This is a genomic window from Ruminococcus sp. YRD2003, assembly GCA_900109435.1.
GTDB classification, from domain to species: domain Bacteria; phylum Bacillota; class Clostridia; order Oscillospirales; family Ruminococcaceae; genus Ruminococcus; species Ruminococcus flavefaciens_G.
Genome location: FNZT01000005.1, coordinates 192,965 through 250,543 on the forward strand (window position 1 = coordinate 192,965; position 57,579 = coordinate 250,543).

Sequence of the window (57,579 nt, forward strand, 5' to 3'; positions counted from 1 at the left end):
ATACGCTTCTCGGTGTACAACACGGGAACAGGTCTCAAAGAAGAGGAAAAAGAAAAGATATTCGAGCGCTTCTACCGCAGCGACGCCTCCCGAAACAGGGCTACGGGCGGCTACGGACTCGGTCTCGCTATCGCGAAATCCATCATCGACAAGCATAAGTTCAAGCTCTTCGTCGACAACGCCGAGGGCAAGAGCGTCTGCTTCATCGTCACCATGAACTGAAACAAAACCTCGCTAAATGCACTTTAGCGAGGTTTTTTCATCATTCTGTATCAGGCAGCCTCACAGAGTCTCCTTCCCCGCTCGGCAGCTCGACCTTGCTGAGACTGCGGTTTATCTGTCGGGTACGGGTGCCGATGAGCTTTTCGAGGTCGTCATCTACCTGTCGGATGTGCTTCTGCGTCTTTTCAAGCGCCTCGGAGAAGCTGCCGAACTCCTTCTTGACCGAGCCGAGTATCTCCCACACCTCGTTGCTGCGCTTCTGTATCGCGAGTGTGCGGAAGCCCATTTGCAGCGAATTCAGCATGGCTGCCATGGTCGACGGACCTGTTATGCTCACGCTGTACTCGCGCTGCAAGGTCTCGACGAGCCCGAGGTTGACCGCCTCGGCGTACAGCCCCTCGAACGGCAGGAACATAATGCCGAAATTGGTCGTATACGGCGGTGATACGTACTTTGAGCGGATATCTCCCGCACACTTCTTCATCACGGCAACAAGGTTCTTCTTCGCAGCGTCGATGCGCTCTTTCTCGCCCGAGCCGTACGCCTCCTGCAAAGCGGCATATGTATCGCCCGGGAACTTTGAATCTATGGGCAGGTATATGCTCGAGCCGTCTGCCACTCCCGGGAGCTTCACGGCGAATTCTACGTGCTCGCGGCTGTTGGGGACGGTCGCGACTTCCGTTTCGTAGAGCTCGGGGGCGAGTATCTCCTCAAGTATACTGCCAAGCTGTATCTCGCCCAGTATACCGCGGGTCTTGACATTGGACAGAACTTTTTTAAGGTCGCCGACACCCGACGCTATGCTCTGCATCTCGCCGAGGCTCTCGTATACCTTCTCCAGCCGCTCGCTGACGAGCTTGAACGACTTCTGAAGCTGCGATTCGAGCTTCTCATTGACAGTGTTCTGTATCACATCAAGCTTTTTTTGGTTCTCGTCCTGTATGGAAGTGAGCTGGCGCATCATCGTCAGACGCATACTCTCAAGCCGCTCGTTATTCGCGGATTCAAGCGTCTTGAAGCGGTTCTCGAGGTTAGCGAGCTGGCGGAGCTGCGCCTCGGACGCCTGATTCTGATTGTCCGTGAGGAGGCGGCTGAAAGTCTGCATACCTCCGCTGAGCTCGGCGTTTATCTCGCGGCGCGATGCCGAAAAGCCCTCACGAAGCGTCTTTTCGAGTTTCGCTCCCCTGCCCTTCCCGTCGGCGGCAAACTGCTTCATCAGTACCACTATGAGCAGGACTACTATTATCAGGCACAATATGATAAGTATGATATCAGTCATAGCTTGTATCTCCCTTCAATTTACAATGATTATAGCATAAATGCAAAAAAATAGCAAGCCAACCGCAAGGTTGCCCATACAAGGCAATCACGCAGGGAACGCCGCTCTCGGCGTTCCACATACATATTGTTATACGGCGGGCGAGCGGAACTCGCCCCTACAAAGCGTTTCCGCGGTCGTTTTCGTGAATTTGCGGGCGGCATCCTTCCGCCCTATGGCATTGCCGCGATTTTTTGTGCAATGTGTAACAAATTCAACCAAGAATTTTTACCTTATTCTATATGGCTTTTTCTTACATTTTATGTTATAATATATCTAAGTCGGAAAGGGCTCGCTTTGGTGTGCCCTGCTCCGCAAAGTTTAAAATGGAGGTATATTCCCATGGCACACAAGTATTGCTACCTTTTCTCAGAAGGTAATGCTAACATGAGAGAGCTTCTCGGCGGTAAGGGCGCTAACCTCGCTGAGATGACAAACATCGGTCTCCCCGTTCCCCAGGGCTTCACGATCACTACTGAGGCTTGCACACAGTACTACGAGGACGGCGGTATCTCTGACGAGATCATGGCAGAGATAAACGAGTACATCGTTAAGATGGAAGGTATCACAGGCAAGAAGTTCGGCGATAAGGAGAATCCGCTCCTCGTTTCCGTTCGTTCAGGCGCTCGCGCTTCCATGCCCGGTATGATGGACACTATCCTCAACCTCGGTCTCAACGAGACTGTTGTAAATACAATCGCTGAAAAGTCCAACAACCCCAGATGGGCTTGGGACTGCTACAGAAGATTCATCCAGATGTACTCCGACGTCGTTATGGAAGTCGGCAAGAAGTACTTCGAGGAACTCATCGACGAGATGAAGGCTAAGAAGGGCGTTACTCAGGACGTTGAGCTCAATGCTGACGACCTCAAGGAGCTCGCAGGACAGTTCAAGGCTGAGTACAAGGCTAAGATCGGTACAGACTTCCCCGACGATCCCAAGGAGCAGCTCATCGGCGCTATCAAGGCTGTTTTCCGTTCATGGGACAACCCCCGTGCTAACGTATACAGACGTGACAACGATATCCCGTTCTCTTGGGGTACTGCTGTAAACGTTCAGTCTATGGCTTTCGGTAACATGGGCGACGATTGCGGTACAGGCGTTGCGTTCACTCGTGACCCCGCTACAGGCGAGAAGAAGCTCATGGGCGAGTTCCTTACAAACGCTCAGGGCGAGGACGTTGTTGCAGGCGTTCGTACTCCTATGCCTATCCAGCAGATGGCTGAGACTTTCCCTGAGGCTTTCGCTCAGTTCAAGGAAGTTTGCCAGACTCTCGAAAATCACTACCACGATATGCAGGATATGGAGTTCACTGTTGAGAACAAGAAGCTCTATATGCTCCAGACAAGAAACGGTAAGAGAACTGCTCAGGCTGCTCTCAAGATCGCTTGCGACCTCGTTGATGAGGGCATGAAGACTGAGGCTGAGGCTGTTGCAATGATCGACCCCAGAAACCTCGATACTCTTCTCCACCCCCAGTTCGATACCAAGGCTCTCAAGGCTGCTACTCCTATCGGCAAGGGTCTCGGCGCTTCACCCGGTGCTGCTTGCGGTAAGGTAGTATTCACTGCTGATGACGCTGTTGAGTGGGCTGCTAAGGGCGAGAAGGTAGTTCTCGTTCGTCTCGAGACTTCTCCCGAGGATATCACAGGTATGAAGGCTGCTCAGGGTATCCTGACCGTTCGCGGCGGTATGACTTCTCACGCTGCTGTTGTTGCCCGTGGTATGGGTGAGTGCTGCGTTTCCGGATGCGGCGACATCAAGATGGATGAGGCTAACAAGAAGTTCGAGCTCGGCGGCAAGACCTTCAAGGAAGGCGACGCTATCTCTATCGACGGTACTACAGGTAATATCTATGATGGTATCATCCCCACTGTTGACGCTCAGATCGCAGGTGAGTTCGGTCGCATCATGGCTTGGGCTGACAAGTACAGAACTCTCAAGGTAAGAACAAACGCTGATACTCCTGCTGACGCTAAGAAGGCTCGTGAGCTCGGCGCTGAGGGCATCGGTCTCTGCCGTACAGAGCATATGTTCTTCGAGGCTGACAGAATCGCTGCTTTCCGTGAGATGATCTGCTCAGATACAGTTGAAGGAAGAGAAGCTGCTCTCGCTAAGATCGAGCCTATGCAGCAGGGCGATTTCGAGGCTCTCTATGAGGCTCTCGAGGGCAACCCTGTTACAATCAGATTCCTGGATCCTCCTCTCCACGAGTTCGTTCCTACAGAGGAAGCTGACATCGAGGCTCTCGCTAAGGCACAGGGCAAGTCAGTTCAGGACATCAAGAACATCATCGCTTCTCTCCACGAGTTCAACCCCATGATGGGTCACAGAGGATGCCGTCTTGCTGTAACATATCCTGAGATCGCTAAGATGCAGACAAAGGCTGTTATCAAGGCTGCTATCAACGTTAAGAAGAATCACCCCGACTGGAACGTTAAGCCCGAGATCATGATCCCGCTCGTTGGCGACGTTAAGGAACTCAAGTACGTTAAGAAGGTCGTTGTTGAGACTGCTGACGCTGTTATCGCTGAGGCTGGCGCTGACCTCCAGTATGAGGTTGGTACTATGATCGAGATCCCGAGAGCTGCTCTTACTGCTGACGAGATCGCTAAGAACGCTGACTTCTTCTGCTTCGGTACTAACGACCTCACTCAGATGACTTACGGCTTCTCTCGTGACGACGCCGGCAAGTTCCTCGGCGCTTACTACGATAAGAAGATCTTCGAGAACGATCCCTTCGCTAAGCTCGATCAGGCCGGCGTAGGCAAGCTCATGGAAATGGCTATCAAGCTCGGTAAGCCTGCGAATCCCAAGCTCCACTGCGGTATCTGTGGCGAGCACGGCGGCGATCCTACTTCTGTTGAGTTCTGCCACAAGATCGGTCTTGACTACGTTTCTTGCTCACCTTTCCGCGTTCCGATCGCTCGTCTGGCTGCTGCTCAGGCTGCAATCAACGAAAAGAAGTAATTCACGACTATATCAAAATCGGCGATTTTACGCTGAATCTGGACGATGCTAAAGAATACCTTTACGCAAAGTCTACGAAGCGTAGGATACTAAGCTGGCGTGATATTCACGTTAATGTGTTTATCTGAATAAACAAATAGAGCTCTCACAGTTTCGGCTGTGAGAGCTTTTTTATTATAGTATTTCTTCTCCGCTGTGCAAAGCAATGAGCTTATCTACCATTATCTCTTTCATCAGTTCAAATGCAGGGATACCCGTGCAATGACCGCTGTAAAAAACGGTATCGAGCTGCGAAAGCTCCTCTGCTGTCTGAATGATGACCGCTTTTTCTTTTTCGGTATGCTTGCCGTCCTTCTTCATCATGTGAAAGCCGGTAACAACATAGTCGGGAGCGTTTCCGAATATCTCCCTGTACTTATCGAGGATATTGAGTACACCGTTATGCGAACAGCCAGAAAGCAGCCAGCGTTTGCCGTTCTGTGTAACGACAAGGCATTGTTCATGTGCGAAATCATCGGGGACTTGTATGCCGTTTTCCATACGGGACAGCTTTCTGTTTCCCTGTGGATAGCACCGTCTGCCTGTAATACCGCTGAACAGGAACAGCTCGTCATCAAGTTCCATATCGCCGTCTATGAGCTGAATATTCGGCAGTTTGAGTATATCCGTATCAATGCCGATGTAGCGATCGCCATTGAAGTGGGGCTCGGCAGCCGACTTCTGCATGATTATCTGTGCGGTATGGTTTATCTGCGAGAATGGCAGAATACCTCCCGAGTGGTCGTAGTGACCATGGCTGAGTATCACAGTATCAACAGCAGACAGGTCAATGCCGAGAACTTCGGCGTTCTTCACGATTGCGTCCGTCTGTCCCGTGTCAAGCAGGAGTTTATGTTTTTCTGTTTCGATATAGATGCTGAGTCCATGCTCTGCGATACAGTTTTCAGTACCGCAGGTATTCTCTACAAGGGTTACAATTCTCATCAGTGATTACCGCAGCTATGACTGCCGCAGCCATGATCTCCGCAGGAATGACCTTCGCCGTGTTCATGGTGATGATCGCAGGTAGGGTTCTCGTTCTGAACAAGTGTCTGTGCCAGGAAAGCGCGTACCGCTTCGTCAGCACTTCCCATATTACCGCCGTAAAGAGCAATGCCTGCCTCCTGCATAGCCATCTGTGCGCCTCCGCCGATACCTCCGCAGATAAGAACGTCAGCCTGTGCGTTTTTCAAGAACCCTGCAAGAGCGCCATGTCCTGCACCCATTGTTCCGACTACCTGCTCGTTTATTATCTTGCCGTCGGCAACATCGTACAGCTTGAACTGCTCTGTTCTGCCGAAGTGCTGAAAGATCTGTCCGTTTTCATAAGTTACTGCAATTCTCATAATTGTGCTTCCTTTCTGAGTTATCTCCTCTGAGATAGTGTTGTCAAGAGTATAATTTCCGCCTGAAATTACGATGCGTCTGCCCTCGACCAAAGCCTGAGCAAGTTTTTTTCTTGCGATGTCATATATCGCTGTGACGGTCGTTCTCGCCACGTTCATCTCCTGAGCACACTGTTCCTGCGTCTTTGACTGATAATCTATCAGACGTATCGTTTCAAACTCATCAAGCGACATAACGACCGTATCGTTTGCTGTATCCTGATCGGGCGCAAAGCTCCAGTAATCGGGATAACAGCAGATACGGCGTGATTTTTGTGGTCTTGGCATAACAGCATCTCCTTTCTGACTTATGTCGATTATAACATATTTATTGACTTATGTCAAGTATATTCTTGGCATTTTCGGATATTGACTGATATTACTTCATTTGGTATAATTTTCTGTAGGAGTGATATTGTGAATAAGAATCTTGAATTGTTCCTGACCTTTATGAAGATCGGGACTTTTACTTTCGGTGGCGGTTATGCAATGATCCCGCTGATCCAGAAGGAAGTATGCGAAAACAAAAAATGGCTGAATGAAAAAGAAATATCTGATATTGTTGCAATTTCAGAGTCAACACCAGGGCCTATCGCTATCAATGCCGCAACGTTTGTAGGATATAAGACATCGGGATTTCTCGGAGCGTGTATGGCTACGCTGGGAGTTGTTCTGCCGTCTTTCCTTATAATTTCGCTTATCTCCATGATATTGACGCAGTTTCAAAGCATCAGAGCAGTCCGTTATGCTTTTATGGGTATCCGTGCAGCCGTACTTGCACTGATACTGAAGGCACTGTGGATGATGTTTAATCAGGTGAAGAAGAAAAAGAAACCTTTTTCCTATGCGATCATGGGACTTTCTCTTGTACTGACTGCTTTTCTGAAAATTGATGCCGTCTTTGTCATTATCGGCTGCGGCTTGTTTGGTTTGATTTGGTCGCTTTTGAACAGGAAGGAGCAAAGCAATGGTACTGATTAAACTGTTTCTTGCCTTTCTGAAAATAGGTGCGTTCACATTCGGCGGCGGATATGCAATGATCGCTATGATACAGGCGGAAGCAGAACGTCACGGCTGGCTGACGCAGGAGGAGCTTGTGGATTTCGTTGCTCTTAGCGAAAGCACGCCCGGCCCCCTTGCAGTCAATATGGCGACCTTTGTAGGTATCAGAACAGGCGGCGTTTTAGGGGCGATAATAGCTACCCTCGGTATAGTTTTGCCGTCCTTTATCATCATACTTATCATCGCAAAGTGCTTTGAAAAATACAAGAAAAGCAAAGCGGTGGGCGGTATCATGTCGGGATTAAAGCCTGCGGTGGTAGGAATGATAGGTGCAGCCTTTATATCTGTTGCAAGAACGGTATTCTTCCCGGCAGGTTTGAGCGTATCTGTTTTTTCTTCTGCGAGCTTCTGGGTATTTCTCGGATTATTTGCCGTTACTGCCGTGCTTGCGTTCAAAAAGGTACACCCGATCAATGTCATTCTGCTGTCTGCGGTGATAGGGGTAGGTGCAGGATATGGACTGGGATTATAATAGAATTTAGAAAAACATATTGACATTTTTCTATGCGTATGATATAATATAGAAAATCTTCAATGTGAGGTGAGAACGTGGAGTTATCAAACAAGCAGATCACCGTAATATTCAAAGCCCTGTGCGATGAAAACAGAGTGCAGATATTCAGGCTTCTGCAAAACGGCGAGAAATGTGCCTGTCATCTTCTTGAGGATATGAATCTGAGTCAGCCCACGCTTTCCCACCATATGAAGGTACTCTGCGACAGCGGTCTTGTGATCGGCAGAAAAGAGGGCAAGTGGATGCACTACTCTATTTCGCAGGAAGGTGCTAAGATCGCTATGGACTGCCTGAAAGAGATCACGGCAGTGAATAAAAACGAATGTAATTGCTGTAACAAGTAAGCCGTATGGTTATACGGCTTTAAACAGCGGGAACAAATCGATACATCTAAATATAACAATCGGAGGAGAAGGAAATGGATAATATTACTAAAGCAGTACAGTATTATGAGAATGGCTATATGTGTTCGCAGGCGGTTTTTGCGGCGTTTGCGGAGGAGTTCGGCATTACAGAAAAGCAGGCACTTCAGATAGGTGCTTGTTTCGGCGGCGGTATGAACAAGGGCGAGGTCTGCGGAGCTTGTACGGGAGCTCTCATGGTTCTCGGAATGAAGTACGGACAGTTCGACCTCAATGACACAGCGAGCCGTGCCAAAGGCGGTGCTATGGCAGTTAAGTTCCTTGACGAATTCGAGAAGCGCAAGGGCTCGTATGTCTGCTGTGACATTCTTGGCTGTGACCTCAGAACAGACGAAGGCAGGTCCTTCGCAAGGTCAAAGGGTCTGTTCAGAACGCTCTGTCCCGAAATGGTAAGGACGGCGGCGGAAATTCTGACAGAATTGCTCGGAGATGAGAGCTGAGCGTGCTGAAATCCATACAGGACGAAATATTCGGCATGAAATGACTGAACAGGCTTATCGGCTCTTTGATGAACGCCTGCGTTCTTGGCAGGCGCACCGACAACAGATACCGTGACTATCCCGCAGGTTCAATGGAGATCGGATAGAGCTTTGAGGAATGCGCCCGCAGGGAGGTACTTGAAGAAACAGAACTTATCTGTGGGCAGCTCGAAGACATACCGCCTCTGAAAATAAAAAAGCGGATATTTGAAAAGGTGAAAGAGTACATAATGCGGCGGTAAAAATGAGTTTGCGCCCTCCGAACGAAGTTCGGGGCAATAACCGCCGTCAGGCAGTCATTGCAGACACATGGATCATCATGCAAAGGCTTTCAAAGCTGTGAACGGAGTGCAGATCAAGGCGCTGCTTTCATTTTCCGTTCAACGCGCGGCTGAGGCTGTCAGGTACTCCGCGCGGACCTCTTACAGCAAATATACCGTACTCCGTTTTCAGGCGTTCAAATGTAAAATCGTCCGCCCGATATCGTTTTTGCAGCTGTATCTTCATCAGCTTCTTTATGGTCAGACCTTCCGTTTGAAAGTCGAAGGGGATATCGGTCCCGATGACCTTGCACTTGTAGAGTATCGCCGATATCGGTGAACCCACATACAGAAAAACGGTGTCGTTCTTCTTTATTCCGCTGCCCTGTTTCCATGTGATAATGTCGTTGTTGTCAAAGGCACTGATGACGTCATAGTATTTCGGGTTTGAGGGGATGAGCCACTCCTTAGGCGGACGCATTTCCTGCCTTTTTTTGGCTGAGGCAGTCGTACTGAAGCTCGTGTCGATGAGAGACATGATATTTTCAAGCGGGAAAGTCCCGTCGAGCACGACAGACAGCCAGTTTCCGCGGCTGATGTGATATCCGCGGTAGCAGCCTTCCTGCCGAAGCAGAAGGTCGCGAAGGAGGAGGTCGTTGACCTTGATGTTCAGTATTTCCACCCTGCCGCTTTTGCTGCGGTCGATCTTATCGTATGGGATATCCATTATCAGCGCGAACCATTTTTTATTGTCGCCGTGGCGGAATACCGCATAATTCGGGAACTTTGCCCAGAGATATTCGGGCTCGGCGTTATACTTTGACTTGATATAGTCTGTTGTTTCATTGCGGAGCGACTGCATTTTCTTACCTCATTTCTGCGTTTTATATGCTCATTATACCGCATTTCGTCCGACGAGTCAAATGCAGTATATTCCGACGCTGTGAGGACTTTCACGCGCTGCCGAAAAAAACATTTTATATTTAAGGAATACCGCACAAAGCCGTCAGATGGGCTTTGTGCGGTATTGCTTTAATTCTATCCTGAACGTGCTGCCTTTCCCGATTTCCGAGCTCACCGAGCAGCTGCCGTCATGCATCCCCACGGTCTGCTTGACAATAGCGAGCCCGACGCCCGAAACTCCCCTGCCGCCGCGCTGACGCTTTGTATAGTATCTGTCCCAGATGTGTTCAAGCTCGTCCGGCGCGATACCGCTGCCGTGGTCGGATATCTCGATGACTGCCTTATCATTATCGGTCCTTAGTGAAATACCTATCCATCTGTCGTCGCCCGCGTGGCGGACAGCATTGTCCAGCAGATTATAAACCGCTCTTTGCAGACGCGAGGCATTGCCTTTGACGCGGATATCATCCGCGATACTGCGTTCAAAGATGTAACCGTCCTTTGAATACAGCTTCCCGAAGCTGTCGGCGACCGATGTCACGGTCTCACTCAGGTCAACGTCGTTCATCACAGCTTCGCGGTCGGACATCTGAAGCTCGGAATACTCAAGTATCTCATTCACCAGAGCAGTGAGCCTGTCAGCCTCCTCAACGATAACGGCAACGTCCTCCGCACACTGCTTTTCATCTTCGCGTGAGATATCTCTTATCATTTCCGCGTATCCCTTTATCATTGTGAGCGGAGTACGCAGGTCGTGTGATACGTTTGCAAGGAGCTCATTCTGGAATTCCCTGTTCTTTTTCAGCTTTTCCGACGTGGCATCAAGGGTCCTGTTCAGCTCGTCGAGCTCTGCGCAGAAGCCCTCGCTGAAATCTGCGCCGTCATCGTTTTCTCCGAGTTTGTGAGCCTTTTCGTTGAGCTGTGAAACAGGCTTTGAGAAGCTCTCGGACATGAACAGAGCGAGCACAAAGGCTATGATCACCGACAGAAGCGTCACCCATATGAGCTGTATGCGTATGATGCGGGCGGCAGAGCCCACGGGATTGAGAGTAGTTCCGACGTACAGGACTGATTTTTTATCGCTCCCGTAAAAATCTATCATTCTTCCGCAGACATAAATATCTTCGCTTTTCAGTTCGGCAAAGCCGTCATCGGACGCGTTGACTGCCGCAAGAAATTCCGCGTAGTTTTCGGGCAGTTCTCTGTAGCGGAACCGCATACCCGTGTCATCTTCCTTGTCGGGAGCACCAATGGGTACATCTCGGAATTTATGTGCTTTTTTGTACTCGTCGGAGCTGTAAAGTATATTCCCGTCACTGTCGGTAACGAAAACGAGTACGGAATTCTTTCGGGACAGATCGTCGATGTACGATGTTATATCGCTGCTCTGACTTTCTTCGCTTATCTTCTCGGCTGCCTTCACTGTGTTTTTGATTATCATACTGTTGTAGAAACTTTGCAGGAAAACTGTCTGCAACAGCCACAGTACGGTGAATATGACAATAGTGAAGAACACGAAGCAGCCGAGCAGTTTTTTTCGGAACGAATGGGTTTTACGCTTCAAATTTATATCCCACCCCTCGAACCGTTTTGATGCTGTCGCGGTATGCTCCCAGCTTGCTGCGGAGAAGCTTTATCTGCCAGTCTACAGTCCTGTCTACGCCGAAGCTGTCATACCCCCACACCTCGTTTAGTATTCTGTCACGCGAAAGAACTATGCCCTTGTTTTTTACAAGCAGAAGCAGCAGCGCATACTCTTTAGCGGTCAGTTCGGTCCTTTCTCCGTCAACAGTGACTGTCAGACCGAGCGTGTCTATCTTTATCCCGCCGACAGCAAGCACTGCGCTGTCGGACTTCTGCTCAGCGCTCCCGCTGCGGTTGAGTATGACCTTTATGCGTGCCATAAGCTCCATAGGCGAGAAAGGCTTAGTGACATAGTCGTCGACCCCGACCTCAAATCCGAAGAGCTTGTCGAACTCCGTTCCTCTTGCCGAGAGCATTATCACAGGGATATCCTTTGACTCCTTTATCTTTTTGCAGGCAGTGAAGCCGTCGGTATCGGGCATCATCACGTCCATGATCACGACATCAAAATCGTCGGTGCTGCACTTGTTTATGGCTTCTCTTCCGTCGGAAGCGGTAACGGTATCGTACCCCTCGCGCTGAGCGTAACGGCTTATGAGAGTGACGATATTCGGTTCGTCGTCAACTATAAGTATCTTTGGCATGATTCACCTCCGCAAAATTATTATAATTATTATACCTGAAAAGCGCCCTTTTGTAAAGAGCGCTTTTTTCATCAGAATCTGCCGCCGCGTCCGCCGCCGAAGCCTCCTCCGAATCCGCCGCCGAAGCCTCCGCCCATCATGGAGGACTGCGGGATAGAGTCGACCTGCGAGCCGTTAATGATTATCGTGCCGCCGTTATATGTCGCGGTGCCGTCATAGTCGAATGCCTCGGAGGGTCCCTGCTGAGGGTAGGAGATATCTATCGTGCCGCCCGAAACGGTTATGTTTCCGTTGACGTCTATCGCGTCAACATCGCCGCCGCTCATTGTGATAGTCACACTGCCGCCGTTTATCTCTACAGCGGGAGTTCCTGCCGCCGAACTCTTATTCGAGCCGTTTATGCCGTCATCGCTCGCGGAGATGGTGATATCACCGTCATTGATAACTATGTAAGTCGCTTCAAGTCCCTCCGCAGCGGTGATATCGAATACTCCGCCGTCTATCTGAAGCACCGCACAAGCCTGTATGCCGTCGCTTGCTCCGCTGATAGTGAAAGTGCCGCCCGAGATAGTGACAGTTCCCTCAGCCTCGTCGTTTTCGCAGTGGAAGCCGTCCTTATTTGTTGAGATATTGAAGTCTCCGCCGCATACCGAGATAGTGTCGTTCGCCTCGAAAGCGTCCAGAGCAGACCTGACATCATATGTACCGCCTGTTATCTTCATATCGTCCTTGCAGGTTATGCCGTTGCCGTAATTTGACGTGATACTGAGAGTACCCGTACCGTTAAGCACGATATCATCCTTGGAGTAGATAACGGCGTCGGTATTGTTCTCGCCGTCAGATGTGAACTGTCCGCTGACCGTGAGCGTATTCTCGCTGTCGGTCGTGGTTATAAAGACCTTATCTGCCGAAAGAACGTATATGGCGGGAAAATCCTCGTTCTCGATATCAACACCGTCAAGTACGAGCTGCACTTTTGCTGTTTCGTCTGCGTCTATCCGTACAGTGCAGTTTTCAGCACTGCCGCTTATCGTATACACTCCTTCGGAACTGATATCAATGGTCTTGTTGTCAGCAACGGTGATGCTCTTTGCCTTACTTGTATCTGCGGTCTGCTCAAGGTCACGCTTGGTAAACAGATCGCTGTCAGCCGTGTTTGAGAGCTGTCGTACCTCATCGGAGTCTGTGTTCTCGGGTGCAGTAGTATCGGCAGCTGCTTCTTCGGTCGTTTCAGCTGCTTCTTCGGTCGTTTCAGCCGCTTCTGCAAAAGAGGTGCTTTCTTTTGCAGCTGATGAACTGCTCTCGGATACCGTGCTGCTGTTGCCGCAGCCTGTTATTGAAGCTGCAACTAAAGTCATAATGAATGCTGATGTAATATATGTTTTTTTCATAATGATACTTCCTTTCGTCGGTAGAGTGTTTTTGTTTCCATGATCATATTATATCGCGGATATTTGAAGATACAATGAAACTAAAGTGGAATTATCATTCTGAAATGTGGAATTTTAGCTTGGAATTGTGTTCAACAGGTGAAAATCTTACCGCAAAAGCTCTCGGCTCTGCGCAATGTCACCTTTTTTAGGCAATACCGCACAAAGCTTGTGCTGGAGATGCGCCGACAGATTTTTCGTCAGATTGTATAGAAATTCCGCAGGCATACTGACGTATGTCAAGGGATTTCTGTGCAAGATGACGGAAAATATGCAAGCATATCCAGTACAAAGCATTCAGGCGGGCTTTGTGCGGTGTTGCCTTTATGACGTCGGCGCATTATCGTATCGGGTCATCATTTTCTTCGGGATCTCTCTCATCCGCGGTATCCCGATCTGCCCTGTGCTTATGACGAATGACCGCAGCTGTTATGATCACAGCCGCAGAAACTGCCATAGTGATGAGGCAGGCGATATTACCCCAAAAAGCGCCTGCAAGTCCGCCGAGTATTATCGGAACAGCCGTGACAGCTGTTACAGCCGCAATATGTTTGGTCTGCCCCTTTTTATCCTTGCTTCTCAGCGAGGGCTGGACCGTAAGCGGCAGGAGCTTGTGATTCCCCGATGACAGGATAGCGGCGTACAGCATAACTGCTGCTCCGAAAATAAGCATCAATATGGAAAATCCGTTGTCCATCGCACACCTCACTCTGTATCGGTATTAAGGCAATACCGTACAAAGCCTTCAGGCGGGCTTTGTGCGGTGTTGCCTAAATATCGGGAACTTGCCCCTGCCGCCCGATCATTCGACGCACAGCCGCGGATACGGGCGTATTCATCGTTTATTTCATATTTCATTTTTCACACATACCGCAGTTGCTGCACCCGTTGCAGGTGAGGCGCATACCGCAGGTATCACAGCGCTCCCTGAACGTCGGCTTGTATCTGTCCTCGTCGGGAATGGGATAGCCCATATCGTTGAAGAGGTCAAAATGTACGGGTTTGCCCTTGAAGCTCATGCCCGACTTATACGCCTGCTGACTTTGCAGAGCGTTGCCCTCTATCTTGTAGAGCCTGCCGTCCTTTACGAAGCGTCTTCCCGTTCCGCAGAAAACGAAGGTCACGTTGTTGTCCGCGCACTCCTGCCGCAGTGAGCGCACCCAGTCGAAGTGGCAGGGACGTGCTCCGTCGTAGTTCTCGCCGTCGCACAGGACCTGCTCTATCTGTTCCGTTTCAAGATACTTCCGCAAACTCACAGGTCCGATGAACGGAGCGCACATCACGCCCTTGTGCTTGAACGGAAGTTCCAGTAATATGGGGATACGCTCGTCGGCACGGCGCTGATTTTCGGCAGTAACGTTGAAGAAGATGTTGTTCCAGCCGTCACCCCAGTCTCTTGGCAGATGTTCGGCGACACGTTCGGGACGTTTGGTCAGAAGAAAGAATATCACGTCGCTGCGTATACGCATAAGCTCCCACGCTTCATCGCGCCATTTGTCGGCTTCTTCAAGGAAGAAATCGGAGGTCATGCACACACGTATCATCTCGCCGCTTTTTATCTTGTAATTGCCCTGTCTGTCCTTTCGGACAGGATAGTTGAAGCCTGCTTTTGTACGGTATATGTGCGAACCGTCACAGTCGCGCATTTTATCCAGAAAATACATATAGCAATTGTCACAGCCTTCGCTCTTCTTTATGCAGCCGTGCCACGGATTCCATATATCGTGCATCATACCACCTCAGCTTCAATGCTCCTATGATCAATGTGTCCTCAATGACCGCCTGACGCTTTGTGCGGTGCTGCCTTAATCATATCACATGAACAGAGAAAAGTCAATCGTACAGTATAAACTCAGAGGCAGCCTGTGGGCTTGATGACATTGCTCTGCTTGCTGCTGTCATAGGCGAACACAAGGAAAATGTAACGAATGGATTTAGTGAGCGAAGGTGCTTCCGATTGACCTTTTGCGCGAGGTGTGTTATAATTGATGTCAGGATCATTTGCTTCAAAGGGCAAACAAAGTTCAAGAAAATACCACTATCTTTCCTGCACTTCGGCAACAAACAACCGACTTCAAAAAGCTGAATAATGCCGGTTTTAGCTGATGAGCAGACATTGATCCAAATATACCTATTCAAGGGAGGCGAACAGATGGAACTGCGATTACTCGAATACTTTCTTACGGTAGTGCGTGAAGAGAACATTTCAAGAGCCGCTGAGGTACTTCATGTGACACAGCCGACACTCAGCCGTCAGATGAAAGAGCTTGAGGATGAGCTGCACACTACACTGTTCATAAGAGGCAAAAGGCTGACCTTGACCGATTCGGGTGTGATGCTCCGCAGACGTGCCGAGGAGGTCGTATCGCTGATCAACAAGATAGACAGCGAGTTTCGTGAACAGGAGGAAGTCAGCGGAGTTATCTCCGTCGGCAGCGGCGGTCTGAAAGCGGCAGGTATCCTGCCTGAATTGATAGAGCATTTCCGTGAGCGTTATCCGCTTGTGAGCTTTGAGCTCATCACAGGCAACGCCGACAATATCAAAGAGCGCCTTGAACACGGCCTGCTTGACTTTGGCTTTTTGTTAGAGCCTGTTGATATAGAGAAGTTTGACTATCTTCGTCTTCCGTCAAAGGAAAAGTGGGGCGTTCTTCTGCCCGCCGATCATCGTCTTGCTGCCGAAAAGGCTGTAACACGAAAGCAGCTGAAAAACCTGCCTCTGATCGTCACGAGCCGTACTGCGCTGAAAAGCGAGATCGAAGAATGGCTGAAATTCCCCGTATCGGAGCTTGACATAGTCGCTACGCACAATCTCATCAACAACGCCGCACCGCTTACGGAACGCGGAGTAGCCTGCGTGCTGACGATAGAGGGAGCTGTGGATATGTTCGATCCTGCACGTTTTGCGTTCCGTCCGCTGAAACCCGAGCTTTCCATGACCTCGGTGCTTGCGTGGAAGAAACTGAGCCCGTATTCGGGGGCGGCGGGAAAATTCCTTGAATATATCGAAAGTATACATTCCGAGCATACCGAAGTATAAAATATAAGCATTTTACATATTTGGAAATATGTGTTATACTGAGTACAGGACATAGACCTGTACTCATTTCTTTTAGCGGAGGTGATGCTATGAAAGTGACGATCTCCGGAATATCCGACAAGGAACTTGCTGAATTGCTGAAAAACTCAGGAATGGATGAAGCTGAGACAAGGGAACTCATCGTACGCTTCAAGAACAACAGCTGCTATGCGGAAAAGATGCGTATCCTGCGAAAAATAAGGACGGCTCTGCTTGATTCGATACATGAGAAACAAGCTGTGCTTGACAAGCTCGATAACCTGATATGGTGTACAGAACATGGAGGTGGACTATGAAAAAAATATGCCTATTGCTGATGAGTATCGCTGTTATGGGCTTTACATCCTGCGGAGCTGTTGCAGAAAACAGTACGGCTTCCGCAGAGGTAACTGCCGTTTCGCTTTCCGCACCGAATCAGGCGGCTGCTTCTGCGTCGGAAAATACCGAAGCTGCTCCTTCACGATACACATATACCGCAGAGGATATTTGCAATTTACAGGACTTTCTGCTCGGGAAGCCAACCGAAGAGGTCCTGACGGGAAAGCCTTATGATCTGGACCGCGACGGCCGCTGGGACACTTTTGATCTGTGCCTGATGAGAAGTGAAGTGATCAGAAATACGGATCCCGCCCCCGATAACGACACGCTCGTTGTCTGCTTCTCACGCACGGGAAACACCGAAAAGATCGCAGACTACCTGATCGAACTCACCAATGCCGACAGCTATTTTATTGAAGCGGCTGTTCCGTATACAGATGCGGATATCAAATATCAGGACAACAACTGCCGAGCCAATAAGGAGCAGAATGACAAGACGGTTCGTCCCGAGATAGCAGATCCGCTCAATTCTATCGACAGCTACGATACTGTCTTTCTCGGCTATCCGATATGGTGGGGCGAAGAGCCGCGCATTATTGATACATTCCTTGAAAGCTACGATTTCTCGGACAAGACCGTTATCCCGTTCTGCACATCAGGAAGCAGCGGTATCGGTACAAGTGAGAAGAACATATCTGAACTTGTAACTATCGGGAACCAGCTTGAAGGCAGACGTTTCCCCGCAGGTGCAGGCAAGGATGATGTGAAAGCGTGGTATGATACGCTTCCGCTAAACAAAGGAAATGAGGATATGAAACTGAAAATATCTGTCAACGACACCGACCTTACCGCAACACTTGCCGACAGCACCGCTGCAAAGGAGCTCGCGGAAAAGCTGAAAGCTGAACCTGTGACTGTAACTCTGAATGAATACGGCGGATTTGAAAAGGTGGGCAAGCTGCCGTGGCCGCTCACGAGAACAGACGAGAGCATCGTGACCGAAGCGGGCGATATCATGCTCTATCAGGGTGATCAGATGACGATCTTCTATAACTCAAATTCATGGAGCTATACAAAGCTCGGACATATCGACAATATCACAGCCGAGGAACTTGCAGAGCTGTTCGGCGAGGGAAATATCACCGTAACGCTATCATATTAAAAACGGAGGTATCTGAGATGAAAGAAGAAATGCTGACTTTAACACAGGAATGGGACAAGACTTTCCCGAAATCAGACAAGGTGGATCACAGGAAAGTGACGTTTCACAACCGCTATGGCATCACGCTCGCAGCAGATATGTATATACCGAAGAACTCTGATGGCATGCTGCCTGCTATTGCTGTCTGCGGACCGTTCGGTGCCGTCAAGGAGCAGTGCAGCGGACTGTATGCCCAGACACTTGCGGAACGCGGCTTTCTCACCATTGCATTTGATCCTTCCTTTACAGGTGAAAGCGGCGGTCAGCCTCGCTATATGGCTTCACCTGACATCAACACCGAGGACTTTCAGGCGGCTGTTGATTTTCTCTCCGTTCAGGATAATACAGATGCAGACCGTATCGGAATATGCGGTATCTGCGGCTGGGGCGGACTTTCGATAAACGCAGCAGCTCTTGATACCCGTATCAAGGCTACAGTCGCTGTTACTATGTACGATATGGCACGTGTGAATGCCAACGGCTATTTCGATTCCGAGGACAGCGAAGAAAAGCGTTATGAGAAAAAGACCGCTCTCAATTCTCAGCGTATCAGGGACTATCAGTCGGGCGAGTATGTTCTCGGCGGCGGCTGTCTGCCTCTGCCAGTACCCGAAGAGATGCCGTTCTATGTGAAGGATTACAGCGAATACTACAAGGGCAGAGCTTACCACCCGCGTTCGCTCAACTCCAACGGCGGCTGGAATGTCATAGGCTGTATGTCATTCATGAATCAGCCTATCAATACCTATTCAAACGAGATCAGAAGTGCTGTTCTGCTGATACATGGCGAAAAGGCTCACTCCTGCTATTTCAGCAGGGATGCTTATGCTGCTATGACAAAGGACAGCAAGTATGCCGACAATAAAGAGCTTATGATCATTCCCGACTGCGTCCATACCGATCTGTACGACGGCGGCGGCAAAAATGCTATCCCGTTTGATAAGATCGAAGCGTTTTACAGAGACAATCTGAAATAAGGAGCGAAACTATGGCTAAGAAGGTACTTGTAATATCATCAAGTCTGCGAAACGGCAGTAATTCCGAAATGCTGGCAAAACAGGCAGCAAAGGGCGCAGAGGATGCGGGACACGACGTGGAGTTCATCACGCTGAAGGATAAAACACTGAATTTCTGCAAAGGCTGTCTTGCCTGTCAGAAAACAATGAACTGTGTTATCAAGGACGATGCGTCCGAGATCTGCAGGAAGGTCGGAAATGCCGATGTGCTTGTATTTGCAAATCCGATATACTACTATGAGCTTTGCGGTCAGCTCAAGACCCTGCTTGACCGATGCAACCCGCTTTTCCCTTCTGATTACAGATTCAGAGAGGTGTATCTGATAACCGCTTCTGCCGAGGACGGCGAGGAAGTATACCATACAGCAAAAGGCGGTATTCAGGGCTGGGTGGATTGCTTTGAGAAGGCAAGGCTCGTTAAGGTGCTTTCGGGCGGCGGGCTTTCCGAGCCTGACGATGCGGAAAAGAACGAGTCATACTTACAGGCTGCCTATGAGTTAGGCAGAAATATCTGATACCGAGGAGAGAGCGAGCATGAAAGCACTTATTATCTATTTCAGCAGAGCAGATGAAAACTATGCTGTCGGTTACATCGACAAGGGCAACACAGAAATCGCCGCAGAGTTCGTGCAGGAGCTTACGGGCGCGGATATGTTCAAGGTCGAGCCGTCTGTGCCATACGCAGCTGACTATAATACCTGTATCGAAGAGGCAAAGCAGCGTATCGGGAACGCTCCCATCAAGGAAAAGCCAAGCGACATTTCCGCCTATGATACAGTATTTATCATGAGTCCCGTCTACTGGGGGACTTATGCTCCGGAAGTTGAAACAGCGCTTGCGGGACTGGATCTCAGCGGCAAGACTGTCAGAGTCATCAGCACTCACGAAGGATCGGGACTTGGCAGTATGGTCGATGATATCAGGAGAATATGCAAGGGTGCGAATGTTGACAGCAAAGGGCTTGCAATCAAAGGCAGCTCGGTCAGGACGTCAAAAAGCACGATCGAGAAATGGCTGTAAGATGTGAGGCGGGAAATGAGTATTACGGTAAATCTCAGATATAAAGGCAAAAACGGTTCAGCAAGAGCCTTTGCGGAGGAAATGACCACAAGCGGAACGGTCGAAGCAATACGAAAAGAGGAAGGCAATCTGCGGTATGAGTATTATCTTTCCCTCGATGACCCGGAGACAGTTCTGCTGATAGACGAATGGACGGAACAGGCGGCGATAGACCGTCACCACGCCTCCCCTATGATGCAAAAAATAGCTGAACTTCGGGATAAATACGACCTTCATATGACTGTGGAGCGATATATCAGCGACGAAGAAGGTCTGCCCGACAACGACAAGAAATTCATCAGAAAGTAGGTATCACTATGACTGAAAAGATAGTACAGACAGCAGGCAGAGACCAACTCGGAGATTTTGCTCCTGACTTTGCGCATTTTAACGATGATATCCTTTTCGGTGAGAACTGGAACAATAACGATATTGACCTGAAGACACGCTGTATCATCACTGTGGTCGCCCTTATGTCGCAGGGCGTGACGGATAATTCTATCCGCTACCACATTCAGAATGCGAAAAATCACGGCGTATCGCAGAAAGAAATGGCGGGAGCTGTCACGCACGCCGCTTTCTATGCAGGCTGGCCTCACGCATGGGCGGTGTTCAATATTGCTAAAGAAGTTTATGCGGAGAATGCTCCTGCCGTTTCCGATAAGGACAGGTTCCGTAACGAGATAATGTTTCCCATAGGCGAGCCGAATCCTTACGGCGATTACTTTGTGGGACAAAGCTATCTTGCACCTGTATCGACAGAACAGATACCGATATGGAACGTAACATTTGAGCCTGCCTGCCGCAATAACTGGCATATCCACCACGCAAAAAGCGGCGGCGGACAGATGCTTATCTGTATCGGCGGGCGCGGCTGGTATCAGGAGTACGGCAAGGAAGCAAGAGAGCTTCACGCAGGCGATATCGTCAATATCCCTGCCAATGTCAAGCACTGGCACGGTGCAGCAAGGGACAGCTGGTTCGCTCATCTTGCAATAGAGATCAATGGAGAGGACAGCAGTACCGAATGGTGCGAGGCTCTGTCTGATGAGGATTACAATAAACTGAAATAGAATATCTCGGAATTCATTAAGGCAGCACCGCACAAAGACCGTCTGACGGCTTTGTGCGGTGCTGCCTTAACGTGTATGCAATAATGTTCCGAATCAAAATCCATTAGATTTCTTTGGCGGAAAGTTTTTCGATAGTATCTTCAAGGATCGCTTTTCTCAGTTCGGTAAGCCATTCTGAAAAAGCGACCGCATCGAATGCGTATTTTTTATTCAGCTCAAATTCATTATCCGCCCATGTATCAAGCGGAGATTCATTATGCTGTATAAGTGCTTCAAGTTTGTCAAGTGCTTTATAGATTTTTGCTTCTGTAGTTTCCTGTGCTTCCATTTCACGGTATAAAGCTGAAATGTCTTTTGACAATTCAGTCGGCATCGAATCTATCCATTGCTGAAAAAGTGAATCCTCTGTTTTTCTGTCAGCATCTGTTTTCAGAAATGTGGGGATATCACCCGTAAAACACTCCCCGAGGTCATGTATCAGGCACATATCCACCACCTTGTTCATATCGGCATCGGGAAACTCTTTTTTCAGCAAGAATGCCATAAGAGACACTCTCCAGCTATGCTCTGCAACGCTCTCTGTCCTTCCGCGGGAAGTTGTACAATGCCGAGGCGTATCCTTTAATCTTTCGGCTGTATGCAGTATATCCAGATACTCCCGCACATTCATATGCACACCCACCTTTACAATTCGATTTTCAGCAGAAAGCCCATGCTTTCCCCATATCGGGATTATAACACGGCAAAGAGGAAAAGTCAAGCAGAAAGAGCTCCCAATACGCACGACATAGAGCCTCTCTCCTGCCGTTACATACATATCGGGTGCCGCTGCTTTGCTTCTGTTCAGTTTGGATCGTCATTTGCTCCGTTAAGAGCGGCGCTCATCTGCGCTCTATCCTTAACGGAAAAAGTGGGCTACCGTGCCTCAAACTTGCGTGCCGTTTTCGGTATCCTGCGAAACTGCCCGAGGGGGCTCCCCTTCTGTGAAGACTTTTTTCTTTCTGCTGAGGAGGAGCCCGCCGATCGGGAGCAGCAGCAATGCCGCGTGCATACTGTCACCGGTTTTGGGATTCTCCGTCTTCCCCGCGGACGCCGCCGAAGCAGTCGCAGTTGAAGTCTCCGTCGTTGAAGCCGCGGCAGAAGTTGTCTCCGCCGAAACAAATCTTGCCTCGACATCGGTATGTCTGACCGAGCCGTCGGAGGCACGGACAAGGTCGTAAGCAAACCCGTTTCCGTCCCTGTAGATGAAGCTGAAATTCGTATCGGCACTGCCTATCGCGGTCGAGAGGTAGCCTGCATGGGCGTAGGTGAAACCGAGTTTTTGGCTGCCCGTCGTTCTTTCGGAGTAGCTCTGCGTGCTTATGAGCTCGCTGCCGCGTTTCATCAAGAGCTCCGTTTCTCCGCGCGAGTGGTCGTGCCCGAAGAGGTACATTATATCCATATCGTACTGCTCCGCGTATCTGTTTATCAACGCCGCAAGGTCATACGACCTGTCGATATTGTACTGGTTTTCGCCCACCCAGTCAGTGAGCCCAACACCGTTCCTGTTGACGGAATCAGGCTGTATACCGAGGGTATGCAGACCTGTATGCGCCGAGATAATGACGAGTTCTCCGCTGTAATCCTCAGCGGTCTCGCGCAGGAATGCCTCAAGGTCTCCGAGCGCGTCTTCGTAGGTATAGGCAGTCGCGCCGTCTCTCAGCAGCATGACAGCTTCCTGATTGAGCCCGTACACTGCAACGCCCTTTGCCGAGCGGCTGTTTTTGCCGTTGCGGGAAGCAGCTTCCGAACTTCCGCGGAATATCACACCTCCCGCCGCAGATGGCTCCCCTGCCCCGAGTCCTGCCTCCGCAGACATGACCGCGGCAGCCATACCGTCATCGTGATTGCCCGACGCGAACACGGCATCGAGCCCGCCGAGCTCCGCTATAATGCGCGGATAGTACCTTTCAAGCATCGTATCGGTGTCCGCCTTCGGACCGTTCACAAGGTCGCCCGTACACACTATAAGCGACGGTATATAGCCGTCGGTGAATTCTATGACCCTGCCTATGGCGTCGCCGATGAGCCCGTACTCCTCATGCACGTCCGAGAAAGTCAGCACAGAATCGGGCACGACACCCTTTGCAACGACGAACACCGCGTCCTCGGAGCGCTCGCGGTAGCGTACCCCCTCACTGTCGTGCGCCTCAACGAGACAGCTTACGCGGTGTATCCCCGCCGACCTGCCTCTGAGCGTTTCCGCTGCAAAGCTGAGCTCCGCGCAGTCCTGCCGCTCACCGTCGACATACCAGCTCACGCTGTCCGCAGTAACGTCCGCGAGCCCGACCGTAAACAGCGGCGCGGAATATCCGCTCCCCTCGATAACATAGCTCTCGGCGTGCGGCTGCTCAACAATACAGCGCTCGAGCTGCTCGCCGTTTGTGTATATGCTGACCTCCGCCGCCTCTGACAGCTCAGTCGTGACCGAGAGCGGCTCGTCACTGTCCTCGTCGTATTTCAGGTAGTAATAATCATTACCCTCGGTATATCGCAGAGCCGAGCCCGAGTGCTCCCAGACGAGGTCGCCGCTGACAGAGCGTGTATATGCCGTGCGGAGCTTATCACCGCTGCACACAAGGTAATATTTCCCAGAGGCGAGCGTCGTGAAACGCGGTGAAGAGCTCGAGACCATCGTCTGCCTGAAATAGTGCCAGACCGTCCCCTTTTTTTCGTCGTCCTCCACAGTCACCGCAAGCTGCTCGCCCTTGCTGTTTTTCACTGTTATGACGTAGTCCTTGTCATCGGCGAGCTCCCTGACCTTTAACCATTTCTCTCCGCCCAGATCAATGGTACTGCTGTCCACGCTCTCCACATCGGCGAGCGTGAAGTGAGCTCCCGAAGCGGCAGAAGCTCCGAGCGGCACGCACAAAGCCGTCATCATCACGGCAGCCGCAGCCGCAATGCTCCGCGTTTTCCTCATAGTTCCTCCATTCCGCCATGCGCGGCACTGCGTTTTTCTATCTCTTCCTTTTTGATTGCATACGGGTCTTTTATCTCGCGCTGCTTCTTGTCGAGATCGTACATCGCCTGTCTGACCTCGAAATTCGGGAACCCGAACTGTTCCTCAAGGAAATGGTAGCTCTTGTTGGCATTTATCATTTTTATCGGACATATCATAAATCCACCGTTCATAATAAGGGTCAGGGCAACACCCAAAAGATCAACTCCGACCAACAGTTCAAAGGCTATCGCGTGCACTGCGATAAGCACCATCGAAGCGATGATGAAGCGGTTATCCTTTTTATATACGCCGAGGAAGCCCGTCACGCTCGCCGCCGCGACCAGCAGTGCCGCCAAAAGGAAGAACGGCGTCACCATAATTGAATAAAACAGCTCAAACAGCACATAACACGAAAACAGCACATAAAATAGGGCGGCTGTGGTCGACACGCGCTTTATCCTTTTCATCTCAGCTCTGTTTCGGGAAAACTCTTCTTCAAGTTCCATATCATCACTTTCCTTTCATATCAGACCGATGTTTTGTAGACTCTCATATCGAAGCAGGCGCCTCCGCTCGGAGAATTATACGCCTGCAAGCTGCCGTTCTGCGAAGCAATGATCCTCCGCGCGAAAGCCAGACCAATGCCGTATCCGCTCTTCGACGGCTCGCCCGAGCGGTAAAACCGTTCAAAAACTCGGTCGAGGTCATGAGGGCTGAAGCCGCTCCCGCTGTCGGTAATCACAATGCCCGCATATATAGGTGTTTCAGCAGCAGAAATGGCTATCCTGCCGCCCTCGGGAGTATGCTCCATACAGTTTTTCAGTATATTCAGCAGAGCCTCGGTGAAGTACTGCATATCGCCGATAAAATGCGGCTCGCCCGTGATGTCGACGTCGACAGATACGTTCTTCAGCTCGAGCGATATCGAAATGGGTTCAAGGGCACTGCTGATAAGTTCGCGGCAATCTATATCCTGTTCGCGGAACCTCACTGCTCCCGCGTCGATGCGCGACAGTCCGAGCATAGTGTCTATGAGCCAGTTCATGCGCGAGAGGAGCGAATACAGCTCCTGCACATACTCAGCCCTCTGCTGCGGAGCGAGCCTCGTATCGCGGAGCAGCTCCACGAGGAGCATCATCGAGGTCAGCGGCGTGCGGAGCTGATGAGCAATGTCCTCCATAGACTCCTTCATGAACTGCTTGTCGGCGCTCAGTGCGGAATTCTGCTCGCGCAGTCTTATGGTCATTTTGTGTATCTCGGCTGTAAGGATGCTCAGCGTCCCCTCCTTGTAGTCCTCGAAGCTCACGGAATCACTGCCTTTGAGGATGCGGTCTATATCGTCGCAGAGCTGAAACAGCTTTTTTCTTCGCTGACGCTGAATGAGCTCATCGGCGAGGAAGACCGCTGCTGACGTAAGCACGAGCACTTCCGCCGCGGGAATACTGAAAAGCGCGCATACTGCCGCTCCGACGGCGGTCAGTGCGATGTGCAGCACTCGGCGGAGCTTGTCGGAACTCATTTATCCACCGCCTTATAGCCCATTCCGCGGACTGTCAGGATGATCGAGGGGCTCTGCGGGTCGTCCTCTATTTTCTCACGCAGCCGCTTCATATAGACGTTCAGCGTGTTGTCGGAGACATACTCGCCCGACACCGACCACAGCTCTTCGGTGAGGCGGTCGCGGGTGAGGAGCTTGTCCTTGTTGCTGAAAAAGACGAGCAGCAGACGGTATTCAAGCGCCGATAAATAGAGTTCCGTCCCATTTTTCATTACAGTGCCGCGAGCGGGGTCAACAGTGACGTTGCCGCAGGTCAGAACAGCAGAATTTCGGCTGTTCTTGCGCATTGCGTTCTTCATTCGGGCGACAAGTTCACGCGGTCGGAAGGGCTTGCTGATGTAGTCGTCCGCTCCCACCTCGAATCCCGCCACCGTGCAGGCTTCATCGGCGGAGGCTGTAAGGAATATCACAGGCACATCAGACGCCGCTTTTATCGCAGCACAGACCGTGAAGCCGCTTCCGTCACCGAGCGAGAGGTCGAGCAGCACGCAGTCGAACGAGCCGCTCTCGAAGGCTTCAATGCCCGCAGCCTGACCTGTCGCATGGGTAACGGTATATCCCTCAGACGTCAGGAAGAGCGAGAGATTTTTCGCAAGCTGTATATCGTCCTCGACGAGTAATATCTTTGGCATAGTATCACCTCTTTGTTATATCAGTATACCACAAGCTGTAAGATTTAGCAAGTAGTGGGGCTAAGCCTTCTGAAAGTGACATAATTGTAATGAAAAAGTCACGACAAAGTAATTTTAACGTGCTATAATATTAACAGTGAAATAAACGGCTCGACCGTTATGGGAGGTATACATATGGAATTAATGCGTATCGAAAATCTTTGCAAAACTTACGGTAAAGGCGAGAACGAAGTCAAGGCTCTCGACAACGTCTCATTCACCGTCCCCAAGGGGCAGATGCTCGCTGTCATCGGACCGAGCGGCTCGGGCAAATCGACTATGCTCCACATTCTCGGCGGAGTTGACCGCCCCACCTCGGGCAAGGTCTTCCTCGATGAGCAGGACGTCTTTGCGCAGGACAACAAGAATCTTGCTATCTTCCGCCGCAGACAGGTCGGACTGATATATCAGTTCTACAACCTCATCCCCGTCCTCGACGCCGAGGAGAACATCACGCTCCCCCTTATCATGGACGGCAGAAAGCCCGACAGCAAGCACCTTGACGAGCTTCTCGAACTCTTACAGCTCAAGGAGCGCCGCCACCACCTGCCCTCGCAGCTCTCGGGCGGACAGCAGCAGAGAGTATCCATCGGCAGAGCGCTGTTCACGTCTCCAGGGGTTATCCTCGCCGATGAGCCTACAGGCAACCTCGACAGCAAAAACAGTGCCGAGATAATAAAGCTGCTCCGAAAGTCCAACCGCGACTACGAGCAGACAATGATAATCATCACCCACGACGAGAACATCGCTCTCCAGTGCGACCGCATCATCACACTCTCTGACGGAAAAATTGTCAGCGACAAGCTCAACGACATAAAGTAAGGAGGCGCAGCTATGTTTGAATTCCTGCTTGCGCGGAGATACATCACCACGCAGAAGCGCCACTCCGCGCTCACTATATGCAGCATTGCCGTCGCGGTGACGCTGATGAGTATGCTGTTCACAGGCTTTGCGACTCTGCTCGGCTGTCTGCGCGACGCCCACTACGACGCCAAGCCCTACCATATGAGCTTTATCGGCGTCACCTACGAGCAGGCTGATGCCATCGAAAAGCTGCCCGAGGTCGAGTCCTACAATATAGGCAAGAACGAGCTCGGTGACGGCACATACGACGTCGAGGTGCTGTTCAAAAAGCAGAGCATGAAAGACTCTCTCGGATACCTTCAGGATGCCGCAACAAACAAGCTCGGCGTTAAATTAGAGGACGTGCCCGTATGGATAACCGCACACGTTGACACCAACACCCAGCTTATGAACGACGACCTCGTTGACGACGGCGCGCGGTTCGCATTTGTACGGACACTGTGTATCTTCTATGTGTTTATCGTGATAATAGCGCTGATGCTCCGTCTCATCATCGACACCGCCTTTGAAGTGTCCTCTAAGGAGAGAGAGAGGCAGTTCGGCGTTTTGCAGTCGGTGGGAGCTACCCCCAAGCAGATAGTCCGCATCATGACCGCCGAGGGACTCATGCTCTCTTCGGTGGGTATACCGATAGGCTTACTGCTCGGTATCGGCTGTGCGTATATCGCTTTCAGGCGCATTGTCAGCAACGGTCTCGCTGACGCGTTCTTCACCTCCGACAAGGCGGGAGATATCGTGCGTTTCCACATAAGCCCCTTAATGCTTGTAATTGCGGCGATAACGGGTCTGGCGTGGGTGCTGTTTTCCGCTTACGGTACAGGTATGCGCGTTATCAAGAAGTCACCCGTGGAGGCTATCTCTGCGAGAAGCAACACCGTCAAGAAAGTCCGCAGGCATACCCTTATGGGGCTGTTTTTCGGCTGGATAGGCAAGCTCACCTCACGCAATGCCCGCCGTCAGAAAAAGCGCTTCATCGTGACTATCCTCTCGCTCACTCTCTCGCTCGCGATGTTCGCAGGAGTGGGAAGCGTTATGAAAGCTGCCACCGATATTCTCACGGAGCCTCTTTCCGAAATGGGTCACGACCTCGAGCTGCACAACGACTATAGCTGCTTCGACCTGACAGGCTATAAAAAGGCTGTCGACTACCTCGAAAAGAGCGGCTATTTCAGCAAATATTACTACAGCGTGACCAATAATGCCAAATCTCTTGACAGCAATCAAACATACTTGATCCTGTACCTCAGCAAGGACGAGTTTGAAAGCACTACCTTCGGCAAGGCTCCCGTGACCTACGAGGAGCTGAGAGACTCGAACAGCTACCTCTATATCACAGGTGCCGACGAGCCCGACGACAGTCTCAAGGAGCTTAAGCTGAAAGTATACGAGCTCATTGCCTCCGAAGAAGCAAAGAAGGAATATGAGGAGGCGTTCGCAGCTGACTTAGAGGCATTGAAAGAAGCAAGGAAAAATGCCGCAAATAAGGAAAACTCAGACGATGAGGAGGGACAGGTCGAGCTCCACAGCAGCTATTCAGCCCTTGTCAAAGCCACAAAGGATACCTGTAAGCAGTCAAATCACACCTTCAAGATAGCGGCTTCATGCAAGGCTCCCAAGCCTGACCATGCAAACCCGTTCATCATCGACGACGGCTGGTACGGTGACGATGAGCATCGGCAAAAACTGCTCATAGCGTCGATAGACCAGTACGAAGCAGGCGAATATAAACTCTACGGCAACTATCGGTACACGGGAACATGGGTCGATGTCGATATAAAGTCACCCGAGGTATACGAGAAAGCGCTGAAATACATCAAGCAGAATTACGAAATAGAGCTGCTCTGGGATATGTTCGGCGAGGTGCAGAAGCTTCGCACCTCAGCGGGAGCTTACAGGATAGCCGCCTCATTCATCACGGGTCTTATCGCCCTCATCGCTATCGTCAATATGATAAACATCGTATCTACGGGAATTGTCAACCGCCGCGGCGAGCTCGCCTCCATGCAGTGTGTCGGCATGACGCGCGGACAGCTCTATAAAATGGCAGTCATCGAAGGCTTGCAGTATACCCTGTTTGCAGCAGTCGGAGCTATCGTTCTCTGCCTGCTCGGTATCTTCCTCACCGAGAATATGCTCATAGCCGTTGAAGTCATGCCACCCGAAAGCAAAGGTATGCTCATAAGCTACGGCGAGCCGATATGGCGCGTTCTCGCAGCTTCGGGCTTCGCGTTTATCGTGGCAGTGCTCGCAGCAGTTATACCGCTCAGAAGGATGCAGAAGACCTCGCTCATAGACCAGATAAGAAGCGTAGACTGATAATACAAAACAGCCGCAGTGATTTTCTGCGGCTGTTGTTTTCGGGATACAAAAAAATTCGCGGCTCAGAAAAACCGAACCGCAAAACAGCGTGCGCCCGCTCGGCGCTGTATATGTGTTACAAATTAGATACGGTATGGAACGCGGAAAAAAATTCGCGGCTCAGAAAAACTGAACCGCGAAACTGCGTGCGCCCGCTCGGCGCTGGAGCAGATAACGGGGGTCGAACCCGCCTCCTCAGTTTGGGAAACTGAAGTAATAACCGCTATACTATATCTGCATACTGATATTATACCACACCTTCCCGCAGAATGCAAGGGGTTCCGCAAACTTTTCTCCGAGTCGTCGGCGAAGTTCGACAAAGCTCGGCGTTAAAACTTAAAACAATAAACAGTTGCCACAGTGCAGATTTGCTCCAAATAATAATTTTTTGTGTGAATTTGAAAAAAGCACTGGACAAATCCTTGTATTTATGTTATAATAAACTGTAAACTTATTTTTTGAGGTGATACTATGGATCTTTTCTCCATTTTTAAAAGCGGTAAATACTTCGATAAACATATTGAACCCAAGTGCGATTACTGCCGTTTCGGCAAGCGTGCAAAGGACGGCAACAAGGTGCTCTGCGAGAAGAGAGGTCTTGTTGATGCAAATTATTCATGCAGCAAGTTCATCTACTCTCCTCTGAAGAGGATCCCCGTTAAACAGCTCAACTTCGTAGGAAGTCTCGCAGATGAGGAGCTCTATATCGAGTCCGCAGGCGACCGCGCCGAAAAGGAGGAAGAGCTCAAGAAGATCGAAGCTGCCGAGAAGAAGTCAACAGGCAAGAAGTCCGACGACAAGAAAGCAGAAGAGAAAAAGGCAGAGGAGACTCCCAAGGAGGATAAGGCAAAAGAGACTCCTGCGGAAGAGGCTGAGGCAAAGCAGGCGGAGGAAGCTCCCAAGAGCGAAAAAGAAGAGACACCCGCTGAAAAAGCCGAGGAAAAGCAGGCCGATGAGGCTCCGAAGGCAGATGCCCCCAACGCCGAATAAGCGGCTTCAAATGAGTATAACAAGCTGCGGTCATGATCGTCCGCAGCTTTTCTCTTGACAAACCACTGCCAAATAGGTATAATTAGTATTGGTATGCGGGTGTGGTGAAATTGGCAGACACGTCAGATTTCGTTCGCGCTACGTCATTGGAATTATAAGGCAATCAATCCTTTGTGAAAAATCAACAAAATTCAATATTGCACCTGTGGTGAAATTGGCAGACACGATAGATTTAGGTTCTATTTCTGAAAGGAGTGCAGGTTCGATTCCTGTCAGGTGCACCATTCAAAAAGTCCGATTATTCGGGCTTTTTTCTTTTGCTCTCTTCTATTCCTATCTTGGTACCAGGTAATGAGACACAAAACGTGTATTTCATGTGTATTCCGACAAATAGAATAGCCGCAGGTCTCCCTGCGGCTTATCCTCTTTACTTCAATAGTTTAGTATTCAAAAGAGTCGCAAGTGCCTTTTCAGCATTCTTCGCTTTTTTTATATTCTCTGTAGCAAGCACTTCGCTGATTTCATTATCACTCAATGATGTAACAACACAAAGTTCAAATCGTGCCCTTGATGTACCCACATATACTATATTCTTATACTCTTGTTCAAGCATAAACTTTTGAGTAACGTCTATCAGTATTACTACATCACTTTCAAGTCCTTTGAATTTTCGGCAGGTGGTAAAGAGAACCTTCTTTCCGTTATATCGGTAATACTCTCCATCTCTAAATGATGACAACAAACTGTTTTCAACGGTCGAGCATGTAAGAATAACGATACTATTTCCATATGCATCAGAATACTTATCAATCATTTCATTAATAGTTATGTTCCAGATGTATCCCCATGCTATCGCTGTATATTTGAAGCTCCGCCTCCGAAAGACGCTGTACCAAGCTGCCGTGAAGCGGGAGTAATAGGTGCAATGGCAGGTATAATCGGGACAATGCAGGCTCTTGAAGCCGTGAAATACATCACAGGTCAGGGTGAACTGCTTACAGGAAGTATGCTCGTATTCGATGGGCTGAAAATGGAGTGGCGAAAAGTAAAACTCCCGAAAAGGAATTCCCTCTGTCCCATATGCGGCGATTCTCCGGCAATAAAAGAACTATTCGACGAAGAACAGCAGGCTTGCTCGCTGAATTGACTCCGCTCGTTGTCATAGTAAGTTTATAGTTATAATATGATTATATATCAAGTTAAAGAATATGTCAATATCTTATTCCTACAAAACTTATTGACAAAGTAGCTTTATGTAGCTATAATATACTCATACCCCACAAAATAATCCGAGGTGAGATATATGAATGATGAGATCAGACAAGCTATTTATGACAAATATATTGCACCGACAAAAATAAATCGTCCCGACTATATTGGAGTCGAGATCGAAATGCCTGTAGTAAACCTCAGCGGACAGCCTGTTGACGAGGCTGTTTCAATTGAAGCTGCTGAAAGATTTATCAAGCAATTCAACTTCATAGAATCAGGCAGGGACACTGACGGAAATATAACATCTGCAAAGGATACACAGACGGGAGATATCCTCTCTTTTGACTGCTGTTATTCCCTTGATAAACTACATTGAGCAATACGCTGCTAAATGAAAGGCGATATGCGCTACGTTCATAAGAATCTGAAAAATACCCTTTTCTTCAAGAGAATTGAAAACGGTATTATATTCTCCACAAAGCCGCTTGATGGCGGAATTTGGGTACCATTTCCAATGGCACAGGTCATTGCATACAAGCACGGGCATGAGGTCTATCGCGGAAGCCGTCACAAGGGTACTTTTGTGCCGACTTTAGAGTACATCACGGCTATGGACGCAATGTATATATGAGGCAAATAAGGGGCTGCGGATCGTGACTATGAGCATAGATGAGCTTAGAAAAGCTGTTATTTCGGACGATGAACTGAGCTTTTCTCATAACGGAAGAAACTATCTTTTATACGGCTGGAATCAGTGCGACGGCTATTTCCTCAGCCTTGAATGCGAGGGTGAGCTTGTATGGCAGTCAGCACCTATGTCTAAAGCTGATTGTATTGACGAATTCGTTAGATATTATTCTGAATTATAACTGATAATAGTTTATTGAGATTGGACAATATCAGTGATATGCAGTATAAAGCATAATAAAAAGTCTCACATTGAATTGTACATTAAATCAATTACTACAACAACTTGTTTTTATGTTAAAGCTTGTCCTATATGTTTTTCATGTTCCGCTCTCTCCATAATTTGAGAGCACACGTGCGGACGGGTCATTTACGTTGCAACCCTCCCATTCCTTGTTTGGCATCCAGAAATCTGCCACCATTTCGCTGTTGCCGTGGTAATACTTCTCGAATATCTCACGGTACAGCAGAGATTCTTTCGTGAACGGCTTTGCGTGTGAATACTTTGTACTGAGCAGTTCATATTCCTCATCTGAATAATAATTATTGGCATATTCTTTGAGATAATCCACCATTGAATGTCCGACAGCGTCAGAGAAAGCCGCCTTTTCACGATAGAGTATATCGTGAGGCAGATAGTCTCCCTCAAATGCGTGACGAAGGAGATATTTTCCCTTATTATACTTATTCAGCTTCATTTCAGGGTCAACTGCCAGCACATATTTCACAAAGTCAAGGTCACCGAAAGGTACTCTTGCTTCAAGGGAATTTACGGAGATACATCTGTCCGCACGGAGTACATCATACATATGAAGTTCCCGTACACGCTTTACAGACTCTTCCTGAAAAGCTTCCGCCGATGGAGCAAAATCAGTATACTTGTAACCAAAAAGCTCATCGGATATCTCGCCCGTAAGAAGCACGCGGATATCAGTCTGACTGTGGATAGCCTTGCAGAGCAGATACATTCCCATACTTGCGCGGATAGTAGTTATATCATACGTTCCAAGCAGATGTATAACATCTTCCAGTGAATCAATAACGTCGTCCCTTGTGATAATGACCTCAGTGTGGTCACTGCCGATATAGTCTGCCACCTGCTTTGCGTATTTGAGGTCAATAGCGTCGGTATTCATGCCGATAGCGAATGTACGTATAGGCTTATCCGTTTCACGCTGAGCAATTGCACATACAAGAGACGAATCAAGTCCTCCCGACAGCAGGAAACCCACCTTCGCGTCTGCGTCAAGTCGCTTTTTTACTCCTTCCACAAGCTTATCGTGAATGTTTTCGCATACTGTATCAATATCGTCGTGAATGACATTATCCACTGCCGTAATATCGCAGTAACAATGGAATTCTCCGTCCTTGCAGAAATGTCCGGGCGGGAATGGCATTATTTTTTTGCATATCTTCACGAGGTTCTTTGCTTCACTTGCAAAGACTATCGTATCGCCATCATAGCCGTAATACAGCGGACGGATACCTATGGGGTCACGGGCAGCAATGAATTCGTGCTGTTCATGGTCGTATATGATACAGGCAAACTCCGCGTCAAGCATGGAGAACATTTCCGTGCCGTATTCCTTATACATGGGCAGCAGCACCTCGCAGTCGCTGTCACTTGTGAAGCTGTATCCTTTGGCAATAAGTTCATCGCGTAACTTTCTGAATCCGTATATCTCGCCGTTGCAGACGGCATAATTGCCGTCAAGCTCAAATGGCTGCATTCCCTCAGGAGTAAGACCCATTATGGAAAGCCGCTGAAATCCCAGAACACCGTCTTTGAGGTCGATTATTCTCTCGTCGTCCGGACCCCTTGACACTGTAGCTGTAAGCCCTTCCGAAACCTTCTGCATACCGCCGCCTTTGCCGCAGTATCCCATTATCGTACACATTTTCTATTCCTCCGAATGCTTGATGATGTCAGCCTGCACATCGCCATTGATGTGCGGCGTTTATTAACAGAGCTCAGTAAAGATCCTTTGCAAGGCAAACCGCCCCTTCAAGCTCGTCATAGGGCGGGTAATTATCTATATGACAGTAGCCGCGGCTGATGTAGAGCCCGACAGCAGCAGTCATCTTTTCTCTTGTCTGGAGAATAGTTCTGCGAAAGCCATTATCACGGGCTCTCCCCTCTATCATATCCATCATTGCTGAAGCGATATGCTTTCCTCGGTATGCAGGCTCGACCCAGACGCGCTTTATCTCTGCGTCGCTGTCATTGTATTTTTTAAGCCCTGCACAAGCGACTGCTTCATCATTTATGTATGCAATAAGCACATCCTGAATGGTCTCTGATAAATTGTAAGGTACAAATCCGGCGCGATTGCCTTTTCCGCCGACGAGACTGTCATAATAGTCCTCAGTTATAAAATAGAAGCGGCGAAAGTCCTCATCATCAGGTACAGTCCATTTATACAGTATCCCGTCCATGCTCTCACCCGTGTATCTTCTCGTCGAATTTATTTTTGCTGCCTGCACCTGTAATGTCAACAGGATAATTGCCGGTAAAACAGCCGCAGCAGTAGCCGCACTTTCCGTCAATGAGTTTTCCAAGCGCATCAACCGGCAGGTATGCAAGCGAATCTGCACCGATATATTCAGCAATCTCCTCAGTCGAACGGCACTTGCCTGCGATAAGATTCTCCTCCGAGTCTATATCTGTACCGAAATAGCATGAGTGCAGAAACGGCGGAGATGATATACGCACATGAACCTCTTTCGCCCCTGCGTCACGCAGGAGTTTCACTATTCTCGCACTGGTAGTACCGCGTACTATCGAATCGTCTATCATAACAACGCGCTTCCCTGCAACTGTCTCACGTACTGCGTTAAGCTTAATCTTCACGGCATTTTCACGCTGTGACTGATGCGGCTGAATGAAGCTTCTGCCGATATACTTGTTCTTGATAAAGCCGATACCGTAAGGGATACCGCTTTCGTTAGCATAACCAAGTGCAGCATCAAGTCCCGAATCGGGGACTCCGATAACTATGTCCGCTTCAACCGGACTGTGCTTTGCAAGAAGTTCACCGGCTTTCAGCCTTGCGTGGTGGACTGATACACCTTCAATGACCGAATCCGGACGCGCAAAGTATATGTACTCAAAAATGCATATGTTCTGCCTTTTTCCGCAGTTAGTACGGATAGACTTCACGCCTTCACTGCTGATAACAACTATCTCCCCTGCCTCGATATCACGGACAAACTCGGCTCCGACGGTCTCAAGTGCACATGACTCTGAAGCCGCAACATACGCTCCGTCATGTGTCTTTCCGAGACAAAGCGGACGGAAACCATCAGGGTCACGGAAGGCAATGAGCTTTGTTGCGGTCATAAGTATGCAGGAATACGCTCCCCTCAGCCGCGGCATAGTACGCTCTACAGCTTCCTCAGTCGAGTGGCATTTGAGACGTTCACGCACTATCTCATAAGCAATAGCCTCCGTGTCTGAAGTGCCGTGAAATATCGCTCCGGACATCTCAAACGAGCGTCTGAGTTCTGCCGCATTGACGAGATTTCCATTGTGAACAAGTGCCATATTACCCTTGATATGTCGGATAACGAGTGGTTGTATATTGTTTGGATTATGTCCGCCAGTCGTGGAATAGCGGACGTGTCCAACTGCCATATTGCCTTTGCCGAGTTTGTCAAGTTCCTTACGGCTGAACACCTCTGAAACCAGTCCGTCAGCCCTTTTATGCCTGAAAACTCCGTCGTCGCACACCGCAATCCCACAGCTTTCCTGCCCACGGTGCTGGAGCGCATAGAGTCCGAAATATGCTGAGGAAGCAGGGTTTGCACAGCCGTTTTCGTATATACCGAAAACTCCGCATTCCTCGTGTATGGAATCAAACATTTTCACACCTCTTAAAGATACTGCTCATTCAACTTATCTATGAGTTCAAGAGCCGCAATACTTTTCTTTTTCCGCTTGTTCATCGCGTACTGCTCAACATAAGCGTGAGCCTCCGCTTCTGTCATCTTCCTGTACTCCATAAGCATAAACTTTGCCTTGTCGATGGTCTGTATCTCACGTATTTTCTCTTCAAGCTGCAGATTCTTACTGTATAGCGCCATTGAACGTGTTATAGCAATGTCGAGTGTTTTTACAAGCTGATAGAGAAGAGTTCTGCTGAAAGGCTTACCGACGATGATGATACCACACTTTTCCGCGCGGTCACTAATCTTTTCGATGCTCTCTTCCTTTATCATAAAGATACAGTTTGCGGCAGTTTTTTCGATGATATACTCTGCAAGAGCAAAACCTGATTCGTCCATAAGCGGAGAGTTGATGACAGCAAGCTCAACCGACGGCTCTGCATCGAGATAGGTCTTAGCCTGATAAGCTGATTCAACAAGCTTAGGAGTACACCTGAATGAATCGCGGATGAAATTAACGAGAGCTTCAGAGGCGCTTTTATTGCTTGATATTACAAGTACCTTTTCCAAAGCCGACCTCCGTTATAAACTGTAAAAATATGTTTTTTCCTCAAATGCTTCCTTGTCGTATGCAGAAGAATACTCCTTCCACTCTTTTCTGCTGTGAGAAATAAATGCATTGAGTATATTAGCCGGAATATACTTTTTAACAAAGTCCGAATCTTCTGCACAGTCTGCCGCCTCTTCAAGCGATAACGGAAGTCTGCCGACGCTCTCATTTTCCGCATGAAGCTGAGATTTTTCAGCAATACCTTCAAGTGCAGCGTATACCATAAGTCCGAATGCGAAATAAGGATTGCACACGCAGTCAGCCGCTCTCAGCTCTGCAGGATACTCGTCGCTTTCGGGGTTCATTCTGATAAGCTGTGAACCCTCGTCAGCCGCCCATAATATATCCCTCGGAGCAGTGAATTCGCCGAGTCTTTCAAAGGAATTCACCGTAGAATTCATAAACATGGTGAATTCGCGGATACGCTCCATTATACCTGCTGCTGCACTTTTGAGTTCATCAAAAGCAGCGGAGTTTTTTTCTTCAAGGAAATCGCTGTCGTGGAAAATATTGAAGCTGATATGCATACCGTTTCCGCAGTCATTTCTGAGCGGCTTCGGCATAAAGCTCGCGTGTACTCCGTGAGTTTCCGCAACTGATTTTACCGCAGACTTAAAGCTGAGAAATGTGTCCGCAGCTTTAAGCGCAGATGAAGCATTGAAGTCTATCTCATGCTGTCCGCAGCCGCTTTCGTGACGCGATGATACTGGGTGTATACCCATTTGTTCAAGGGTAAGGCATACGTCACGGCGGATATTCTCACCCTTGTCATCGGGGGCAGTATCACAGTATCCGGCATGGTCATGCGGAATTTTGGTAGGTGTACCGCTCTCGTCATTCTTAAAAAGAGTGAACTCGCAGGAAGTCCCGAAGCGGAAGCAGTAACCCGCTGAAACTGACGCTTTCATTGCCTTTTTGAGGAAGTATCTTCCGTCGCCCTCAAACGGAGTACCGTCCGCATAGCGAATGTAGCAGAACATTCTTATCACCCTGCCCTGCTGAGGTCTCCACGGCAGGACGGTCATCGTCTGTGCGTCGGGGAAAAGGTAGAGGTCTCTGCCGTTTGCAGCCTCAAAGCCCGATATCTTCTTCGCAGCGATTCGGACGCCTCGCTCAAAGGTCACGGCGAGCTCCGATGAGAGTATGGATATGTTTTTCAGTCTGCCGTGCAGGTCGCAGAACGTCAGCTTGACGAACTTGACATCGTTTTCCTCGATATACTGCAATATCTCATTTTCCGAATAAACCATTTTAGCCTCCGTTATTTTAGATTCGTGTAACCCATCAGATATTCGTCAACCTCTGCTGCTGCGTCGCGTCCCTCGCGTATCGCACGTACCACGAGCGACTGTCCGATGTGCATATCTCCTGCCGTGAACACCCTTTCAACGCCCGTTGCGTGGCTGTTCTCCGCCGTTTTCACGTTCGTGCGCGGATTGAGCTCAACTCCGAATGCCTCGGCAACGTAGCTCTGACATCCGAGGAAGCCCGCCGCGATGAGGCAGAGCTCGCACGGGAGCACTTCCTCGCTGCCCGCTATCTCCTTGGGAACGTTCCTGCCCGAAGCCTCGTCCCTGACAAATTCGAGCTTCACCGTCTTGACCGCCGAAAGCGCGCCCTTCTCGTCCTTGATGAACTCCTTCACGGTCGTGCAGTAGATGCGCGGGTCGTGACCGAATACCGCGATTGCCTCCTCCTGACCGTAGTCGGTCTTGCAGACTCTCGGGTACTGCGGGAACGGGTTGCTCGCGGCTCTCTCGTCGGGGAGCTTCGGCATCATCTCGAGCTGCGTCACGGACTTGCAGCCGTGGCGTACCGACGTGCCCACGCAGTCGTTGCCCGTGTCTCCGCCGCCGATGATAACGACGTTCTTGCCCTCAGCGGAGATGTACTTGCCGTCCGCGAGGTCGGAGTCGAGCAGGCTCTTTGTCGTAGCCTTGAGGAAGTCTACCGCGAAGTAAATGCCCTCGGCGTCGCGTCCCTCAGCCTTGATATCGCGCGGGTTCGATGAGCCGCACGCGAGTACTACCGCATCGTAGCCGCTCATTATCTCGTCCGCTGAGACGTCCTGTCCGACATTTGCATTCGTCACGAACTCCACGCCCTCTGCTCTCATGAGCTCTGCGCGGCGCTCGATGATGTGCTTCTCGAGCTTCATATTCGGGATACCGTACATCAGCAGTCCGCCCACACGGTCGGAGCGCTCGTATACCGTCACGCTGTGTCCGCGCCTGTTGAGCGTATCTGCGGCGGCAAGTCCCGACGGACCCGAGCCGATGACTGCGACACGCTTTCCGCTGCGGACAGCGGGCGGCTGAGGTGTGATAAGTCCGCTCTCAAAGCCGTACTCGATTATCGAATTCTCGTTCTCCTTGACCGTGACGGGGCTGTCGTATACTCCGCATATGCAAGCCTTCTCACACAGCGCGGGGCAGACCCTCGACGTGAACTCGGGGAAGTTGTTCGTCATCAGCAGACGGCTAAGCGCCTGCTCCTTCTGTCCGTGGTAGATGAGGTCGTTCCACTCGGGGATGAGGTTGTTCAGCGGGCAGCCCGACACCATTCCGCAGAGCATCTTGCCATTCTGACAGAACGGGACTCCGCAGTCCATACAGCGTGAAGCCTGCTCGCGGCGCTGCTCCTCGGAGAGCGGTACGTGGAACTCGTTGAAGTCCTTTATGCGTTCGGTCGGCTCCTTTGCAGTCGCCTCTGTACGTGTGAATTCAAGAAATCCTGTTGCCTTTCCCATGGCTCACGCCTCCTTTCTGATAAGCTCAAAGGCTTCGATTTCAGCCTGTTCGTGTGATACGCCCGACATCTCGAGCTCCCTGACCGTGGTCTGTATCTTTGCGTAGTCGTGCGGGATGACCTTCTTGAAGCAGGGGAGGAAGCTGTCGAAGTCAGCAAGTATTGCCTTTGCCTTCTCCGAGCCCGTAGCCTCCGCGTGCTCCGTGATGAGAGCCTTCAGCTCTGCGATGTCTACCTCGCGCGTTATTGTCTCGAGCGATACGAGAGCCTTGTTCAGACGCGTGTAGAGGTCGTGCTCCTCGTCGAGAACATAGGCTATGCCGCCCGACATTCCAGCCGCGAAGTTCTTTCCCGTGCGTCCGAGCACTACCACGCGTCCGCCTGTCATGTACTCGCAGCCGTGGTCTCCCACGCCCTCACAGACAGCAGATGCGCCCGAATTTCTCACGCAGAAGCGCTCGCCTGCGATGCCGCTGATGAACGCCTTGCCCGAGGTCGCACCATAGAGCGCTACGTTGCCGACGATGATGTTCTCGTCAGCCTTGAATGCCGAGTTCTTGGGCGGGCTCAGAACAAGTCTGCCGCCCGAAAGTCCCTTGCCGAAGTAGTCGTTGCTGTCGCCGACGAGCTCGAGTGTCAGTCCCTTCGGTATGAACGCGCCGAAGCTCTGTCCGCCGCTGCCCGTACACTTAACAGTGTAGGTGTTGTCAGCGAGAACGTTCTCGCCGTGGATACGTGTTATCTCCGCGCCCGTCAGTGTGCCGACGGAGCGGTCGGTGTTGACAACATCTATGGATATAGTCTTGGGAGTACCGCTCTTGAGCGCACTTCCCAGCTTCTTTATTATAACACGGCGGTCTATGGTCTTGTCAAGCTCAAAATCATAAATATCCGCAGGGTCGAAGTGCTGCTTACCGCCTGCCTCGCTGTGCGAGAGGATATTCGTGAAGTCGATTTCCGTTTCTCTCTTCGTTTTCAGCAGGTCACTGCGTCCGACGAGCTCGTCTACCGTGCGTATGCCGAGCTTTGCCATGTACTCGCGGAGCTCCTGCGCGATGAAGTGCATGAAGTTCACGATGTACTCGGGCTTGCCGCGGAAACGCTTGCGGAGCTCTGGATTCTGCGTCGCGATGCCCATAGGACAGGTATCGAGATTGCAGACCCTCATCATCACGCAGCCCATTGTTACCAGCGGAGCCGTTGCAAAGCCGAATTCCTCAGCTCCGAGCAGAGCCGCTACGAGCACGTCGCGTCCTGTCATCAGCTTGCCGTCTGTCTCTATGCGGACGCGTGAGCGAAGTCCGTTGAGCATGAGCGTCTGATGTGCCTCGGCGAGTCCGAGCTCCCACGGAAGTCCCGCGTTGTATATCGAGCTCTTGGGAGCAGCACCAGTGCCGCCGTCGTAGCCCGAGATGAGTATTACCTGCGCGCCTGCCTTTGCTACGCCCGCTGCGACTGTGCCTACGCCAGCCTCGGATACGAGCTTGACCGAGATGCGAGCCTTGTCGTTGGCATTTTTGAGGTCGTAGATGAGCTGTGCGAGGTCCTCGATAGAGTAGATGTCATGGTGAGGCGGAGGCGAGATAAGTCCCACGCCTGCCGTAGAATGGCGGGTCTTGGCTATCCACGGATAGACCTTGCCCGAGGGAAGATGACCGCCCTCGCCTGGCTTTGCGCCCTGAGCCATTTTTATCTGTATCTCCTGCGCGGAGACGAGGTATTCCGATGTAACGCCGAAGCGTCCCGAAGCCACCTGCTTTATCGCCGAGCAGCGGTCGGATTTGAGGCGCTCGGGGCTCTCGCCGCCCTCACCACTGTTGGACTTGCCGCCGATGCTGTTCATCGCGACTGCCATACATTCGTGAGCCTCCTGCGAGATAGAGCCGTAGGACATCGCGCCTGTCTTGAAGCGCTTGCATATCTCCTCGACGGGCTCGACCTCATCAATGGATATGCCGCCGTCCTCGGGAAAATTGAAGTCGAGCAGGCTGCGGAGCGTGAGCTCGTTGTCCTCGCGTGTGATAGCGGCTGAGTAAGCCTTGAATGTCTCGTAGCTGCCCGTCCATGCCGCCTGCTGGAGGAGGTGTATCGTCTCGGGTGTGTAGAGGTGCTCGCTCTTGCCGCTGCGGAGCTTGTGGCTGCCAGCGCTGCCGATGTTGGAGTTGACTGCGAGTCCGAGCGGGTCGAATGCCGCAGTGTGGAGCTTCTCCGTGCGCTTGCTTATCTCGGCAAGTCCTATGCCGCCGATACGGCTGACAGTTCCCGCGAAGCAGCTGTCGATGAGCTCCTGCGATATGCCGACAGCCTCGAACAGCTTGCTGCCCTGATAGGACTGTATCGTGGAAATGCCCATTTTCGAGGCTATCTTGACGATGCCGTGGAGCACTGCACTGTTGTAGTCGTCCTCGGCTGCGTAGAAGTCCTTGTCAAGCGTGCCGTCCTCGATGAGCGAGCGTATAGCTTCGTGTGCGAGGTAGGGATTGACCGCGCAGGCTCCGTAGCCGAGGAGAGCTGCGAAGTGATGTACCTCGCGCGGCTCTGCGGACTCAAGTATCATCGCTACAGCCGTGCGCTTCTTCGTGGAGACAAGGTGCTGCTGGAGCGCCGCTACTGCAAGCAGTGACGGTATCGGACAGTGGAACTCGTCTACGCCGCGGTCGGAGAGTATGAGTATCGACGCGCCGTCGCGGTATGCCTTGTCAGCCTCGATGAACAGACGCTCCACCGCCTTTTCGAGCGATGTGCCGATGTAGTAGGTTATCGGGATAACGGCGCTTTTCAGTCCGTCCTCGTTGAGCGCCTTAATCTTGAGCATATCCGTCTCGGTGAGTATGGGATTCTCTATCTTGAGGACGTGGCAGTTCTCGGGGCGCTCCTCGAGGATATTGCCGTCCTTGCCGATGTATACGCTCGTGTCGGTGACTATCTCCTCGCGTATCGCGTCCATGGGCGGGTTAGTTACCTGCGCAAAGAGTTGGCGGAAGTAGTTGAAGAGGGGAGGAGACTGCTTGTCGAGCGGCGGGAGCGGTATGTCGCTTCCCATGGAGGCAATAGGCTCTGCGCCTTTTTCTGCCATAGGCAGGATAGATGTTCTGATGTCCTCGTAGGAGTAGCCGAATGCCTTTTCCAGCTTTGCAAGCTCCTCCTTGGAGTAGGTCTGCACGCCCTTGTTCGGGATATGGAGGTCGTGCAGGCGGACGAGGTTCGCGTCGAGCCACTCGCCGTAGGGCTGGCGTGAGGCGTACATGGACTTAATCTCGTCGTCCTCTATGATACGTCCCTGCTTTGTGTCCGCAAGAAGCATCTTTCCGGGGCGGAGACGGTCTTTTTTCACTATCCTGTCAGCGGGAATGTCGATACAGCCCGTCTCGGACGAGAGTATCAGGAAGCCGTCACTGGTCACGCAGTAGCGCGACGGACGAAGTCCGTTCCTGTCGAGGACTGCTCCCATGACCTCGCCGTCGGAGAAGATGATAGAGGCGGGTCCGTCCCAAGGTTCCATCATCGTTGCGTAGTACTGGTAGAGGTCGTACTTGGACTTGGAAATCGTCTTGTCGTTCTTCCAAGGCTCGGGAATGGTTATCATAACCGCGAGCGGAAGCGGCATACCCGACATTACCATGAATTCAAGCGCGTTGTCGAGGCGCGCGGAGTCGGAGCCGTTTGCGTTTATCGCGGGGAGTATCTTGTACATATCTGCCTTCAGCGCGTCGCAGGTCATGCTCTCCTCGCGTGCAAGCATCTTGTCGGCGTTGCCAGTTATCGTGTTTATCTCGCCGTTGTGGACGATGAAGCGGTTCGGGTGAGCCTTCTGCCAGCTCGGATTCGTGTTCGTCGAGAAGCGCGAATGCACCGTCGCGATAGCAGATGTGAAGTCCTTGCTCTGGAGGTCGGTGTAGAACTTCCTCAGCTCGTCCACGAGGAACATACCTTTATATACGATAGTACGGCTCGACAGCGAGCAGACGTATGTGTTCTCGTTCGAGTGCTCGAACTCGCGTCTTGCGATAAAGAGCCTGCGGTCGAAGTCGAGTCCCTGAGCGCATCCCTCGGGACGTCTCACGAACGCCTGCATGATGTGGGGCATACTGCTCAGCGCCTTGTGTCCGAGGATATCCGAGGATACGGGCACTTCTCTCCAGCAGACGAAGTCCATGCCGTTCTTCTTTATAATGAGCTCGAACAGCTTCATCGCCTGACCGCGCTTCATTTCGTTCTGCGGGAAGAAGAACATTCCCACGCCGAAGTCGCCCTTGCCGCCAATGTCATAGCCGAGCTCCTTCGCTTTACTTATAAAGAAGCTGTAGGGCATCTGCACGAGTATGCCGACGCCGTCGCCTGTCTTGCCCTCGGCGTCCTTGCCCGCGCGGTGCTCGAGCTTCTCTACTATAGTAAGGGCGCTGTCTACGACGTAGCGCGACGGCTCGCCCTTGATGTTCACTACTGCGCCTATGCCGCAGTTATCATGCTCAAATCTCGGGTCGTAGAGACCCTGCTGCTCGTATGGAGCTTCACCTCTGAAATTGTCCATATCCTTCACTTGCCTTTCCGATACGAAGCGCCGTTGATTCGTATCACAAAATAAAAAGGACGTCCGCGCAGACAGATAGTCTGCGTAAACGTCCTTGTTTCTAATTAATCTTAGCACGTTAAAGCGGAAATGTCAATAGGTAAACAGGGATTTTTAGCGGTTTCGTTGAAATTTAACAGTTATTTTACGCTAACAATGTGGAGAAAATATGCGATACGTCAAATTTCAAAAAAGCTATTGACAAACTCTTCACGAAGCGCTATAATGGCATTGTAAACAGCAACGGAGCTGAGGACGACATAGTCCTCGGCTCTATTTTTTTGGTTAGCGCTAATTCCATACACAAAGGGGTGTATGATGTCAGTAGTGGCATCATGCACCCTTTTGAATTTTATGCTGTAAATTTTTAAGGAGGAATCCCTATGGACGCTCAGACAATCATATCACAAGTGACTGAGAGCACAAACGGCGTAGTATTCGGAGTATGGTTCCTTATTGGCGCGGCTCTCGTATTTTTCATGCAGGCAGGCTTTGCAATGGTGGAGACAGGCTTCACCCGTGCAAAGAACGCAGGCAATATCATAATGAAGAACCTCATGGACTTCTGTATAGGTACGGTCGTATTCGTACTCATCGGCTTCGGACTCCTGTTCGGAGAAGACCTCGTAGGTATAATCGGTCAGCCCGGTTTTGACATATTTACTTCTTACGCAAACTTCGACTGGTCGAACTTCGTGTTCAACCTCGTATTCTGTGCAACAACAGCTACTATCGTTTCGGGTGCTATGGCAGAACGTACAAAGTTCCTGTCTTACTGCGTATACTCGGCGGTCATCAGTGCGGTCATCTACCCGATAGAGGCTCACTGGGGCTGGGGCGGCGGCTGGCTCAGCCAGTGGGGCTTCCACGATTTCGCAGGCTCCGCACACATCCACATGGTCGGCGGTATAGCTGCTCTCGTTGGTGCGGCTATACTCGGACCCAGAATCGGTAAGTTCCACAAGACCAAGGACGGCGAGACAAAGGTAAACGCTATCCCCGGTCACAACCTCACAATTGGCGCTCTCGGCGTATTCATCCTCTGGTTCGGCTGGTATGGCTTCAACGGTGCGGCTTGTACTTCTATCGACCAGCTCGGTTCAGTATTCCTTACAACTACTATCGCTCCCGCAATCGCAACAGTTACCTGCATGATTTTCACATGGCTAAAGTACGGCAAGCCTGATGTTTCGATGTGTCTGAACGCTTCACTCGCAGGTCTCGTAGGTATCACAGCTCCCTGTGACGTAACAGACTGCCTCGGTGCTACAATAGTTGGTATAGTTTCCGGCTTACTCGTTTGCTTCGGCGTATGGTTCCTCGACTACGTGCTCCACATCGATGACCCTGTTGGTGCAGTTGCAGTCCACATGATGAACGGTATCTGGGGCACTATCGCAGTCGGACTCCTCGCTAACCCTGAGGTCCCCGGCTACTCACTCGCAGACCAGAACGGCGACCAGCTCGCAGGTCTTTTCTACGGCGGCGGCTTCGGTCTGCTCGGCAGACAGCTCACAGGCTTCGCTGCAATCGCAATATTCACAGCTATCACAATGACTGTTGTATTCCTCGTTATCAAGGCTACTATCGGACTCCGTGCCTCTGAGCAGGAGGAGATCATCGGTCTCGATATCACTGAGCACGGACTCATCTCCTCTTACGCTGACTTTGCTCCCTCTATGAGCGACGCTGCAATGTACGGCTACACTAAGGACGACGCAAAGAGCGTTCAGAAGGTCGGCACTCCCGAGGCTCCCGCAGTTCCCGTTGAGGAGGCTATAGAAGTCAAGAACTACTCTGCTCCTGCTCCCGACGGTACTCCCAAGATGACGAACATCGTGGTCATCTTCAAGCAGCAGAAGCTCCAGCAGTTCATCGAGGCTATGGAGGCTATCGACGTAAAGGGCATCACGGTAACGAACGTTCTCGGCTGCGGTATGCAGAACGGACAGCGTAACTACTACCGTGGTACTACGGTCGAAATGAACCTGCTCCCGAAGGTAAAGGCTGAGATAGCAGTATGTGCGGTTCCCGTTGACAAGGTTGTGGCTGCTGCCAAGTCGGCTCTGTATACAGGCAACTACGGCGACGGCAAGATGTTCATCTACGACATCGAGAACGTCATCAAGATTCGCACGGGCGAGGAGGGCTACAACGCGCTCCACGACTCGGCAGAGTGGGAAAAAGCATAAGCTGACTAAGGCGTCCGCAGATACACTGAAATCCTAAAAAAATTCCAGATGAATTCTCCACCGTCTGCGGACTGCCTTTCTCATAAATGTATTTCAAGGAGCATAAAGCTAATGTCAAAATTCATTTTCGTAACAGGCGGAGTCGTTTCGGGACTCGGCAAGGGTATCACGGCTGCATCGCTCGGCAGACTTCTCAAGCAGCGCGGCTATAAGGTCACGATACAGAAGTTCGACCCCTATATCAACGTCGACCCCGGTACTATGTCGCCCTTCCAGCACGGCGAGGTCTTCGTCACCGACGACGGCGCCGAGACCGACCTCGACCTCGGACACTACGAGCGCTTCGTGGACGAGAACCTCTCGGTACACTCGAACGTAACGACGGGCAAGGTCTACTGGAACGTCATCACGAAGGAGCGCCGCGGCGACTACCTCGGCGGTACGGTGCAGGTAATTCCTCACATCACCAACGAGATAAAGGACAGGGTCTACAGTGCCGCAAAGGAGGCAAACGCTGATGTTGTTATCACGGAGATAGGCGGTACGGTCGGTGATATCGAGTCCACGCCTTTCCTCGAGGCGATACGTCAGGTCGGAACGGAGCAGGGACGCGAGAATGTATGCTACATACACGTTACCCTCGTCCCGTACATCGCGGGCTCGGAGGAGCTCAAATCCAAGCCGACTCAGCACTCCACAAAGGAGCTGCTCTCGATAGGCATACAGCCCGATATCATCGTATGCCGCACAGAGAAGCGCATCCCCGATGATATGTCTGCAAAGATTGCACTCTTCTGCAATATCCGCAAGGAGGACGTTATACAGAACCTCACAGCTCCGTCGCTGTATGAGGTGCCGCTATGGCTCGAAAATGAAGGACTCGCGCACTCGGTATGCCGCCACCTCGGTCTCACGGACAATGCTCCCGACCTGACCGAGTGGACGGAAATGGTACACCGTGCCGAGAATGCGCACAAGCAGGTCACGATAGGACTCGTCGGCAAGTACGTCGAGCTCCACGATGCATATCTCTCAGTAGCGGAGGCGCTCCGCCACGGAGGTATCGTCAATGACGCTGCCGTTGATATAAGATGGATAGACTCGGAGGAGATAACCGCCGACAATGCCGCAGAGACGTTCGCTGAATGCGACGGTCTGATAGTTCCCGGAGGCTTCGGTCACCGCGGAGTGGAGGGCATGATAGAGACTATCCGCTATGCACGCGAGAACAATGTCCCGTTCTTCGGTATCTGCCTCGGTATGCAGATGGCAGTTACCGAGTTCGCGCGGAATGTGTGCAACCTCAGCGGAGCAAATTCCGCCGAGTTCGGAGAAACTCCCTACCCCGTCATCGACATCATGGACGAGCAGAGGAACATCTCCGAAAAGGGCGGCACGATGAGGCTCGGACTTTATCCCTGCAAGCTGTCCGAGGGCTCGAGATGCCGCGAGATATACGGCGATGAGCTCATCTACGAGCGCCACCGCCACCGCTACGAGTTCAACAACGCATACCGCAAGGTGCTGACCTCGAATGGTCTTCACATCGCGGGACTTTCTCCCGACGAAAAGCTCGTGGAGATATTTGAGCTCCCCGACCACCCGTGGTTCGTGGGAGTGCAGTTCCACCCCGAATTCAAATCCCGTCCGAACAAGCCGCACAAGCTGTTCGCGGATTTCATAAGAGCATCGCTCGAAAATAAATAATTAAACGGAGGAAATAAAAATGGAAAAGGTAACAGATTATTTTGGTTCAATGGTATTTGACGACAGAATCATGAAAGCGACACTCTCCGAGAAGGTATACCGCTCGCTGAAGCGCACTATCGACAGAGGCACACCGCTTGATATCTCCGTAGCGAACGCTGTTGCAGCCGCTATGAAGGACTGGGCTATCGAGCTCGGCGCAACTCACTATACACACTGGTTCCAGCCTATGACTGGTGTGACTGCTGAGAAGCACGACAGCTTCATCAGCCCTGCTCCCGACGGACGCGTTATCATGGAGTTCTCGGGCAAGGAGCTCGTCAAGGGCGAGCCTGATGCTTCATCGTTCCCTTCGGGCGGACTTCGCGCTACATTCGAGGCTCGCGGCTACACGGCTTGGGACCCGACCTCCTACGCTTTCATCAAGGACGGCACCCTCTATATCCCGACTGCATTCTGCTCCTATACGGGCGAAGCTCTCGATAAAAAGGTACCTCTCCTCCGTTCTATGGAGGCGCTCAACAAGCAGGCTCTGCGTATATTGAAGCTGTTCGGGAATGACAAGGTCAAAAGCGTCAAGACCTCAGTCGGACCCGAGCAGGAGTACTTTCTCGTTGACCGTGAGATGTGGAAGAAGCGCAAGGATCTTATTATGACAGGACGCACGCTCTTCGGTGCAATGCCTCCCAAGGGTCAGGAAATGGATGACCACTACTTCGGCTCCATCAAGCCGAGAGTTGCCGAGTACATGGCTGACCTCGACCGCGAGCTCTGGAAGCTCGGTATCCTCGCAAAGACTAAGCACAACGAGGTTGCTCCCGCTCAGCACGAGCTTGCTCCTATCTACGATACAACAAACATCGCCGCTGACCACAACCAGCTCACTATGGAGGTCATGCAGAAGGTGGCTCTCCGCCACGGACTTGTTTGCCTCCTCCATGAGAAGCCCTTTGCAGGTGTGAACGGCTCGGGCAAGCACAACAACTGGTCTATATCCACAGACTCAGGCGAGAACCTCCTCTCTCCAGGTGAGACTCCCGCTGAGAATGCGCAGTTCCTGCTCTTCCTCGCGGCTGTTATCAAGGCTGTTGACGATTATCAGGACCTCCTCCGCCTCTCAGTTGCTACCGCAGGCAACGACCACCGTCTCGGTGCGAACGAAGCTCCTCCCGCAGTTATCTCTATCTTCCTCGGCGACGAGCTGACAGCTGTTCTCGACGCTATCGAGAGCGACAAGCCCTACGGCGGCACAAAGAAGGAGAAGATGCAGCTCGGCGTTGACGTTCTGCCCAAGTTCAGCAAGGATTCCACCGACAGAAACAGAACTTCTCCGTTTGCATTCACAGGCAACAAGTTCGAGTTCCGTATGCTTGGCTCTTCCAACAGCATCTCCTGCGCGAACATCCACCTCAACGCAGCTGTTGCTGAGGAGCTGAAGCAGTTCGCTGACAAGCTCGAGAAGGCAAAGGACTTCAACAAGGCGCTCCATGACCTCATCAAGAAGACTATCAAGGAGCATAAGCGCATAATCTTCAACGGCAACGGCTACGACGACAAGTGGATTAAGGAGGCTGAGAAGCGCGGTCTGCTCAACCTCAAGACCACAGCCGACGCTATGCCCCGCATCTGCGACAAGAAGAACGTCGAGATGCTCACAGCGCACGGTGTATTCACCGAAGCTGAGATTTTCTCTCGCCGCGATATCATGCTCGAGAACTACGTCAAGACCGTCAACATCGAGGCTGTGACTATGGTAGATATGGCTCGCAAGGAGATAATCCCCGCAGTCGCAAAGTTTGCGTCCGATACAGCTTCCGCAGTATCCGTGAAAAAGAGCGTATCCAAGGCAGCCTGCAAGTATGAGACAAAGCTCGTTACCGAGCTGTCCGAGCTCATCGACGATATGGACGCTGCTACAACTGAACTCGAGGCTGCTATCGCTAAGTTCAAGGGCATAGCTGAGATAATCGAGACTTCCGAATTCGTCCGCGACGTTATGCTGCCTGCTATGGATAAGCTCCGCAGCGCCGCTGACAAGGCTGAGACTATGACCGCTGAGGACTACTATCCGTTCCCGACATATGACAAGCTTCTTTTCGGAGTGTGATATAAATGAGATTCACTAAAATGCAGGGCTGCGGCAATGACTATGTATATGTCAACTGCTTTGAGGAGAGCGTAAGCTCTCCCGAGCAGCTTGCCCGCTCGGTAAGTGACAGGCATTTCGGCATCGGCTCGGACGGACTCGTTCTGATATGTCCGAGCGAGGTCGCCGACTGTAAAATGAGAATGTTCAATCCCGACGGCAGCGAGTCGGAGATGTGCGGCAATGCCATACGCTGCGTGGCAAAGTACGTCTACGACAGGGACATCATCCACAAGCAGAAAATCGCCGTTGATACGCTCGCGGGGATAAAGCTGATAGCCGTCAACACCGACGAGAACGACATCGCGCGCACGCTGACGGTGGATATGGGAGCTCCGATAACTACTGCCGCGGAGATACCAGTCATTGCCGTGAGCTCGCCCGTGAAGGACCTCCGACTGGAGGCGTTCGGCAGGGAGTTCACCGCGACCTGCGTATCTATGGGCAACCCCCACGCTGTTATCTTCATCGACGAGGACGTCAGCAGCTTCGACGTTGAGGGCTTCGGCAGAGTCTTCGAGCAGGACGAGCGCTTCCCGCGCAAGGCGAACATCGAGTTCGTGAATGTTCTCTCGCCGACACATCTGAAAATGCGCGTCTGGGAGCGCGGCACTGGTGAGACACTCGCCTGCGGCACTGGCACCTGCGCAACTGCGGCGGCGGCTTGTCTGAACGGCATAAGCCCGTATGAGCCTGTGATGGTAGACCTACTCGGCGGTCAGCTGACGATAGAGTGGAAGAAGACGGACGGTCACATCTATATGACGGGTCCTGCAGAATTTACATTTGACGGAGAGTATTACAATGGCTGATTTCAACGAAAAATTCTTAGACTTAAAGGAAAGCTACCTCTTCAGCGAGGTAGCTAAACGTGTTTCTGCGTTCCAGCAGAGAGAGCCCGAAAGGTCGGTGATACGCCTCGGCATAGGCGACGTCACCCTCCCGCTCGGAAAGACGGTGGTGCGGGCTCTGCACTCTGCCGCTGATGAAATGGGCAGGGCGGAGAGCTTCCGCGGATACGGTCCCGAGCAGGGCTACGACTTCCTCCGCGAGGCTATAGCAGGACATTATCAGAGCTTCGGCGTTAAGCTCGACACCGACGAGATATTCGTCTCGGACGGCGCGAAGTCCGACACGGGCAATATCACCGACCTGTTCTCGAAGGACAATACGGTGCTCATTCCCGACCCCGTGTATCCTGTTTACGTCGACACAAATACGATGAACGGCAGGAAAATCGTCTACATCAACGGCACTGCGGAGAACGACTTCCTCCCCATGCCCGACAGGAGCGTCCACGCGGACATCATCTACATCTGCTCGCCGAACAACCCCACGGGCGCGTGCTACAACAGGGCTCAGCTCCGCGAGTGGGTGGACTATGCCCTCGAGAATAACGCCGTTATCCTCTTTGATTCGGCATATGAGTGCTTCATCTCGGACTCCGACCTCCCGCACAGCATCTACGAGATAGAGGGTGCGGAGAGGTGCGCGGTGGAGTTCTGCTCCCTCTCCAAGACGGCGGGCTTCACGGGTACGCGATGCGGATATACCGTAGTCCCGAAGGCGATAACGTCGAAGTCTGCGAACGGCAGGGAAATGAGCCTCAATAAGATGTGGAACCGCCGCCAGTGTACCAAATTCAACGGTGTTCCGTACATCGTACAGCGTGCCGCCGCGGCTGTTTTCAGCGAGGAGGGCATGAGCGAAGCTCGCGCAATGATAGCCCACTATATGGAGAACGCGAAGGTCATCTCCGACACCATGACCGAGTTCGGCATACGCTATACGGGCGGAATCAATTCGCCGTACATATGGTTCGAGTGCCCCTTCGGCATGGACAGCTGGCAGTTCTTCGACTTCCTGCTCGAAAAGGCGGGAGTGGTCGGAACTCCAGGTGCGGGATTCGGTCAGAACGGCAATAACTGGTTCCGCCTGACAGCATTTAACAGCAAGGAAAATACAGCTGAAGCTATGAAAAGATTCCGTTCACTGCTAAAAGCATAATGATTGACCTGATGTGCAAAATGTGCATTTTCAATGTAAACTTTTCCGGAAATTTTCTATATAGGGACTTTACATTCATTTTGCACAAATTGCACATTCAAAAAGTCCGATTATTCGGGCTTTTTTCTTTTGCTCTCTTCTATTCCTATCTTGGTACCAGGTAATGAGACACAAAACGTGTATTTCATGTGTATTCCGACAAATGGAATAGCCGCAGGTCTCCCTGCGGCTTTTATCATACCTATTCATTGATCTCAAAGCACACCGAGCTCGAATCCTTGAAATCGCCGTTGAATTCAAGCGTTACATCAAGACTGCCGTCCTCGTTTTCGTGGACGTTTATCTTGCGGACAAGCAGGCGCAAATTCGCATCCGAGATGTACGGCTCGAGCAGCACCTCGTCGAGCAGCTCTGCTGTGGACATCAGTTCGTCGCGGCGCTTCTTACTGAGTTCGTCAAACTTCCTGCAATCCTCTATCTTCTGCGTCAGCTCCGCTATCTCAGCTTCACGCTTTTCAATCATTGAGTTGTAGACCTTAGCGTGTTCGCGGTCATTGATCCGCTCAATGATCACCTGTTCAATCTGGACCTTGAGATTGGCTATCTTCTCGGTGTAGTCCTTTATCATTTTATCGTACTTCGGCTTCTTTTTGTTCCACTCCCTGACTATCTCGTCGTACTTCTGACTGGAATCCAGTATCTCCTGGCGGAGCATTACAAGCTCCGTGTGGATAATCTCGTCAAGCTGAGTCTCGCGGATAGTGTGAGCGGTGCAATATTCGTTGCCGTAACGGTGATTGCTGTTGCAGGTGTACTCCACCCACGACTTACCTGCGACTGTCCTCTTCTTGGCGATAGAGTTCGCTCCGCACTCAGCACATTTTATCATACCGCAGTATCTGTGGATAGTGTTTCCGAACTTAGCACGGACACCGCTCCTGAGTCTGCTCTCGAGAAGCACCTGTGCCTGATTGAATGTCTCGCGGTCGATTATCGCAGGCATGAAGTTTTCGTGGCGGTACTGTTCCTCGGGCGGAATGACGTCAACAGTCTTGTAAATTTTTGATGTAACTGTCTTGTGGTTGACGAGAGTGCCTGTGTACGCCTCGTTCTGAATTATACGCTTGACCGAAGTCTGCACCCACAGGAACTTTCTCGCAACCTCAGTATGTCGCGGATTTTTCTTCCTATGCGAGAAGAATTCGGGAGACTTTATTCCGCGGCGGTTGAAGTCTTTCGCTATTGTACTGAGTCCGTAGCCTGCGAAGAACTTTTCAAATATCTCCCTGACTATTGCCGCTGCCGTTTCATCGACAAGCACCTCACCTGTATTTTTGTCCTTGTAGTAACCCATTGGCAGGTTCACAGGCATTCCTGTTTTCTGCTTCTGTCGTATGCCTGTACGGACTTTCTTGCCTATATCTTTGGCATAGAAATCATTGACGAGCTGCTTGAAGCCGATTATCATATCGTCATTCTCGTTCGATGAGTCGATACCCTCGGTCACCGAGTACACCTTGACGTTGTTCTCGCGCAAGTAGTCAATGAACAGTGCCGTGCGAGTTCGGTGTCTGCCAAGTCGGGACAAGTCCTTGACAAGCAGAACATCGACCTTTCCGTCCTCCACCGCGAGCTCTATCTGATGAAGTCCTTTTCTCTCGAACGTCATTCCCGACACATTGTCATCGAAGCTCTCGCCCGATATTTCGTAGCCGTGCTGCTCGGCGTAGTCAACAAGTATCTGCCGCTGATTCTGAAGACTGTTCATCTCAGCGTCCTCATCTCGGGACAATCTGTAATATAACCATGCTTTCATTCATCTGCCTCCTTTTCTGCCGAGCACTTTTCGACCTCGGCGGCGTGAAGATAATCGCTCAGAAGCGACTTGATGAACAGCTCGAAGCTCTCGCGGTCGCCGTTGAATTTGGCGATAATATTTCTGATCTTCGGCTCCTTTATTCTGCAGTATGACACTTCTTCTCCAAGCGTTATACCTCCTGTGTCATCGTCGTACTGCTCTACATAGTCCAGACGTATCTGCTGCGGAACCTGTACGATGCTGTGCTCTTCGCAGTCATAGGATCCAATTTTGTTTAATGCTGATGCTTTCATTTTTATACCTCCATTCGTATTGGCAGTCGCAGCACCTCGGTTGGTGCTACGACACACCATACCACAGACTTCCTCAGAAGTCTACTGATTTCTCATTTGTTTCTGATATTTCGACCTTATCAACAACATCTGTCAGTGGACATTTGTCTATATCACCCGAATGGAGATAGTCGCTGAGCAGCGATTTTATGAACAATTCGAAGCCCTGCGTGTCTCCATTAAATCTGACATTGATGTTTCTGATTTGCGGTTCTTTAATAGTTCTTCCCAATATAAAACTCTCCTTTTATATCTCTCGTTCATGTTTCCTATGTGATGTAAATTGTTCATTTTAAAGATTCCTTTCGATTTAAATTTGGGCATCAGCCCATGTGTATTCCGTGAGCTTCTTTTCGTTCTCGTTCCTCGGCGAGTGCCTTGCTGTCAATGTGCTCCCGAGCGTACTCGGTATCGTCGGCAGGCTCGTCATCTATCAGCGAAGCCACAGCAGCAATGCCACTGACGATATCAGGTGCAGCACTTCTATCAGCACCACCAGTCGGAGCAGTCTGAAGCCGTGACTTCTGCTCTGCTCTTCGGAGCATTTCAGCTGCGATAAGGTCTGCTCGTTCAGGCTCCCAGCCTGTGAGACGAGGTCCTTTGCCGCCTGATCCAGCTTCGACACCTCTGCCGTCACGTTCTGTGACGTCTGCTCCTGTATCTCCTTTCCCTGTTCCAGCAGCTGATTGTATATCGTCCGCTGATTTTGCAGGTACCGTTCCATCTGCGCGTATGTCATAGTTTCGTCTGTCTGAGCCTTGACTTCGAACAGCGTATCTGTCAGAAGTTTCAGCTGTGATATCAGCGCCAGCCAGTTGTGTTCCTGGACGCAGACCATAGTTGGTATATCCTGTGTCTCCTCCAAATTCTGCTTGGAGGCTTCTTTCGCTTCTTCGTATTTCGAATTCATATTCCATATTCTCCTTCCTGTATTTCGCTTCGTGAAGCTTGTTGTCGCGGCATCTTCTGCCGTTGGGACAAGTGTATGTAATGTACTTTCGGCTGTCCTCCCATTTCACATCGTAGCCACACTGCTTCATGTAGAAGCGGAATTGCTTCTTTGATTTTGCTCTTTTCATGACCATGTCAATGGTATTGGAGAGAGCCATTTTCCAGCTCTCACCTCGCATTGCAACACGATACTCACCATTAGTAACGCCGTTGCTCTGCTTGTGTATCTCAGGTTTGCCGAGCGTTGTCACTCCGTACTTTTGACAGATTTCATCGCTGAGCTGACGTAGGTCTTGCAGTGTAAACTTGTTTGAGTGGTACTTCAGACCGGTCTCTGCGTTGACTGCATTGAGTACGAAGTGTGAGTGTATGTGGTCTGCGTCGGTATGAGTTGCCACCACAACTTCGTGTCCCGGGAATGCTTTCTCCGCAAACTCAACAGCTATCTTATGAGCAAGTGCAGGCTCTATCTTGTAGCCGCTTGGGTGAGACTGGACGAAGTGATAGTAACGTATACCGTCAGTCTTGCCATACATCTCTCTTGTATTTTTGAACTCCTGGTACGCAGTGGGCAGCGAACAGTTGAAAGCTGTCACATATTTCTTGCCCTCGGTCTTGTCGTCTCGGCAGATGTAGTCGAGACTTTTCTTGCCGCCGCCACCGCATTTCGTGCTTATCGCAGTGACCGTCGCCACTACTTCACCTCCCTCAGAAGCTGACCTATCAGCTCCGTGACCTTCCTGTGTTCATCAAGGAGCGGCTGAAAGTTCACGGCAGTCAGCCTGTCCATGTTTGCAAGTGTAGCAATCTGGTTGAGATTACGTCCGATAGCTTTCTGCTGCTTTACTATCTCGTCGACGCCGTTCGCGACAACGATTTTCTTGCCGAGAGCGCAGCGGATTACGAAGTCGTTGAGCTTCAAGACGTGCCTTTCAGCCAGTTCATGGATACGCCTGCTTTCTTCCTCTGTACAGCGTATCGCTATGGTTGTGTTTCGTTTTCTCATGTGTCTACCTCCTTCTTTCCTATGTCAAAAAAGTGGGTTCGGGCTTCTGCCCGACAAGCAAGGCGGCAGGCGGAATGCCAGCTGCTATGCTTGCCTTCCCAGAAGGGAAGATTTTTCTCGGGTACTGCCACTTTTCTCATCTGTCGATAGTATCTGTGCGGTATCGCCACACTCGCTCCACGTTGCGCGACAACCGCTTTCACCGCCACTGGTGGGATAACTACCCGAATTTGGCATCGGCGACAGAAACGGCGCGTTTTGTGCGTGATTTTACCGTCACCCGAGAGCGTTATACCGTCACCCTGAGGCACCTATGCCGTCACCCGTATTTTTACCGTCACCTGCCTCAAACAAAGGTAAATAGACGTATTCTGAGTTTCGGGTGCCGGCATGGTCAGCAATTTCTACCCACAGCAGGCTTCCATTTTTACTGTCACCCGACTGGTCATAAATGAGTTCCAGTATTCGTGCACCATGACTTCTGCGAGCTGTGAAAAGCACTCCGTATGTTTTGAGCTCATTCGTGTGCTGAACAAGATTTCTCGTTATCCAGTTCGGAGCATACTCACGTCCGAAGTGTTTGTACATAAGTTTGCAGAGCTCAGTCGCCGAACCTGTGAAACGTTTCTCATCGACCATGAGATCATGTATAGCGAAAGAGAAAAGGTCTGGCTGACGCTCAGGCACATCATCAACTACATTCCACCTGTGATTGTTAAACTCCAAATTCAATTCAAGGTGTTCGATATCACGACCAGCGCAGTGCAGTTTAGCTTTACCGCTGCCGCGCCTTTGTTCTATCATGACCATGATTCCGTCGACGCTGCCGATGATACCTGTCGAGCCAGAGACCATATTGAACGGATCGCTGTCATAACACTTGCGGGTATGATGCACGACAAGTATTGCGACTTTCAGCTTGTCCGCAAGCGCTTTCAGTACAGAGAGCTCTTTGTAGTCTGAGCCATAGTTGACATCTGTGTTGCACCTTACTTTCTGAAGTGTATCAATAACAATCACTTTCAGATTCGGAAGCTCCTGCTTACTCTTTTCAAGTTCTTCCTCAAGACCGTTGCCTATTGACTGCGCTTCTATTGCGAAGTTCAAGTTCTCACAAGGTTCATCTGTGAGATCGTATATCCTGTTCTGCAAGCGCAGGAGGTTGTCCTCGAGACTCAGATACAATACCTGACCAATATTTGTATCATGTTTGAGGAACTGCTCGCCGTTAGCGACAGACAAACATAAGTCCAATGCTAACCACGACTTGCCTATCTTCGGTGCGCCTGCAAGGATATACAGTCC

The 57,579-nt window shown here is 50.8% G+C and carries 53 protein-coding genes, 2 tRNA genes and 2 pseudogenes (1 of these 57 running past the window's edge); 28 read left to right on the forward strand and 29 right to left on the reverse strand.

Annotation, left to right across the window (positions count from 1 at the left end):
• On the forward strand, positions 1 to 222 hold the final stretch of the coding sequence (locus BMX22_RS05045) for an ATP-binding protein (protein ID WP_074741232.1). Its footprint begins 1,773 nt before the window's first position; 222 of the gene's 1,995 nt are visible here — the last part of the coding sequence; the start codon falls outside the window, past its left edge; the stop codon is at positions 220 to 222.
• 40 nt (positions 223 to 262) lie between these two features.
• Here the strand turns inward: BMX22_RS05045 and BMX22_RS05050 are convergent, their stop codons facing one another.
• Positions 263 to 1,501, reverse strand: coding sequence for a DNA recombination protein RmuC (locus tag BMX22_RS05050; RefSeq protein ID WP_074741234.1), 1,239 nt, complete (start codon positions 1,499 to 1,501; stop codon positions 263 to 265).
• A 381-nt stretch (positions 1,502 to 1,882) separates the two neighbouring features.
• On the opposite strand from BMX22_RS05050, the gene ppdK reads away from it, so the two are divergent.
• Entirely contained in the window at positions 1,883 to 4,510 is a 2,628-nt protein-coding gene (gene ppdK, locus BMX22_RS05055) for a pyruvate, phosphate dikinase (RefSeq protein WP_074741236.1), read from the forward strand.
• Between the two features lie 174 nt (positions 4,511 to 4,684).
• Here the strand turns inward: ppdK and BMX22_RS05060 are convergent, their stop codons facing one another.
• Positions 4,685 to 5,494, reverse strand: a complete 810-nt coding sequence (locus tag BMX22_RS05060) for an MBL fold metallo-hydrolase (protein WP_074741238.1) — start codon at positions 5,492 to 5,494, stop codon at positions 4,685 to 4,687.
• Positions 5,494 to 6,222, reverse strand: coding sequence for a DUF134 domain-containing protein (locus BMX22_RS05065; protein ID WP_074741241.1), 729 nt, complete (start codon positions 6,220 to 6,222; stop codon positions 5,494 to 5,496). The genes BMX22_RS05060 and BMX22_RS05065 overlap by 1 nt, the downstream gene beginning before the upstream one ends.
• Positions 6,223 to 6,351: 129 nt before the next feature.
• Here BMX22_RS05065 and BMX22_RS05070 point away from each other — a divergent pair, with 129 nt between their 5' ends.
• From BMX22_RS05070 to BMX22_RS17050, 5 genes and pseudogenes are all read left to right on the forward strand, one after another.
• A complete protein-coding gene (locus tag BMX22_RS05070; protein ID WP_074741243.1) occupies positions 6,352 to 6,915 on the forward strand; it encodes a chromate transporter in 564 nt (187 codons plus the stop codon).
• The gene (locus tag BMX22_RS05075; RefSeq protein ID WP_074741245.1) at positions 6,902 to 7,468 is read left to right on the forward strand and encodes a chromate transporter; all 567 of its coding nucleotides are present in this window, start codon (positions 6,902 to 6,904) and stop codon (positions 7,466 to 7,468) included. Before BMX22_RS05070 ends, BMX22_RS05075 begins: the two co-directional genes overlap by 14 nt.
• A gap of 77 nt (positions 7,469 to 7,545) precedes the next feature.
• Positions 7,546 to 7,854, forward strand: a complete 309-nt coding sequence (locus BMX22_RS05080; RefSeq protein ID WP_074741247.1) for an ArsR/SmtB family transcription factor — start codon at positions 7,546 to 7,548, stop codon at positions 7,852 to 7,854.
• A 74-nt stretch (positions 7,855 to 7,928) separates the two neighbouring features.
• Positions 7,929 to 8,372, forward strand: a complete 444-nt coding sequence (locus BMX22_RS05085) for a C-GCAxxG-C-C family protein (protein WP_074741249.1) — start codon at positions 7,929 to 7,931, stop codon at positions 8,370 to 8,372.
• 158 nt (positions 8,373 to 8,530) lie between these two features.
• Positions 8,531 to 8,653 (forward strand): annotated as a pseudogene (locus BMX22_RS17050) (hypothetical protein); the annotation flags it as partial.
• 127 nt (positions 8,654 to 8,780) lie between these two features.
• Here BMX22_RS17050 and BMX22_RS05090 read toward each other — a convergent pair.
• The 6 genes from BMX22_RS05090 to BMX22_RS05115 form a co-directional block, all read right to left on the reverse strand.
• The gene (locus BMX22_RS05090) at positions 8,781 to 9,533 is read right to left on the reverse strand and encodes an MmcQ/YjbR family DNA-binding protein (RefSeq protein WP_074741251.1); all 753 of its coding nucleotides are present in this window, start codon (positions 9,531 to 9,533) and stop codon (positions 8,781 to 8,783) included.
• 144 nt (positions 9,534 to 9,677) lie between these two features.
• Positions 9,678 to 11,138 (reverse strand): sensor histidine kinase, encoded by a 1,461-nt coding sequence (locus BMX22_RS05095; RefSeq protein WP_074741253.1) that lies wholly within the window; start codon positions 11,136 to 11,138, stop codon positions 9,678 to 9,680.
• Positions 11,128 to 11,802, reverse strand: coding sequence for a response regulator transcription factor (locus BMX22_RS05100; RefSeq protein ID WP_074741254.1), 675 nt, complete (start codon positions 11,800 to 11,802; stop codon positions 11,128 to 11,130). Before BMX22_RS05100 ends, BMX22_RS05095 begins: the two co-directional genes overlap by 11 nt.
• A 71-nt stretch (positions 11,803 to 11,873) precedes the next feature.
• A complete protein-coding gene (locus BMX22_RS05105; protein ID WP_074741256.1) occupies positions 11,874 to 13,193 on the reverse strand; it encodes a carbohydrate-binding domain-containing protein in 1,320 nt (439 codons plus the stop codon).
• A gap of 379 nt (positions 13,194 to 13,572) precedes the next feature.
• Positions 13,573 to 13,929 (reverse strand): hypothetical protein, encoded by a 357-nt coding sequence (locus BMX22_RS05110; RefSeq protein ID WP_074741258.1) that lies wholly within the window; start codon positions 13,927 to 13,929, stop codon positions 13,573 to 13,575.
• A 157-nt stretch (positions 13,930 to 14,086) separates the two neighbouring features.
• A complete protein-coding gene (locus BMX22_RS05115; protein WP_413777954.1) occupies positions 14,087 to 14,965 on the reverse strand; it encodes a DUF5131 family protein in 879 nt (292 codons plus the stop codon).
• A 419-nt stretch (positions 14,966 to 15,384) separates the two neighbouring features.
• Here BMX22_RS05115 and BMX22_RS05120 point away from each other — a divergent pair, with 419 nt between their 5' ends.
• The 8 genes from BMX22_RS05120 to BMX22_RS05155 all read left to right on the forward strand — a co-directional run bounded on the left by BMX22_RS05120 (position 15,385) and on the right by BMX22_RS05155 (position 20,978).
• Positions 15,385 to 16,272, forward strand: coding sequence for a LysR family transcriptional regulator (locus tag BMX22_RS05120; protein ID WP_074741262.1), 888 nt, complete (start codon positions 15,385 to 15,387; stop codon positions 16,270 to 16,272).
• Positions 16,273 to 16,361: 89 nt separating this feature from the next.
• Positions 16,362 to 16,607, forward strand: a complete 246-nt coding sequence (locus BMX22_RS05125; RefSeq protein WP_074741264.1) for a hypothetical protein — start codon at positions 16,362 to 16,364, stop codon at positions 16,605 to 16,607.
• Positions 16,604 to 17,791, forward strand: a complete 1,188-nt coding sequence (locus BMX22_RS05130; protein ID WP_074741266.1) for a flavodoxin — start codon at positions 16,604 to 16,606, stop codon at positions 17,789 to 17,791. Before BMX22_RS05125 ends, BMX22_RS05130 begins: the two co-directional genes overlap by 4 nt.
• 17 nt (positions 17,792 to 17,808) lie before the next feature.
• On the forward strand, positions 17,809 to 18,807 hold the full coding sequence (locus tag BMX22_RS05135; RefSeq protein ID WP_074741268.1) for an alpha/beta hydrolase: 999 nt from the start codon (positions 17,809 to 17,811) through the stop codon (positions 18,805 to 18,807).
• Positions 18,808 to 18,818: 11 nt separating this feature from the next.
• Complete coding sequence (locus tag BMX22_RS05140) at positions 18,819 to 19,361, forward strand: flavodoxin family protein (protein WP_074741270.1); 543 nt, start codon at positions 18,819 to 18,821, stop codon at positions 19,359 to 19,361.
• A 19-nt stretch (positions 19,362 to 19,380) separates the two neighbouring features.
• A complete protein-coding gene (locus BMX22_RS05145) occupies positions 19,381 to 19,866 on the forward strand; it encodes a flavodoxin (RefSeq protein WP_074741273.1) in 486 nt (161 codons plus the stop codon).
• 15 nt (positions 19,867 to 19,881) lie between these two features.
• Positions 19,882 to 20,214: a putative quinol monooxygenase gene (locus tag BMX22_RS05150; protein ID WP_074741275.1), complete on the forward strand. Its 333-nt coding sequence runs from the start codon at positions 19,882 to 19,884 to the stop codon at positions 20,212 to 20,214.
• An 8-nt stretch (positions 20,215 to 20,222) separates the two neighbouring features.
• Positions 20,223 to 20,978 carry a carboxymuconolactone decarboxylase family protein gene (locus BMX22_RS05155; RefSeq protein WP_074741277.1) on the forward strand — a complete coding sequence of 252 codons (756 nt, stop codon included), beginning with the start codon at positions 20,223 to 20,225 and terminating at the stop codon, positions 20,976 to 20,978.
• Positions 20,979 to 21,081: 103 nt separating this feature from the next.
• Here BMX22_RS05155 and BMX22_RS05160 read toward each other — a convergent pair whose 3' ends face one another.
• The 5 genes from BMX22_RS05160 to BMX22_RS05180 all read right to left on the reverse strand — a co-directional run bounded on the left by BMX22_RS05160 (position 21,082) and on the right by BMX22_RS05180 (position 26,151).
• Positions 21,082 to 21,795, reverse strand: a complete 714-nt coding sequence (locus tag BMX22_RS05160) for an HD domain-containing protein (protein ID WP_413777955.1) — start codon at positions 21,793 to 21,795, stop codon at positions 21,082 to 21,084.
• A 108-nt stretch (positions 21,796 to 21,903) separates the two neighbouring features.
• Positions 21,904 to 23,940: a metallophosphoesterase gene (locus tag BMX22_RS05165; protein WP_074741280.1), complete on the reverse strand. Its 2,037-nt coding sequence runs from the start codon at positions 23,938 to 23,940 to the stop codon at positions 21,904 to 21,906.
• A complete protein-coding gene (locus tag BMX22_RS05170; RefSeq protein WP_074741281.1) occupies positions 23,937 to 24,467 on the reverse strand; it encodes a hypothetical protein in 531 nt (176 codons plus the stop codon). The genes BMX22_RS05165 and BMX22_RS05170 overlap by 4 nt, the downstream gene beginning before the upstream one ends.
• 20 nt (positions 24,468 to 24,487) lie before the next feature.
• Complete coding sequence (locus BMX22_RS05175; protein WP_074741283.1) at positions 24,488 to 25,480, reverse strand: sensor histidine kinase; 993 nt, start codon at positions 25,478 to 25,480, stop codon at positions 24,488 to 24,490.
• Entirely contained in the window at positions 25,477 to 26,151 is a 675-nt protein-coding gene (locus BMX22_RS05180) for a response regulator transcription factor (protein ID WP_074741285.1), read from the reverse strand. The genes BMX22_RS05175 and BMX22_RS05180 overlap by 4 nt, the downstream gene beginning before the upstream one ends.
• A gap of 174 nt (positions 26,152 to 26,325) precedes the next feature.
• Between BMX22_RS05180 and BMX22_RS05185 the strand changes: the two genes are divergently transcribed.
• Positions 26,326 to 27,012, forward strand: a complete 687-nt coding sequence (locus BMX22_RS05185) for an ABC transporter ATP-binding protein (RefSeq protein WP_074741287.1) — start codon at positions 26,326 to 26,328, stop codon at positions 27,010 to 27,012.
• A gap of 12 nt (positions 27,013 to 27,024) precedes the next feature.
• Positions 27,025 to 29,370 (forward strand): ABC transporter permease, encoded by a 2,346-nt coding sequence (locus tag BMX22_RS05190; protein WP_074741289.1) that lies wholly within the window; start codon positions 27,025 to 27,027, stop codon positions 29,368 to 29,370.
• Positions 29,371 to 29,575: 205 nt separating this feature from the next.
• Here the strand turns inward: BMX22_RS05190 and BMX22_RS05195 are convergent.
• Positions 29,576 to 29,650, reverse strand: a tRNA-Gly gene (locus tag BMX22_RS05195).
• Between the two features lie 233 nt (positions 29,651 to 29,883).
• Between BMX22_RS05195 and BMX22_RS05200 the strand changes: the two genes are divergently transcribed.
• Both BMX22_RS05200 and BMX22_RS05205 read left to right on the forward strand, forming a co-directional pair.
• A complete protein-coding gene (locus BMX22_RS05200) occupies positions 29,884 to 30,402 on the forward strand; it encodes a hypothetical protein (protein ID WP_074741291.1) in 519 nt (172 codons plus the stop codon).
• Positions 30,403 to 30,601: 199 nt separating this feature from the next.
• Positions 30,602 to 30,686: transfer RNA gene (locus tag BMX22_RS05205), tRNA-Leu, on the forward strand.
• Between the two features lie 143 nt (positions 30,687 to 30,829).
• Here the strand turns inward: BMX22_RS05205 and BMX22_RS05210 are convergent.
• Complete coding sequence (locus BMX22_RS05210) at positions 30,830 to 31,141, reverse strand: ATP-binding domain-containing protein (RefSeq protein ID WP_177172970.1); 312 nt, start codon at positions 31,139 to 31,141, stop codon at positions 30,830 to 30,832.
• Between the two features lie 84 nt (positions 31,142 to 31,225).
• On the opposite strand from BMX22_RS05210, the pseudogene BMX22_RS05215 reads away from it, so the two are divergent.
• From BMX22_RS05215 to BMX22_RS05230, 4 genes and pseudogenes are all read left to right on the forward strand, one after another.
• Positions 31,226 to 31,549: pseudogene (locus tag BMX22_RS05215) on the forward strand (HesA/MoeB/ThiF family protein); the annotation flags it as partial.
• 156 nt (positions 31,550 to 31,705) lie between these two features.
• Positions 31,706 to 31,990: a hypothetical protein gene (locus BMX22_RS05220; RefSeq protein ID WP_177172971.1), complete on the forward strand. Its 285-nt coding sequence runs from the start codon at positions 31,706 to 31,708 to the stop codon at positions 31,988 to 31,990.
• 15 nt (positions 31,991 to 32,005) lie between these two features.
• On the forward strand, positions 32,006 to 32,245 hold the full coding sequence (locus BMX22_RS05225) for a hypothetical protein (RefSeq protein ID WP_318259682.1): 240 nt from the start codon (positions 32,006 to 32,008) through the stop codon (positions 32,243 to 32,245).
• 28 nt (positions 32,246 to 32,273) lie between these two features.
• A complete protein-coding gene (locus BMX22_RS05230; RefSeq protein ID WP_074741295.1) occupies positions 32,274 to 32,483 on the forward strand; it encodes a hypothetical protein in 210 nt (69 codons plus the stop codon).
• Positions 32,484 to 32,621: 138 nt separating this feature from the next.
• Here the strand turns inward: BMX22_RS05230 and asnB are convergent, their stop codons facing one another.
• The 7 genes from asnB to gltB form a co-directional block, all read right to left on the reverse strand.
• Positions 32,622 to 34,199 (reverse strand): asparagine synthase B, encoded by a 1,578-nt coding sequence (gene asnB, locus BMX22_RS05235; RefSeq protein WP_074741297.1) that lies wholly within the window; start codon positions 34,197 to 34,199, stop codon positions 32,622 to 32,624.
• 73 nt (positions 34,200 to 34,272) lie between these two features.
• Positions 34,273 to 34,737, reverse strand: coding sequence for a GNAT family N-acetyltransferase (locus BMX22_RS05240; protein WP_074741299.1), 465 nt, complete (start codon positions 34,735 to 34,737; stop codon positions 34,273 to 34,275).
• Positions 34,738 to 34,741: 4 nt separating this feature from the next.
• The gene (gene purF, locus BMX22_RS05245) at positions 34,742 to 36,163 is read right to left on the reverse strand and encodes an amidophosphoribosyltransferase (protein WP_074741301.1); all 1,422 of its coding nucleotides are present in this window, start codon (positions 36,161 to 36,163) and stop codon (positions 34,742 to 34,744) included.
• A gap of 11 nt (positions 36,164 to 36,174) precedes the next feature.
• On the reverse strand, positions 36,175 to 36,756 hold the full coding sequence (locus BMX22_RS05250; protein WP_074741303.1) for an ANTAR domain-containing response regulator: 582 nt from the start codon (positions 36,754 to 36,756) through the stop codon (positions 36,175 to 36,177).
• A gap of 12 nt (positions 36,757 to 36,768) precedes the next feature.
• Positions 36,769 to 38,046, reverse strand: coding sequence for a glutamine synthetase family protein (locus BMX22_RS05255; protein WP_074741305.1), 1,278 nt, complete (start codon positions 38,044 to 38,046; stop codon positions 36,769 to 36,771).
• 11 nt (positions 38,047 to 38,057) lie between these two features.
• Positions 38,058 to 39,545 (reverse strand): glutamate synthase subunit beta, encoded by a 1,488-nt coding sequence (locus BMX22_RS05260; RefSeq protein ID WP_074741307.1) that lies wholly within the window; start codon positions 39,543 to 39,545, stop codon positions 38,058 to 38,060.
• 3 nt (positions 39,546 to 39,548) lie between these two features.
• Positions 39,549 to 44,075 (reverse strand): glutamate synthase large subunit, encoded by a 4,527-nt coding sequence (gltB, locus tag BMX22_RS05265; protein ID WP_074741355.1) that lies wholly within the window; start codon positions 44,073 to 44,075, stop codon positions 39,549 to 39,551.
• 422 nt (positions 44,076 to 44,497) lie between these two features.
• Between gltB and BMX22_RS05270 the strand changes: the two genes are divergently transcribed.
• The 5 genes from BMX22_RS05270 (at position 44,498) to BMX22_RS05290 (ending at position 52,166) form a co-directional block, all read left to right on the forward strand.
• Positions 44,498 to 46,306 (forward strand): ammonium transporter, encoded by a 1,809-nt coding sequence (locus BMX22_RS05270; RefSeq protein WP_074741309.1) that lies wholly within the window; start codon positions 44,498 to 44,500, stop codon positions 46,304 to 46,306.
• A 111-nt stretch (positions 46,307 to 46,417) separates the two neighbouring features.
• Entirely contained in the window at positions 46,418 to 48,013 is a 1,596-nt protein-coding gene (locus BMX22_RS05275; RefSeq protein ID WP_074741311.1) for a CTP synthase, read from the forward strand.
• Positions 48,014 to 48,032: 19 nt separating this feature from the next.
• Positions 48,033 to 50,120: a glutamine synthetase III gene (locus BMX22_RS05280; protein ID WP_074741313.1), complete on the forward strand. Its 2,088-nt coding sequence runs from the start codon at positions 48,033 to 48,035 to the stop codon at positions 50,118 to 50,120.
• A 5-nt stretch (positions 50,121 to 50,125) separates the two neighbouring features.
• Positions 50,126 to 50,971: a diaminopimelate epimerase gene (dapF, locus tag BMX22_RS05285; protein WP_074741315.1), complete on the forward strand. Its 846-nt coding sequence runs from the start codon at positions 50,126 to 50,128 to the stop codon at positions 50,969 to 50,971.
• Complete coding sequence (locus BMX22_RS05290) at positions 50,964 to 52,166, forward strand: LL-diaminopimelate aminotransferase (protein ID WP_074741317.1); 1,203 nt, start codon at positions 50,964 to 50,966, stop codon at positions 52,164 to 52,166. Before dapF ends, BMX22_RS05290 begins: the two co-directional genes overlap by 8 nt.
• A 241-nt stretch (positions 52,167 to 52,407) precedes the next feature.
• Here the strand turns inward: BMX22_RS05290 and BMX22_RS05295 are convergent, their stop codons facing one another.
• From BMX22_RS05295 to BMX22_RS05320, 6 genes are all read right to left on the reverse strand, one after another.
• Entirely contained in the window at positions 52,408 to 53,982 is a 1,575-nt protein-coding gene (locus tag BMX22_RS05295) for a recombinase family protein (protein ID WP_074741319.1), read from the reverse strand.
• Entirely contained in the window at positions 53,979 to 54,278 is a 300-nt protein-coding gene (locus BMX22_RS05300; protein ID WP_074741321.1) for a hypothetical protein, read from the reverse strand. The genes BMX22_RS05295 and BMX22_RS05300 overlap by 4 nt, the downstream gene beginning before the upstream one ends.
• Before the next feature lie 73 nt (positions 54,279 to 54,351).
• Positions 54,352 to 54,549: a hypothetical protein gene (locus BMX22_RS05305; RefSeq protein ID WP_074741323.1), complete on the reverse strand. Its 198-nt coding sequence runs from the start codon at positions 54,547 to 54,549 to the stop codon at positions 54,352 to 54,354.
• Between the two features lie 91 nt (positions 54,550 to 54,640).
• On the reverse strand, positions 54,641 to 55,963 hold the full coding sequence (locus BMX22_RS05310) for a relaxase/mobilization nuclease domain-containing protein (RefSeq protein ID WP_074741325.1): 1,323 nt from the start codon (positions 55,961 to 55,963) through the stop codon (positions 54,641 to 54,643).
• Positions 55,963 to 56,274, reverse strand: coding sequence for a plasmid mobilization protein (locus tag BMX22_RS05315; RefSeq protein ID WP_074741327.1), 312 nt, complete (start codon positions 56,272 to 56,274; stop codon positions 55,963 to 55,965). Before BMX22_RS05315 ends, BMX22_RS05310 begins: the two co-directional genes overlap by 1 nt.
• 297 nt (positions 56,275 to 56,571) lie before the next feature.
• Positions 56,572 to 57,579 (reverse strand): AAA family ATPase (locus BMX22_RS05320; RefSeq protein ID WP_074741329.1); only part of this gene is annotated, 1,008 nt, incomplete at its 5' end.

Bases quoted from the DNA above. Each gene is read 5' to 3' on its own strand.
- BMX22_RS05130 (WP_074741266.1), top strand. From the start codon at position 16,604: ATGAAAAAAATATGCCTATTGCTGATGAGTATCGCTGTTATGGGCTTT.
- BMX22_RS05085 (WP_074741249.1), top strand. From the start codon at position 7,929: ATGGATAATATTACTAAAGCAGTACAGTATTATGAGAATGGCTATATG.
- BMX22_RS05155 (WP_074741277.1), top strand. From the start codon at position 20,223: ATGACTGAAAAGATAGTACAGACAGCAGGCAGAGACCAACTCGGAGAT.
- BMX22_RS05225 (WP_318259682.1), top strand. From the start codon at position 32,006: ATGAAAGGCGATATGCGCTACGTTCATAAGAATCTGAAAAATACCCTT.
- BMX22_RS05150 (WP_074741275.1), top strand. From the start codon at position 19,882: ATGAGTATTACGGTAAATCTCAGATATAAAGGCAAAAACGGTTCAGCA.
- BMX22_RS05315 (WP_074741327.1), bottom strand. From the start codon at position 56,274: ATGAGAAAACGAAACACAACCATAGCGATACGCTGTACAGAGGAAGAA.
- BMX22_RS05200 (WP_074741291.1), top strand. From the start codon at position 29,884: ATGGATCTTTTCTCCATTTTTAAAAGCGGTAAATACTTCGATAAACAT.
- BMX22_RS05190 (WP_074741289.1), top strand. From the start codon at position 27,025: ATGTTTGAATTCCTGCTTGCGCGGAGATACATCACCACGCAGAAGCGC.
- BMX22_RS05060 (WP_074741238.1), bottom strand. From the start codon at position 5,494: ATGAGAATTGTAACCCTTGTAGAGAATACCTGCGGTACTGAAAACTGT.
- BMX22_RS05120 (WP_074741262.1), top strand. From the start codon at position 15,385: ATGGAACTGCGATTACTCGAATACTTTCTTACGGTAGTGCGTGAAGAG.
- BMX22_RS05170 (WP_074741281.1), bottom strand. From the start codon at position 24,467: ATGGAACTTGAAGAAGAGTTTTCCCGAAACAGAGCTGAGATGAAAAGG.
- BMX22_RS05275 (WP_074741311.1), top strand. From the start codon at position 46,418: ATGTCAAAATTCATTTTCGTAACAGGCGGAGTCGTTTCGGGACTCGGC.
- BMX22_RS05180 (WP_074741285.1), bottom strand. From the start codon at position 26,151: ATGCCAAAGATATTACTCGTCGAGGACGATATACAGCTTGCGAAAAAT.
- BMX22_RS05135 (WP_074741268.1), top strand. From the start codon at position 17,809: ATGAAAGAAGAAATGCTGACTTTAACACAGGAATGGGACAAGACTTTC.
- BMX22_RS05160 (WP_413777955.1), bottom strand. From the start codon at position 21,795: ATGTATGTAACGGCAGGAGAGAGGCTCTATGTCGTGCGTATTGGGAGC.
- BMX22_RS05100 (WP_074741254.1), bottom strand. From the start codon at position 11,802: ATGCCAAAGATACTTATAGTTGACGACGAACCGAATATCGTCACTCTC.
- BMX22_RS05185 (WP_074741287.1), top strand. From the start codon at position 26,326: ATGGAATTAATGCGTATCGAAAATCTTTGCAAAACTTACGGTAAAGGC.
- BMX22_RS05125 (WP_074741264.1), top strand. From the start codon at position 16,362: ATGAAAGTGACGATCTCCGGAATATCCGACAAGGAACTTGCTGAATTG.
- BMX22_RS05290 (WP_074741317.1), top strand. From the start codon at position 50,964: ATGGCTGATTTCAACGAAAAATTCTTAGACTTAAAGGAAAGCTACCTC.
- BMX22_RS05260 (WP_074741307.1), bottom strand. From the start codon at position 39,545: ATGGGAAAGGCAACAGGATTTCTTGAATTCACACGTACAGAGGCGACT.
- purF (WP_074741301.1), bottom strand. From the start codon at position 36,163: ATGTTTGATTCCATACACGAGGAATGCGGAGTTTTCGGTATATACGAA.
- BMX22_RS05110 (WP_074741258.1), bottom strand. From the start codon at position 13,929: ATGGACAACGGATTTTCCATATTGATGCTTATTTTCGGAGCAGCAGTT.
- BMX22_RS05240 (WP_074741299.1), bottom strand. From the start codon at position 34,737: ATGGACGGGATACTGTATAAATGGACTGTACCTGATGATGAGGACTTT.
- BMX22_RS05220 (WP_177172971.1), top strand. From the start codon at position 31,706: ATGAATGATGAGATCAGACAAGCTATTTATGACAAATATATTGCACCG.
- gltB (WP_074741355.1), bottom strand. From the start codon at position 44,075: ATGGACAATTTCAGAGGTGAAGCTCCATACGAGCAGCAGGGTCTCTAC.
- BMX22_RS05065 (WP_074741241.1), bottom strand. From the start codon at position 6,222: ATGCCAAGACCACAAAAATCACGCCGTATCTGCTGTTATCCCGATTAC.
- BMX22_RS05090 (WP_074741251.1), bottom strand. From the start codon at position 9,533: ATGCAGTCGCTCCGCAATGAAACAACAGACTATATCAAGTCAAAGTAT.
- BMX22_RS05165 (WP_074741280.1), bottom strand. From the start codon at position 23,940: ATGAGGAAAACGCGGAGCATTGCGGCTGCGGCTGCCGTGATGATGACG.
- dapF (WP_074741315.1), top strand. From the start codon at position 50,126: ATGAGATTCACTAAAATGCAGGGCTGCGGCAATGACTATGTATATGTC.
- BMX22_RS05300 (WP_074741321.1), bottom strand. From the start codon at position 54,278: ATGAAAGCATCAGCATTAAACAAAATTGGATCCTATGACTGCGAAGAG.
- BMX22_RS05050 (WP_074741234.1), bottom strand. From the start codon at position 1,501: ATGACTGATATCATACTTATCATATTGTGCCTGATAATAGTAGTCCTG.
- asnB (WP_074741297.1), bottom strand. From the start codon at position 34,199: ATGTGTACGATAATGGGATACTGCGGCAAAGGCGGCGGTATGCAGAAG.
- BMX22_RS05175 (WP_074741283.1), bottom strand. From the start codon at position 25,480: ATGAGTTCCGACAAGCTCCGCCGAGTGCTGCACATCGCACTGACCGCC.
- BMX22_RS05230 (WP_074741295.1), top strand. From the start codon at position 32,274: ATGAGCATAGATGAGCTTAGAAAAGCTGTTATTTCGGACGATGAACTG.
- BMX22_RS05140 (WP_074741270.1), top strand. From the start codon at position 18,819: ATGGCTAAGAAGGTACTTGTAATATCATCAAGTCTGCGAAACGGCAGT.
- BMX22_RS05075 (WP_074741245.1), top strand. From the start codon at position 6,902: ATGGTACTGATTAAACTGTTTCTTGCCTTTCTGAAAATAGGTGCGTTC.
- BMX22_RS05145 (WP_074741273.1), top strand. From the start codon at position 19,381: ATGAAAGCACTTATTATCTATTTCAGCAGAGCAGATGAAAACTATGCT.
- BMX22_RS05270 (WP_074741309.1), top strand. From the start codon at position 44,498: ATGGACGCTCAGACAATCATATCACAAGTGACTGAGAGCACAAACGGC.
- ppdK (WP_074741236.1), top strand. From the start codon at position 1,883: ATGGCACACAAGTATTGCTACCTTTTCTCAGAAGGTAATGCTAACATG.
- BMX22_RS05295 (WP_074741319.1), bottom strand. From the start codon at position 53,982: ATGAAAGCATGGTTATATTACAGATTGTCCCGAGATGAGGACGCTGAG.
- BMX22_RS05115 (WP_413777954.1), bottom strand. From the start codon at position 14,965: ATGATGCACGATATATGGAATCCGTGGCACGGCTGCATAAAGAAGAGC.
- BMX22_RS05255 (WP_074741305.1), bottom strand. From the start codon at position 38,046: ATGGTTTATTCGGAAAATGAGATATTGCAGTATATCGAGGAAAACGAT.
- BMX22_RS05105 (WP_074741256.1), bottom strand. From the start codon at position 13,193: ATGAAAAAAACATATATTACATCAGCATTCATTATGACTTTAGTTGCA.
- BMX22_RS05280 (WP_074741313.1), top strand. From the start codon at position 48,033: ATGGAAAAGGTAACAGATTATTTTGGTTCAATGGTATTTGACGACAGA.